This is a genomic window from Arthrobacter crystallopoietes (assembly GCF_002849715.1).
Taxonomy (GTDB): domain Bacteria; phylum Actinomycetota; class Actinomycetes; order Actinomycetales; family Micrococcaceae; genus Crystallibacter; species Crystallibacter crystallopoietes.
On the sequence record NZ_CP018863.1, the window covers coordinates 1 to 57671 of the forward strand.

49 protein-coding genes, 1 other RNA gene, 4 pseudogenes and 1 riboswitch are annotated in these 57671 nt (G+C 63.3%); of the genes and pseudogenes, 22 read left to right on the forward strand and 32 right to left on the reverse strand.

Translation table 11 applies throughout. The annotated features are described in order from the left end of the window. The 13 genes and pseudogenes from AC20117_RS00005 to AC20117_RS00060 all read left to right on the forward strand — a co-directional run. Positions 1 to 800 (forward strand): annotated as a pseudogene (locus tag AC20117_RS00005) (3-phosphoshikimate 1-carboxyvinyltransferase); the annotation flags it as partial. A gap of 1 nt (position 801) precedes the next feature. After that, positions 802 to 1905 (forward strand): ribosome small subunit-dependent GTPase A, encoded by a 1104-nt coding sequence (gene rsgA / locus AC20117_RS00010; RefSeq protein ID WP_074701634.1) that lies wholly within the window; start codon positions 802 to 804, stop codon positions 1903 to 1905. 68 nt (positions 1906 to 1973) lie between these two features. Beyond that, positions 1974 to 2861 (forward strand): histidinol-phosphatase, encoded by an 888-nt coding sequence (gene hisN / locus AC20117_RS00015; RefSeq protein ID WP_074701632.1) that lies wholly within the window; start codon positions 1974 to 1976, stop codon positions 2859 to 2861. A gap of 114 nt (positions 2862 to 2975) precedes the next feature. Further along, positions 2976 to 3088: riboswitch (SAM riboswitch) on the forward strand. 41 nt (positions 3089 to 3129) lie between these two features. Then, positions 3130 to 4509: an aminotransferase class V-fold PLP-dependent enzyme gene (locus tag AC20117_RS00020; protein ID WP_101632489.1), complete on the forward strand. Its 1380-nt coding sequence runs from the start codon at positions 3130 to 3132 to the stop codon at positions 4507 to 4509. A 152-nt stretch (positions 4510 to 4661) separates the two neighbouring features. After that, positions 4662 to 5427: pseudogene (locus tag AC20117_RS00025) on the forward strand (class I SAM-dependent methyltransferase). A 186-nt stretch (positions 5428 to 5613) separates the two neighbouring features. Beyond that, positions 5614 to 5889, forward strand: a pseudogene (locus tag AC20117_RS24180) (metal ABC transporter solute-binding protein, Zn/Mn family); the annotation flags it as partial. A gap of 49 nt (positions 5890 to 5938) precedes the next feature. Then, positions 5939 to 6418, forward strand: a complete 480-nt coding sequence (locus AC20117_RS24185; RefSeq protein WP_335644713.1) for a metal ABC transporter solute-binding protein, Zn/Mn family — start codon at positions 5939 to 5941, stop codon at positions 6416 to 6418. Then, a pseudogene (locus AC20117_RS00035) lies at positions 6415 to 7195 on the forward strand (metal ABC transporter ATP-binding protein). The gene AC20117_RS24185 and the pseudogene AC20117_RS00035 overlap by 4 nt, the downstream one beginning before the upstream one ends. Then, positions 7182 to 8075 (forward strand): metal ABC transporter permease, encoded by an 894-nt coding sequence (locus AC20117_RS00040; RefSeq protein WP_170837960.1) that lies wholly within the window; start codon positions 7182 to 7184, stop codon positions 8073 to 8075. Before AC20117_RS00035 ends, AC20117_RS00040 begins: the two are co-directional and overlap by 14 nt. A gap of 8 nt (positions 8076 to 8083) precedes the next feature. Continuing rightward, positions 8084 to 8815: a metal-dependent transcriptional regulator gene (locus tag AC20117_RS00045; protein WP_074701623.1), complete on the forward strand. Its 732-nt coding sequence runs from the start codon at positions 8084 to 8086 to the stop codon at positions 8813 to 8815. Further along, the gene (locus tag AC20117_RS00050) at positions 8812 to 9276 is read left to right on the forward strand and encodes a fluoride efflux transporter FluC (protein ID WP_083339809.1); all 465 of its coding nucleotides are present in this window, start codon (positions 8812 to 8814) and stop codon (positions 9274 to 9276) included. Before AC20117_RS00045 ends, AC20117_RS00050 begins: the two co-directional genes overlap by 4 nt. Further along, positions 9273 to 9659, forward strand: a complete 387-nt coding sequence (locus AC20117_RS00055) for a fluoride efflux transporter FluC (protein WP_335644701.1) — start codon at positions 9273 to 9275, stop codon at positions 9657 to 9659. The genes AC20117_RS00050 and AC20117_RS00055 overlap by 4 nt, the downstream gene beginning before the upstream one ends. 74 nt (positions 9660 to 9733) lie before the next feature. After that, positions 9734 to 10831, forward strand: coding sequence for a carboxylate-amine ligase (locus AC20117_RS00060; protein ID WP_074701622.1), 1098 nt, complete (start codon positions 9734 to 9736; stop codon positions 10829 to 10831). Positions 10832 to 10841: 10 nt separating this feature from the next. Here AC20117_RS00060 and AC20117_RS00065 read toward each other — a convergent pair whose 3' ends face one another. Beyond that, positions 10842 to 11591, reverse strand: a complete 750-nt coding sequence (locus tag AC20117_RS00065) for an AfsR/SARP family transcriptional regulator (RefSeq protein WP_158300417.1) — start codon at positions 11589 to 11591, stop codon at positions 10842 to 10844. 286 nt (positions 11592 to 11877) lie between these two features. On the opposite strand from AC20117_RS00065, the gene AC20117_RS00070 reads away from it, so the two are divergent. Continuing rightward, a complete protein-coding gene (locus AC20117_RS00070) occupies positions 11878 to 12249 on the forward strand; it encodes a hypothetical protein (RefSeq protein ID WP_074703327.1) in 372 nt (123 codons plus the stop codon). Positions 12250 to 12322: 73 nt separating this feature from the next. On the opposite strand, the gene ssrA is transcribed toward AC20117_RS00070, so the two are convergent. The 7 genes from ssrA to AC20117_RS00110 form a co-directional block, all read right to left on the reverse strand. Further along, positions 12323 to 12691, reverse strand: a transfer-messenger RNA (tmRNA) gene (gene ssrA / locus AC20117_RS00075). Between the two features lie 314 nt (positions 12692 to 13005). Further along, complete coding sequence (gene smpB, locus AC20117_RS00080) at positions 13006 to 13482, reverse strand: SsrA-binding protein SmpB (protein WP_074701619.1); 477 nt, start codon at positions 13480 to 13482, stop codon at positions 13006 to 13008. A 77-nt stretch (positions 13483 to 13559) separates the two neighbouring features. Further along, complete coding sequence (locus tag AC20117_RS00085; RefSeq protein WP_074701617.1) at positions 13560 to 15035, reverse strand: M23 family metallopeptidase; 1476 nt, start codon at positions 15033 to 15035, stop codon at positions 13560 to 13562. Between the two features lie 4 nt (positions 15036 to 15039). Further along, positions 15040 to 15954 (reverse strand): permease-like cell division protein FtsX, encoded by a 915-nt coding sequence (ftsX, locus tag AC20117_RS00090; protein WP_074701616.1) that lies wholly within the window; start codon positions 15952 to 15954, stop codon positions 15040 to 15042. Next, entirely contained in the window at positions 15951 to 16652 is a 702-nt protein-coding gene (gene ftsE / locus AC20117_RS00095; protein ID WP_074701615.1) for a cell division ATP-binding protein FtsE, read from the reverse strand. The genes ftsX and ftsE overlap by 4 nt, the downstream gene beginning before the upstream one ends. A gap of 359 nt (positions 16653 to 17011) precedes the next feature. Continuing rightward, the gene (gene prfB, locus AC20117_RS00105) at positions 17012 to 18127 is read right to left on the reverse strand and encodes a peptide chain release factor 2 (protein ID WP_074701612.1); all 1116 of its coding nucleotides are present in this window, start codon (positions 18125 to 18127) and stop codon (positions 17012 to 17014) included. 80 nt (positions 18128 to 18207) lie between these two features. Then, positions 18208 to 18435, reverse strand: coding sequence for a hypothetical protein (locus tag AC20117_RS00110; protein ID WP_179951891.1), 228 nt, complete (start codon positions 18433 to 18435; stop codon positions 18208 to 18210). A gap of 25 nt (positions 18436 to 18460) precedes the next feature. On the opposite strand from AC20117_RS00110, the gene AC20117_RS00115 reads away from it, so the two are divergent. After that, entirely contained in the window at positions 18461 to 18871 is a 411-nt protein-coding gene (locus AC20117_RS00115; RefSeq protein WP_074701610.1) for a TadE/TadG family type IV pilus assembly protein, read from the forward strand. 146 nt (positions 18872 to 19017) lie between these two features. Here the strand turns inward: AC20117_RS00115 and AC20117_RS00125 are convergent, their stop codons facing one another. The 4 genes from AC20117_RS00125 to AC20117_RS00140 all read right to left on the reverse strand — a co-directional run bounded on the left by AC20117_RS00125 (position 19018) and on the right by AC20117_RS00140 (position 22349). Further along, a complete protein-coding gene (locus AC20117_RS00125) occupies positions 19018 to 19224 on the reverse strand; it encodes a hypothetical protein (protein WP_418202248.1) in 207 nt (68 codons plus the stop codon). Between the two features lie 100 nt (positions 19225 to 19324). Beyond that, positions 19325 to 20266 carry a type II secretion system F family protein gene (locus AC20117_RS00130; protein WP_101632491.1) on the reverse strand — a complete coding sequence of 314 codons (942 nt, stop codon included), beginning with the start codon at positions 20264 to 20266 and terminating at the stop codon, positions 19325 to 19327. Further along, positions 20263 to 21126 carry a type II secretion system F family protein gene (locus AC20117_RS00135; protein WP_074701606.1) on the reverse strand — a complete coding sequence of 288 codons (864 nt, stop codon included), beginning with the start codon at positions 21124 to 21126 and terminating at the stop codon, positions 20263 to 20265. The genes AC20117_RS00130 and AC20117_RS00135 overlap by 4 nt, the downstream gene beginning before the upstream one ends. Beyond that, on the reverse strand, positions 21123 to 22349 hold the full coding sequence (locus AC20117_RS00140; RefSeq protein WP_074701604.1) for a TadA family conjugal transfer-associated ATPase: 1227 nt from the start codon (positions 22347 to 22349) through the stop codon (positions 21123 to 21125). Before AC20117_RS00140 ends, AC20117_RS00135 begins: the two co-directional genes overlap by 4 nt. A 159-nt stretch (positions 22350 to 22508) precedes the next feature. Here AC20117_RS00140 and AC20117_RS00145 point away from each other — a divergent pair, with 159 nt between their 5' ends. Further along, positions 22509 to 24332 carry an ABC transporter ATP-binding protein gene (locus AC20117_RS00145; RefSeq protein ID WP_074701603.1) on the forward strand — a complete coding sequence of 608 codons (1824 nt, stop codon included), beginning with the start codon at positions 22509 to 22511 and terminating at the stop codon, positions 24330 to 24332. Here the strand turns inward: AC20117_RS00145 and AC20117_RS00150 are convergent. Genes AC20117_RS00150 through AC20117_RS00175 form a run of 6 tightly spaced genes read right to left on the reverse strand, consistent with a single transcriptional unit; the run spans position 24329 to position 29874 of the window. Further along, on the reverse strand, positions 24329 to 25372 hold the full coding sequence (locus AC20117_RS00150) for a glycosyltransferase (protein WP_139186809.1): 1044 nt from the start codon (positions 25370 to 25372) through the stop codon (positions 24329 to 24331). The two genes, AC20117_RS00145 and AC20117_RS00150, sit on opposite strands and share 4 nt — an antisense overlap. Before the next feature lie 3 nt (positions 25373 to 25375). Beyond that, positions 25376 to 26515, reverse strand: coding sequence for a glycosyltransferase (locus tag AC20117_RS00155; RefSeq protein ID WP_236777401.1), 1140 nt, complete (start codon positions 26513 to 26515; stop codon positions 25376 to 25378). After that, complete coding sequence (locus AC20117_RS00160; RefSeq protein ID WP_074701600.1) at positions 26512 to 27675, reverse strand: glycosyltransferase; 1164 nt, start codon at positions 27673 to 27675, stop codon at positions 26512 to 26514. Before AC20117_RS00160 ends, AC20117_RS00155 begins: the two co-directional genes overlap by 4 nt. Further along, on the reverse strand, positions 27668 to 28036 hold the full coding sequence (locus AC20117_RS00165) for a DUF2304 domain-containing protein (RefSeq protein WP_074701598.1): 369 nt from the start codon (positions 28034 to 28036) through the stop codon (positions 27668 to 27670). The genes AC20117_RS00160 and AC20117_RS00165 overlap by 8 nt, the downstream gene beginning before the upstream one ends. Before the next feature lie 4 nt (positions 28037 to 28040). Continuing rightward, the gene (locus tag AC20117_RS00170) at positions 28041 to 28706 is read right to left on the reverse strand and encodes a glycosyltransferase family 2 protein (RefSeq protein WP_236777402.1); all 666 of its coding nucleotides are present in this window, start codon (positions 28704 to 28706) and stop codon (positions 28041 to 28043) included. Positions 28707 to 28758: 52 nt separating this feature from the next. Then, a complete protein-coding gene (locus AC20117_RS00175) occupies positions 28759 to 29874 on the reverse strand; it encodes a glycosyltransferase (RefSeq protein WP_074701595.1) in 1116 nt (371 codons plus the stop codon). Positions 29875 to 30054: 180 nt separating this feature from the next. Between AC20117_RS00175 and AC20117_RS00180 the strand changes: the two genes are divergently transcribed. Beyond that, a complete protein-coding gene (locus AC20117_RS00180; RefSeq protein ID WP_101632492.1) occupies positions 30055 to 31197 on the forward strand; it encodes a glycosyltransferase family protein in 1143 nt (380 codons plus the stop codon). 23 nt (positions 31198 to 31220) lie between these two features. On the opposite strand, the gene AC20117_RS00185 is transcribed toward AC20117_RS00180, so the two are convergent. From AC20117_RS00185 to AC20117_RS00205, 5 genes are read right to left on the reverse strand one after another with little or no spacing between them, the layout of a single operon-like run. Beyond that, positions 31221 to 32429: a glycosyltransferase gene (locus AC20117_RS00185; protein WP_074701593.1), complete on the reverse strand. Its 1209-nt coding sequence runs from the start codon at positions 32427 to 32429 to the stop codon at positions 31221 to 31223. Between the two features lie 6 nt (positions 32430 to 32435). Next, positions 32436 to 33461: a Gfo/Idh/MocA family protein gene (locus tag AC20117_RS00190; RefSeq protein WP_074701592.1), complete on the reverse strand. Its 1026-nt coding sequence runs from the start codon at positions 33459 to 33461 to the stop codon at positions 32436 to 32438. A gap of 3 nt (positions 33462 to 33464) precedes the next feature. Beyond that, entirely contained in the window at positions 33465 to 34559 is a 1095-nt protein-coding gene (locus tag AC20117_RS00195; protein ID WP_074701590.1) for a DegT/DnrJ/EryC1/StrS family aminotransferase, read from the reverse strand. Beyond that, positions 34560 to 35198: an acyltransferase gene (locus tag AC20117_RS00200; protein ID WP_074701589.1), complete on the reverse strand. Its 639-nt coding sequence runs from the start codon at positions 35196 to 35198 to the stop codon at positions 34560 to 34562. 59 nt (positions 35199 to 35257) lie between these two features. Continuing rightward, positions 35258 to 36547: a nucleotide sugar dehydrogenase gene (locus tag AC20117_RS00205; RefSeq protein ID WP_074701587.1), complete on the reverse strand. Its 1290-nt coding sequence runs from the start codon at positions 36545 to 36547 to the stop codon at positions 35258 to 35260. Between the two features lie 188 nt (positions 36548 to 36735). On the opposite strand from AC20117_RS00205, the gene AC20117_RS00210 reads away from it, so the two are divergent. Beyond that, a complete protein-coding gene (locus AC20117_RS00210) occupies positions 36736 to 40665 on the forward strand; it encodes an FtsK/SpoIIIE domain-containing protein (RefSeq protein WP_074701586.1) in 3930 nt (1309 codons plus the stop codon). Positions 40666 to 40677: 12 nt separating this feature from the next. On the opposite strand, the gene AC20117_RS00215 is transcribed toward AC20117_RS00210, so the two are convergent. Beyond that, positions 40678 to 41100 (reverse strand): hypothetical protein, encoded by a 423-nt coding sequence (locus tag AC20117_RS00215; protein WP_335644730.1) that lies wholly within the window; start codon positions 41098 to 41100, stop codon positions 40678 to 40680. A 263-nt stretch (positions 41101 to 41363) separates the two neighbouring features. Between AC20117_RS00215 and AC20117_RS00220 the strand changes: the two genes are divergently transcribed. Further along, positions 41364 to 41612 (forward strand): WhiB family transcriptional regulator, encoded by a 249-nt coding sequence (locus AC20117_RS00220; protein WP_026818945.1) that lies wholly within the window; start codon positions 41364 to 41366, stop codon positions 41610 to 41612. A gap of 61 nt (positions 41613 to 41673) precedes the next feature. Here AC20117_RS00220 and AC20117_RS00225 read toward each other — a convergent pair whose 3' ends face one another. The 4 genes from AC20117_RS00225 to AC20117_RS00240 form a co-directional block, all read right to left on the reverse strand. After that, positions 41674 to 43152 carry a sensor histidine kinase gene (locus AC20117_RS00225; RefSeq protein ID WP_074701585.1) on the reverse strand — a complete coding sequence of 493 codons (1479 nt, stop codon included), beginning with the start codon at positions 43150 to 43152 and terminating at the stop codon, positions 41674 to 41676. Position 43153: 1 nt separating this feature from the next. Next, positions 43154 to 47986 (reverse strand): NAD-glutamate dehydrogenase, encoded by a 4833-nt coding sequence (locus AC20117_RS00230; RefSeq protein WP_074701584.1) that lies wholly within the window; start codon positions 47984 to 47986, stop codon positions 43154 to 43156. Positions 47987 to 48063: 77 nt separating this feature from the next. Then, positions 48064 to 49353 carry a CpaE/TadZ family protein gene (locus AC20117_RS00235; protein WP_074701582.1) on the reverse strand — a complete coding sequence of 430 codons (1290 nt, stop codon included), beginning with the start codon at positions 49351 to 49353 and terminating at the stop codon, positions 48064 to 48066. Further along, the gene (locus AC20117_RS00240) at positions 49350 to 49886 is read right to left on the reverse strand and encodes a hypothetical protein (protein WP_236777403.1); all 537 of its coding nucleotides are present in this window, start codon (positions 49884 to 49886) and stop codon (positions 49350 to 49352) included. The genes AC20117_RS00235 and AC20117_RS00240 overlap by 4 nt, the downstream gene beginning before the upstream one ends. Positions 49887 to 50264: 378 nt before the next feature. On the opposite strand from AC20117_RS00240, the gene AC20117_RS00245 reads away from it, so the two are divergent. Then, positions 50265 to 50483: a helix-turn-helix domain-containing protein gene (locus AC20117_RS00245; protein ID WP_074701579.1), complete on the forward strand. Its 219-nt coding sequence runs from the start codon at positions 50265 to 50267 to the stop codon at positions 50481 to 50483. Between the two features lie 59 nt (positions 50484 to 50542). Here the strand turns inward: AC20117_RS00245 and AC20117_RS00250 are convergent, their stop codons facing one another. Next, positions 50543 to 51109 (reverse strand): hypothetical protein, encoded by a 567-nt coding sequence (locus AC20117_RS00250; RefSeq protein ID WP_074701577.1) that lies wholly within the window; start codon positions 51107 to 51109, stop codon positions 50543 to 50545. 155 nt (positions 51110 to 51264) lie between these two features. Here AC20117_RS00250 and AC20117_RS00255 point away from each other — a divergent pair, with 155 nt between their 5' ends. Continuing rightward, entirely contained in the window at positions 51265 to 51999 is a 735-nt protein-coding gene (locus AC20117_RS00255; protein WP_074701575.1) for a LysM peptidoglycan-binding domain-containing protein, read from the forward strand. 38 nt (positions 52000 to 52037) lie between these two features. Beyond that, positions 52038 to 52652, forward strand: a complete 615-nt coding sequence (locus AC20117_RS23175) for an Rv3235 family protein (RefSeq protein ID WP_139186808.1) — start codon at positions 52038 to 52040, stop codon at positions 52650 to 52652. 18 nt (positions 52653 to 52670) lie between these two features. Here the strand turns inward: AC20117_RS23175 and secA are convergent, their stop codons facing one another. The 3 genes from secA to hpf are packed head-to-tail and all read right to left on the reverse strand — an operon-like array spanning position 52671 to position 57494. Next, complete coding sequence (gene secA / locus AC20117_RS00265) at positions 52671 to 55412, reverse strand: preprotein translocase subunit SecA (protein WP_074701571.1); 2742 nt, start codon at positions 55410 to 55412, stop codon at positions 52671 to 52673. Positions 55413 to 55456: 44 nt separating this feature from the next. Next, positions 55457 to 56728 carry a winged helix-turn-helix domain-containing protein gene (locus tag AC20117_RS00270; protein ID WP_074701570.1) on the reverse strand — a complete coding sequence of 424 codons (1272 nt, stop codon included), beginning with the start codon at positions 56726 to 56728 and terminating at the stop codon, positions 55457 to 55459. Between the two features lie 40 nt (positions 56729 to 56768). Further along, on the reverse strand, positions 56769 to 57494 hold the full coding sequence (hpf, locus tag AC20117_RS00275; protein ID WP_074701569.1) for a ribosome hibernation-promoting factor, HPF/YfiA family: 726 nt from the start codon (positions 57492 to 57494) through the stop codon (positions 56769 to 56771). Positions 57495 to 57671 lie beyond the last annotated feature (177 nt).

Genomic DNA, 57671 nt, shown 5'->3' on the forward strand with positions numbered 1-57671 from the left:
GCCTCCTCCCAGTTCGTCTCAGCGCTGCTGCTGGTCGGCGCCAAATTCCGTAACGGGCTGCACCTCGAACATTCCGGCCAGAGCGTCCCCAGCCTGGACCACGTTGCCATGACCGTGGCGGTACTGCGCAGCGTCGGGGTGGAGGTAGACGATTCCCGGCAGAACCACTGGTGGTCCGGCCCGGACCGGTCAAGGCCTTCGACGTCACCGTCGAACAGGACCTTTCCAATGCCGGCCCCTTCCTCGCGGCAGCCCTGGCCACGAAGGGAACGGTTCGGATCCCAGGCTGGCCGGAGAAAACCACGCAGGTAGGTGACAAATGGCGCAGCATCCTGGCGCAACTCGGCGCCACTGTCAGCTACGAGAACGGCACCCTCACCGTAACCGGCGGGGCAGAGATCACCGGGGCGCAGCTCGCCGACACCAGCGAACTTGCCCCCACCACGGCGGCGCTCTGTGCCCTGGCCGGCAGCGAATCCAGGCTCACCGGAATTGCCCACTTGCGGGGACACGAAACAGACCGGCTGGCGGCTCTGGTCGCGGAAATCAATGCCTTGGGTGGCGACGCCGAAGAAACCGAAGACGGGTTGATCATCCGTCCGAGGCCACTGCATGGCGGGGTCTTCCATTCATATGAGGACCACAGGATGGCCACCGCCGGAGCCATTATCGGGCTGGCAGTCGAGGGCGTGGAAGTCGAAGACATCGGCACCACGGCCAAGACCATGCCCGAGTTCCCGCGGCTATGGCAGGACCTGTTCGAGACTTCCGTCCGCCAGTCCGAGGCGGGAGCGCTCTAAGGTGGTGCGCGGCAACCGTACGTGGGACGAGTCCGATGTCCGCATCCGTCCCAACAAGCGCGGCTCGCGTCCGCGTACCAAGGAACGGCCTGCCCACGAAGACGCCGTCATCGGGCGGATCATCACCGTGGACCGCGGCCGCTACACCGCGGTCGTCGATGAAGACACTGCCCGGGAACGGGTGGTTGTCGCCGCCCGTGCCCGGGAGCTTCGTCGCAGTCCGGTGGTGGCCGGCGACTTCGTAGCGCTCGTCGGTGACATTACCGGTGAGCCGGATACGTTGGCCCGGCTGGTCCGGATTGAGGAACGCCGGACGCTGTTGCGCCGCAGCGCCGACGATACAGATCCCGTGGAGCGGGTAGTCGTCGCCAATGCAGACCAGCTGGTCATCGTCGTGGCCGCCGCAAACCCCGAGCCGCGCACCGGTTTCATCGACCGCGCCTTGGTAGCGGCGTACGACGCCGGTATCAGCCCGCTGCTGTGCGTCACCAAAGCGGACGTCAAGGATCCCGAAGAACTGCTCTCCAACTACCGGCACCTGGACCTGCCCGTGATCGTCAGCCGGACGGCCGGCACGGAGGGCTCCGGGGTGGATGCACGGTCCGCCGACGGGCTGTCTGCCCGTCTCGACCGTGACGCCGTAGCGGCGCTCCGTGGCTATCTGGATGGGATGGTCAGCGTCATGCTCGGCCATTCGGGCGTGGGCAAGTCCACCATGGTCAATGCCCTCACGGGGGCGGAGCGCGCCACGGGGGGAGTCAACGCGGTGACCGGGCGGGGCCGGCATACCTCCTCCTCGGCGCTGGCCCTGAAGCTGGCCGACGCTCCGGCTGGCAGCTGGATCATCGACACGCCCGGCATCCGTTCTTTTGGACTGGCCCACGTGGACCCGGACCGGATCATTTCCGCTTTTCCCGATTTGGAGCCCGGGACGGCGGACTGCGAGCGGGGCTGCAAGCACGACGACCATGCCGTCAACTGCGGCGTGGACGCCTGGGTGGCCTCCGGGCAGGCCGGCGAATCCGGCCCGGCACGGCTGGCCTCGCTGCGCCGTTTGCTGGGAACGGAAGAACGCGCCCAGGCGAAGGAACTCGGGTTCCAGTAGCACCGCCGTCGTCGGTCAGGGACTTCACATCCCGCATCCGGCCGCCAAATAAGGATAAGTTGAAGCCTATGACCCGTGACGTTCAAAGCTATAACGACGATCTGCGCCTGGCCCATGTGATGGCCGATTCCGTGGATTCGCAGACCATGGCCCGCTTCAAGGCGCTGGACCTGAAAATCGAGACCAAGCCGGATCTCACCCCTGTCACGGATGCGGACCGCGCCGCTGAAGAGGCCATCCGCGGCCAACTCTCCCGGGCCCGGCCGCGCGACGCGGTCCTCGGCGAGGAATACGGCAGCAGCGGCCACGGCTCCCGCCGCTGGATCATCGATCCCATCGACGGCACGAAGAACTTCGTCCGCGGGGTGCCGGTCTGGGCCACCTTGATCGCGCTGGTAGACGAAGACCGTCCCGTGGTCGGCCTGGTCAGCGCGCCGGCTCTGGGCAAGCGCTGGTGGGCCGCGACCGGAACCGGTGCCTACATGGGACGTTCGCTGTCCGCGGCCACCCGGCTCCGGGTATCCGATGTCAACCGGCTCGAGGACGCGTCCCTCTCCTATTCCAGCCTCACCGGCTGGCAGGAACGCGGCAACTTCCCGGAGTTCCTCGGCCTCACCGAATCCGTCTGGCGCACCCGTGCCTACGGGGACTTCTGGTCCTACTGCATGGTGGCCGAGGGCGCCGTCGACATTGCCTGCGAACCCGAACTCAACCTCTATGACATGGCGGCCCTCGTGCCGATCGTGACCGAGGCCGGCGGACGGTTCAGTTCGCTCGAGGGCGAGGACGGACCCTTCGGCGGCAACGCGTTGGCCACGAACGGCACGCTGCACGACGAGGTCCTCTACCGGCTCAATCCGCAGTTGCGCGGCCAGCGTCCGGCCGCACACCCGGAGGACGGGTCCCTGCCGGAAACCGCTCCGGAGGCCTCCATGGAGGCGGACGGCCTGCGCTGACGCTGTCTTTTGTGACGAATTACGACGGCGGCCGTCCCCATTCCGGGGATGGCCGCCTTTTCGTTCCCGTAACAAAGATGCGGCCCCTCCGGCCGGACAATAATCTCGATGGCAGGTCACGAGTGCCAGCGCTAAACCCCGGTTAGCTGGCCGGCAACCCTCCTCACGCGGCGGGGTGCCCCGGGTGACGACCTGGCCGTTCCTGACTGGTTCGGCAAGCGCGGATCCGCTCTGCCATTGGCACGGGTCCCTCACCAGATGAGGTCATATGAGCACCACCGTTATCGACTCCGCCCTGTCCCCCGAACTGCTGGCTGCGGAACAACCGTTCCAGGAAGTTACCGGGGCAGAACTCGCCGCTCCCCTGCTGGACGGCGGCGCCATACGCTATGCCAATCTGGACTACGCCGCGTCGGCACCCGCGCTGGCTTCCGTCACCGCCTATCTGGAGCAGCTGCTCCCCTACTACGCGAGCGTCCACCGCGGTGCCGGCTACGCATCCCAGGTCTCCACCTCCGTCTACGAGCATTCACGCAACGTCCTGCGTTCTTTTGTCGGCGGGCGGACCGATGACCTTGTCATCTTCACCCGCAACACCACCGACTCCCTGAACCTGCTGGCCGGCTGCATTCCGGCCGGCGGCGAAGTGCTGTACCTGGACATCGAACACCACGCCAACCTGCTGCCCTGGCAGGCGGTACCGCACCGCAGCGTGGTGGCCCGGCCAAGTATTGCCGCCACCCTCGAAGCCATCGAGGCCGAGTTGGCCGGTGGCCAGGTGGCTCTCGTTGCCATCACCGGCGCGTCGAACGTTACCGGCGAGATATTCCCGATCGCCGAAACCGCGCGGCTTGCCCACCGGTATGGGGCCCGGGTAGTGGTGGATGCGGCCCAGCTCGCCCCGCACCGGCGCCTCGACATTGCCCGGGACAACATTGACTACGTAGTCCTCTCCGGGCACAAGCTCTATGCCCCGTTCGGCGCGGGAGCGATCATCGGGCGGGCCGACTGGCTCGATTCCGGCACACCGCATCTGGCTGGCGGCGGCGCGGTGAAACAGGTCCGGCTGGACGGCGTGGTCTGGACTACGGGGCCGGCCCGGCATGAGGCTGGCTCGCCCAATGTGCTCGGTGCGGCCACCCTGGCCCGGGCCGCCGAGCACATCGCGCAACTGGATGAGGAAGCGTGGCAGCAGCATGAGTCCGTGCTGCGTGGGTATCTCATCGAGCGGCTGGAGGCGGTGGACTCGGTCACCGTGCACCGGATTTTCAGCGGCGAGGCCACCCCGCTGGATGCCATCGGCGTCGTTAATTTCTCGGTGGCTGGATACGACGCGGGCCTCGTCGCCGCGTATCTCTCGGCAGAACACGGCGTCGGCGTGCGGGACGGCAAGTTCTGCGCCCATCCCTTGCTCAACCGCCTCGGGCTGCCGTCCGGTGCGCTGCGTGCCAGCTTCGGGCTGGGGTCCCGCTTGGAAGACGCGGCCCGGCTCGCGGACGGAGTGGCAGCGCTGGTCCGCGACGGCCTGCGCCACGACTATGTCGTCGAGAGCGGACGCTGGGTGCCAGCGGTGGAAACACGGGCCTTCCCCGAGTGGCACCCGGCGACGCCGGGAACCGCCGGGGCGGCGCCGTGCTCCTTGGGCTAGGAACGTATCCCTGCACGCCGGATGGAGCATGATCTAATTGACCCGTCGTTTGCGAAGCCGCCTGTGCAGTGGGCACGGGCGGCTGGCGGCGTCAATGACAGGTCAAGGAGAGGCCCCAGCCAGAGGGCAGAGGGTGCACGAGGAGTGTGGCAGTGGTTCGCGGCGGACCCCGGATGGACGACGAACGGCGCCGGGAGTTCGGCAGCAGCTTCCAGCAGGGTGGCGCGCATTATGACCGGGTCCGTCCCGGCTACCCCGATGACGCCGTCGATTGGCTGGTGCCGCCGTCGGCACGGGACGCCGCGGGATGTAGGCGCCGGTACCGGAAAATATACGGCGGCGCTGCTGGCCCGCGGGCTGCGGGTGACCGCCGTGGATCCGTCGGCCGACATGCTGGAGCAACTGGCAATCAACTACCCCGCAGCCCGGATCGTACTGGGGACGGCCGAACATACCGGCATCGACAATGACGCCGTCGATCTGGTGACCGTGGCACAGGCCTGGCACTGGGTGGATCAGGCGGCGGCGAGCGCGGAGGCTGCCCGGATCCTGAGGCCCGGAGGAACGCTGGGCTTGATCTGGAACCAGCTCGATGTCTCCATTCCCTGGGTCCACCGGCTCTCGAGGATCATGCATGCCGGTGACGTTTACAGGCCGGACTTCCGCCCCTTCATCGGTCCTGAATTTATCCGGCATGAGGGCCACGAAACCCATTGGGCCGATCCACTGACGCCCGCCGACTTGCTGGAACTGGTCAAGTCGCGCAGCTACTACCTGCGGGCGAGCGAACAGACGCGCACAAAAGTCCTGGCCAATCTGGACTGGTACCTGCATGAACATCTGGGCCATGACCGGGAAGAGGTCATCCAGCTCCCCTACCTGACCCTGACTTGGCGCGCGATGAAGGCGCACCGCTAAGTTCGAGGTCTTCTGCAGAAATTTTTTGCCGCGCCCTATTATTCCGGCGCCCCTTTGAGATAAATTTAGGCATGCCGGAAAAAACTGGGGTCCATGCTGGCCGTCATCTTAATGAGCATGCTGACGGCCTGCGGTCCTGTGGGCAACGGTTCGGCTGCCGCCCCGAAGCCGTCCGACGAGCGCCCCATGGTGCTGACCACGTTCACGGTGCTTGCAGATCTGGTGCGTCAAGTGGCCGGTGAGCATGTGCGGGTGGAATCAATCACCAAGGTGGGCGCGGAGATCCACGGCTACCAGCCCACTCCTTCGGATCTGGTCGGCGCCCAGGATGCGGACCTGATTCTCGACAACGGGCTGGGCCTGGAGCGTTGGTTCGCCCGGTTTGTGACGGCGGTACCGGCCCCGCATGCAGTCCTGTCGGAAGGAATCGACCCCGTGGATATCCGCTCCGGGAACTACGAGGGCAAGCCCAATCCGCATGCCTGGATGTCGCCGGAGGCCGCCAAGGTCTATGTCGACAACACCGTCGTCGCCCCTGAGCGAGCTGGATCCGGCGCATGCCGCGGACTTCCATGCCAACGGCGAACACTACAAGGACCAACTGGACGGTGTCATGCAGGAACTGAAGGACGCCTTCCAGGACAGCGACGCCGTTGCCGCCCTGGTGACCTGCGAGGGCGCTTTCTCCTATCTAGCGAGGGACGCCGGTCTGAAGGAAGCTTTCCTGTGGCCGGTGAACTCCGACGCCGAAGGTACCCCCCGGCAGATCAAAGACACCATCGCCTTTGTGCAGCAGAACCAGGTTCCGGCTGTGTTCTGCGAATCCACGGTAAATCCCGGCGCGATGGAACAGGTTGCCGCCGCGACCGGCGCCGAACTCGTCACCCCGCTCTACGTCGATTCGCTGTCCGGTCCCGACGGCCCGGTACCGAGCCATCTGGACCTTATCCGGCACGACATCGCCCTGATCAAAGAAGGACTCGCCTCATGAGTGTGCATGAACTTCCCACCGGCGCTGAGGCCATAACCGTGAGGTCGCTGCACGTGGCGTACAACGAGGTCATAGCCCTCGACGGGCGTCACGCTGACCGTCCGGCCGCAGACTATTTGCGGGCTGATCGGCGTCAATGGGTCCGGCAAGTCCACGCTGTTCAAGTCCCTCATGGGCCTGGTCCAGCCGACCAACGGCAACGTACGGCTTTTCGGCGTCGAGCCCAAGGACGCACGGAAGCTCAACGTCGTCTCCTACGTTCCGCAGTCCGAGGATGTGGACTGGACGTTTCCCGTGTCCGTCCGCGACGTCGTCATGATGGGCCGCTATGGCCGGCTGGGACCGGCCCGCCGCGCGCACCGTGCCGATCGGGAGGCCGTGGCGGCAGCACTGGAACGCGTGGGACTGTCGGAGCTCCAGCACCGGCAGATCGGCGAGCTCTCGGGTGGTCAGCGGAAGCGGGCCTTCGTGGCGCGGGGAATCGCCCAAGATGCCGGGCTGCTGTTGCTCGATGAGCCGTTCGCCGGAGTGGACAAGGGCTCCGAGGGGGCCCTGATCAGCCTGTTCAAGGAACTGCGGAACGAAGGCCGGACCGTGCTGGTCTCGACCCATGACCTGGCCGGCATCCCCCAGCTCTGCGACGAAGCCATCCTGCTCCACCAGCGGGTGCTTGCGCATGGCAAACCCGAAGCGGTCCTGACCAACGAGAACCTCGCACGGGCCTTCGGTACAGCCCTGGCCACCGCCCAGGAAGGAGCGCATCATGGACGTCATTAATTGGGTGCTGGAGCCGCTGCAGTACGGCTTCTTGACCCGCGCGCTGCTGGTGACGCTGGCGGCGGCCGTGGTCTCAGCCGTACTGTCCTGCTGGCTGATCCTGATGGGCTGGTCCCTCATGGGCGACGCGGTATCCCATGCAGTGCTGCCCGGCGTGGCGCTGGCGTACATTGTCGGCCTGCCGTTCTCGCTGGGCGCCTTCATCTTCGGTGCCGGTGCCGTAGCGCTGATCGGCGCCGTCCGGTCCACCACGAAACTCAAAGCTGACACGGCCATCGGCGTCGTTTTTACCGGCCTTTTTGCCCTCGGCCTGGCCATCATTTCCAAGACTCCGAGCCAAACGGATCTGCAACACATCCTGTTCGGCAACGTCCTCGGGGTAAATACCGCGGAACTGCTCCAGGTACTTGTGCTGGGCGCGATCACACTGGCCGTGCTGCTCTACAAGCGGCGTGACCTGACGCTGCTGGCGTTCGACCGGATCCATGCCCACGCCATCGGGCTGAACACGCGCTGGCTTTCCGCCCTGATGCTGGGGCTGCTGGCCCTGACCGTTGTGGTGGGCCTGCAAGCGGTAGGCATTATCCTGATGGTGGCCATGCTGATCACGCCCGGCGCCACGGCATTCCTGTTGACCCGCCGCTTCGACACCATGCTGCTGATCGCGGCGTCGATAACGGCATCGGCCGCGCTTGCCGGCATCTACGCCAGCTACTACTTGGACATTTCCACCGGCGCCTCGGTGGTCCTGGCCCAGTCCGTGGTCTTCGTCGCCGTCTACCTGTTCTCCCGGCGCAACGGGGTAGTCTGGCAATGGCAGCGGCGGCGCAGCGCCAGGCGCCGGGTCTCCGAACAGCCGAGCATCCCCACGTCCGTCTAGAGAACAAGATGCCTCCGAACAAGCACAGTCCCGCCCTTAGCAGCGGCTCCGCCAGTGTCCAGGACTACGTCAAGGTGATCTACTCCTTCACCGAGTGGCAGGATGAGCCGATCAGCTCGTCCCAGCTGGCCAACAGGCTGGGCGTCGCCAACTCCTCCGTGTCTGAAATGGTGCGCAAGCTCGTCGAGCTTGGGCTCGCCATCCACGAACCGTACAGCGCCGTGGAGCTGAGTGACGAGGGCCGCCGGCTTGCTCTGGCCATGGTTCGCCGGCACCGGCTGCTGGAGACCTTCCTGGTCCAGGAACTCGACTATGCCTGGGACGAGGTCCACGACGAGGCCGAACTGCTCGAACACACCGTTTCGGACACTTTCATCGAACGGCTGTCCGCCAAGCTCGGCTATCCCGACCGGGACCCGCACGGCGATCCGATTCCGGATGCACACGGCGCCGTAAACATTCCGCAGGCACATCAACTCGCCAGCCTGGATGCGGGCCATACGGGCCGGATCACGCGCATCAGCGACGCGAATCCCGAACTCCTGAGGTTCCTCAGCGCCGAGGACATCGGCTTGGATGACCACGTGGAGGTCATCGGCCACAAGCCTTTCGGCGGCCCCCTGGTAGTCCGCGTCGGTACCGCTGGGCGAAACCGGGAGCTGGATCTGGGTATTGAGGCGGCCTCGGCGCTGTGGGTCTTCAGTGACAAACCCCACGCTGGCTGCGCCCTCACCACATGAGAACGACGCCGGCTGCGCACCTTGGGCGGCCGGAAAAACCTCCGCTGCCGCCCGCCACCGTCTGGACAGCTGTGGCCGTCGGCGGGCTGCTCGGCACCGAGGCGCGTTACGGCCTGGGGCTGCTCATTCCCGAAGCCACCGGCGTTCTTCCGTTGACCACGCTGGGGATCAATGTCGTAGGTAGCCTCCTGCTGGGGATAGTCACCGCCTTCTGGACGGAACGACCGGAGGCTCCGGCGTGGCTCCACGCCGGCCTTGGCCCCGGCCTCTTAGGTTCCTTCACGACGTTTTCGGCCGTCACCATCGCCATCGAGCAGCTTGCCGCTGCCGGCCGCCATGAGGTTTGGCTCGCGTATCTGGTATTGTCCCTCGCCGCCGGGCTGGCCGCGGCCGTGGCCGGCTTGGTGCTCGGCCAAGTGCTCGTGAGGCGCACGGTCGGCTCAACGGCCGGACAGTCGTGACCGCTCTGGCCGCGTTGCTGGTGGGTGTCTTCGGCATGGTAGGGGCGCTGGTGAGGTTCGCCGCGGATACCATGTTCAGCCGGGCCGGTGCCTCCAGGACCGCGCGCGCGGCCTGGCCCTGGTCAACCTTGCTGGTCAACGTAGCCGGCTCGTTCATCATCGGGCTGGGCTATTCATTGACCGTGCAGAGTTCGCTGACGGAGCCATGGAGTACGGCGCTGGCGACGGGACTGGCTGGCGGCCTGACGACGTTCAGCTCCTGGACGGTTGCCACCGTCCGACTGTGGGCAGAACGGCGGCTTGTTGCCGCCGTCGTCAATCTTGCGGCCAATCTTGCGCTCGGCCTGGGAGCGGCAGCGCTGGGTCTGCTGCTGCTCGGATGAGAGCGCTGTCATCAGCACACTGATAATTTGGGTAAGCTCAAGTTTGTCCGCTTCAGGCTAGGGAAGGGCGCTTAATGGCATCGCTGGGAATTGAGGAAGAGTACCTGCTGCTCAATCCGGCCACGGGATTGCCCGAGGCGGTCGCAGACAAGGTGGCCCAGAACCTGGAGTCCCTGCAGGTGGCCCGCGGGGATATCCAGCGGGAGCTGCTCAATTGCCAGATCGAAACCGCCACGGCCGTTTGCTCCACACTGACCGAGGCCGAGGAATCGTTGCTGAATTTCCGCCGCCAGCTGGACACCGCTGCACGGAAGGCGGGCGTCCGCGCGGCCGCGACCGGCACGGCAGCACGGATCCACGAAGACTACCCGGAGGTGACGGACAAGCAGCGTTACCACGACTTAAAAGCCAGCGCCAAAGGGATTGTCGCCGACCAGTTCGTCAACGGCCAGCACGTACATGTTTCAGTCCCCGACAAGGAGTCGGGCGTGCAGGCCTTGAACCGGATCCGGCCCTGGTTGCCGGTCATCGTGGCGCTGAGCTCGAATTCGCCATTCTGGTTGGACCGCGACAGCGGGTTTGCCAGCTGGCGGATTGTGCACTACCGCCGTTGGCCAGTCCAAGGCTGTCCCCCGCTGTTCGCTGATGCTGCCGACTACGAGCGGCGGATCCAGCGGCTGGTGGACACCGGCGTTGTCATCGACCGGGGCGTCCTCACCTGGCTGGCGCGCCTGTCCGACCGCTACCCCACATTGGAAGTGCGCGCGGCCGATGTGCAGCTGGAAGCCCAGGACGCAGTCCTCATCGCCGCGCTGATCCGCGGACTGGTCGTCACAGCCCTCGCCGAAGCGGAGGCCGGCAAAGAGTTTCCCGACCTCGACGCCGAACTCCTCGATGCGGCAGTCTGGCAAGCCGGACGGCAAGGGCTGGCCGATAAGCTGATCGACCCGTTCTCCGGACTCCTCCTGCCCGCCCGCGATGTGGTCAACTTGCTGGTTCGCCGCATCCGGCCAGCCCTTGAGGAAGCCGGCGACGCTGAGTGGGTAGACGCTTCCCTGGAACGCTTATGGACCGACGGCATCGGAGCGGAACGGCAACGGCGCGTCATGGCAGCTGGCGGAATGCCGGCGCTAATGGATCTCTACGCTGGCTCGCTGACCGCCGAGCCCTGAGCGTCACGGGCTATCCGCGGCCTCCGCTCCGCCCCAGTTGCTGCTCGCCATCCGACCCTTCCAGGAGCGAACTGATCAAGTCCGAAATGATTGGCGAGGGGGCAACACCGAATTCCTGGCGCAGCCTGATCCGGAAGGACTGGTAAGCCCGCAGCGCTTCCGCATTGTTTCCCTCCGCCAGGTAGCACTGGAGCAGTAACCGTTGTGCACTCTCGCGTAGAGGCTCTATGGTCGTCGCAGCGCGCGCAGCTTCCATCGCCGGATCGATCCTTCCCAGCAGCAGAAACTGCTTGGCCAGCCGCTCAAGCACCGACAGGCGCAGGCGCTGCCACCTCTCCTGTTCGGAGATAACCCAGTCTTCGTACCAGCCCGGCAACAATTCGGCGTCCTGCACCGCCTCCAGCAGGCTCTGCTGGAGGCCGGGATTGGCATGTTCCTCCAGCCGGGCTGCCTGCACCTTGATCTCGCGGACATCAACGCTGACGTGCTCGTCCAAGTCCACCGGATCCTGCGTCGATGACAGGAGCTGAGGCAACGTCCGATTAACCAGGAAGACACTCTCCCGAAGACTGCCCGCCGCCTGATGCTCCGAGCTGTCCGGCCACAGCAATCCGGCCAAAAAAGTTCGGGACTGCCTGCCATACAGAGCCAAGGCCGCAATAAGGCGTTGCTGGCGCAAAGCAACTTTCACAGGGTTACCCCCGCGATGCAGTTGCCAGCCCCCCACAAGTTGTAAATCCCAAGGTCGATCGGTAGCCATAGCCGCAGTGATCCCCACAGTAACTCCCCACAGAGCCAGCCGGACTCTCCGGCCCCGGCTCCCCTCGCGGGCCCCACCGCTTGGAATCTTCAGGATCGCTAATGCGCGCGGCAGTGTCAATGAATCGAGCAAACGGTCTCAGGAAAGCTCAAGGTCCAGGAGAAAGCTAAGACCCAGGGGATGGTCGTGGCTGCTGGCGCATCGGGCCCTACTGGGACGCCAGCAGAATTCTTCCAGTTTGTTCCGACTCCGCGCTGGTCGCGATGTTGGCCTATTGTTGATGACGATGATTACCAGACGAGATGCAGCCCTAGCCCTTGACATTCCGCTCGAGATGGCCCGACGGCACGGCATACCTTCGCGGCTCTGCGAGGAGGACCTCGCCGAGATTGTAGCTAATCCGCCGCAGTGGCTCCTGCAGTCCCGAGCCAACCGCACAGGCAAGAGGCCGGTCTGGGTTGAATTGCGGTGTTATGTCTGCGGCTTTTCCGAGACAGCCCGGCCAAAGAAGTGGTGGCCTCAGTTCACTTATGTCATCTGCGAATTCCACGATCCACAAGAGCTGCCCGAACCCGGGGTCGGCATGCGCCGGAGCGAATTCGATGGTGTGGGCAGCCGCTTCATCGGCATAGTCGAGGATCCTGTAGAAGGTTCCTGACGCTGTCCCGCAGCCGTCAGCATGCTTAAGCGACAAACAGGCCGGAAGCGTTATGCCTCCGGCCTGTTTGCGTTGGTGGAGATGGGGGGAATTGAACCCCCGTCCGATGTTGCGTTGCCAGGACTTCTCCGGGCGCAGTTTGCTTCGGGATTTCTCGGCCCCAGCCATCATGCAAACAAGTGGCTGACCCGGGCCCAGCCGTCTAAAAGTCCCGGACACCCCAACGGCGAAAGTGTCCAGCAGTGGCCCTCTAAATGACGCCAGAAACCGGGGCGAGAGCGTACCCGGACTGACGGACTATGCCCGCTGCTTAGGCAGCGAGAGCGAAGTCGTGCTGTTTGGATTCAGCAGTTATTTTTTGCAGAGAGCGTTAACGAGATAGCCCTGCATCCTCGGCCCGCTTCCCCTGGCGCGACTAACATCGTCGAAACCTGTCATCCCCATATTGAGTTACCAAACCGGTGGTTCACACCGGACTATCTATTGTAACCACAACTTCTGCGAATGTATTCCCAGAGTCCCCTGATGTTTTATAGCCCTCGGGCACGGGCAGATTTACGCTCTATTTAGGCTGGCCGGCGAAACTGCGGACACCGCGCCGAGGCCGGGAGCTTCTCATGCTGGCCAAAGGCTGGTCGGCCAGGCTCGGCGGGGAAGGTAGCGCTGTGTAGCTCCAAGGCTGGCTATGCGGCGTTCCAGCGACGTCTGGGGCGAGTTGCTGAAGCGTCAGTCACCGAGATTCCCGATGAGCACTGATCAGGCAGAGCCGCGGTTGCGCTCACGCATGGCACGTAGCGCTTCACGCTTGTCCTGCTGTTCACGCAACGTCTGACGCTTGTCGTAGTCCTTCTTGCCGCGGGCAATTGCGATTTCGACCTTCGCCCGGCCGTCGTTGAAGTAAAGCTGAAGCGGAACAATCGTGAAGCCGGATTCGCGGATCTTGTGTGAGATCTTGTTCAGCTCTTCGCGGTGCAGCAAGAGTTTCCGGCGCCGCCGGGCGGAGTGATTTGTCCAACTGCCGTTGAGATACTCCGGGATATAGACGGCTTCCAGATACAGCTCATCGTTGTAGAAAACGCAGAAACCGTCCACTAGGGACGCCCTGCCCTCGCGCAGCGATTTGACCTCGGTTCCCATGAGCGCCATGCCAGCCTCAAAGGTATCCATAATGTGGTAGTCATGCCGGGCCTTGCGATTGGTGGCCACTACCTTCCGGCCACTTTCCCTGGGCACGGGGCGACTCCTTCTGGTTCAAATCCTCTTAGGTGAAAACATCCAGTATACCGGCGCGGAACAAGTCTCCCCGCTGGCTACAGCAGGCCCATAGGGTTGACCAGCGAGCCGTTCAGGATAGTTTCAAAGTGCAGATGGCATCCGGTCGAGTTGCCGGTTGTTCCAACGTAACCGATAACATCCCCTTGGCTGACCCTCTGGCCAACGGACACGGCGGACCGCGTCAGGTGGAAGTAGTTCGTGGCCAAGGCACTGCCGGACACCACGCCGTGGCTGATCACTACCATGTTTCCGGCGGCACCGCCCCACCCGGACGTCCAAACTTCGCCACTGGCAGGCGCGCGCACCGGCGTGCCGCAGGCTGACCCATAGTCCAGTCCGGTGTGCATGTAACCGCCGGAACCGCCAAAATCGATTGTGCCGGCGGGGGTTGCCCTCCACCCGTATCCGGAGGTCACCGGGCCGGACACCGGAGAGGCCAGACCGAACGAGGACGACTCACTCGGCGCGGCGGGCGGTGGTTCGACCGTGGGAACAATCTGCGGGACCGGCTGGTTGGCTGCCGCGGCAGCCGCCTTGGCGGCCTTGATCCGCGCCTGTTCCTTCTCCCAGGCAGCTTGGGCCGCCTTGCGCTCGGCCTCTTCCTTCTTGCGGCGTTCTTCGGCTTCGCGCCGCAGCCTTTCCTGCCGTTCGGCGATATCGGCCTGCACCTGCTGGTGCTGTTTCTCGACCTCAGCCAGCTGCTGCTGGATCTTCGGTTTCTGGGCCTGCAGTTTATCCGAAAGGGCGGAGGTATCCGCGATCAGCGTGTCCACCTTCTCCTTCTCGGCTGCGGCCTCATCCCGGGCAGTCTGCTCGGCAGCCAATGCCTCTTCGGCCTGCCGCTTGAGGTCCCGGATTTCTTCCTCGACCGCCTCGAGCCGGGCCTTCGAGTTCACGTTCGTAGCGTTCTGTTGGGAAAGCTTGTTCAAGGCGGCGTTCTGGCTGCGCAAGGCCTGGTCTGCCAAGCCGATGGTGTCGGCCAGGCCAGAGTCACCCTCCGAGCCAAAGAACAGCGTCAGGTTAGACGGGACGCCGCCTTGCTTGTAGGCCTGGGTGGCGATCTGCCCTATGATCTCCCGGGTTTCAGCGAGCTCTTCCTTGTCATCATCGAGCTGCTGATTGATGTTGTCCTTGGTCTGCAACGCCATGTCAACGCGCTGCGCCAGAGCCGCGACCTTGTTCGCCGCTTCCTCGACCCGTCCCTGCGCCTCTGCCAGTTTCTGCTGGGCCGCGGGCAACTGGCTCTGGTACTCCTTAAGCTGCTTTACCGTCTCTATGATGTCGGCGTCCAGGAATTCCAGTGAATGCTCAACTTCGGCCATTTCCTGCTCGAGCGCTTCTTTGCGATCGTCCAGCTGATCCGCCTGTACGGGACCTGCGGTACCGAGGGAAAACGCCAGGAAGGCGGCCAGCGCGGCGCTGATAATCCCCTGCGGCAGACACGACTTCCTACCCGCGTGTAAACGGTTCACTGTCCGGTTCCCCAACCTGTTGTTCTGCTCAGTAGACATGATTCTAGACCTTCAAATAGCGTCGGAGGGTAAGAAGAGAGGAAATTCCTGCCAGCACGGTACCGAGCAGGATCAGCGCAGGTGCGATCAGGAGCACCGATCCCTCCGATATGAAGGCCGTATCCGGATATTGCTGTGCCAGCCAGTCGCCGATAAAGAACCGCGCCACTGCCCACAACGTGACCGAAGCCAACAGCGCGCCGATGACAGCGGCAATGACGCCTTCCAGCACAAACGGCAACTGGATCACCGCCTTCGAAGCTCCTACCAGACGCATGATGCCCGTCTCACGACGTCGGCTGAAGGCCGAGAGACGGATGGTCGTCGCGATCAGCAGGATCGCGCACACAATCATGATGGCGGCGATACTGACCGCCACGAGGGAGGCTATGTTCATCACGCTGAAGACCCGCTCCAGGATCTCCCGCTGGTCCACAACAACTTCGACGCCGGGCAACGAGGAGAAGATCTCGTTGATAACCTCGTACTTTTCCGGGTCCACGAGGCTGACACGGAAGGACTCCGGCAGCTGATCCGCCGTTACGGAATCCACAATCGGCGAGTTAGCGAACTGGTCGCGGAAGTGTCCCAACGCGTCCTCTTGCGACTCGTATAGGTAGGTGTCCACGTACTGCGCGACAGCAGGCGACTCAAGCGTGTTTTTGATTTCCGCCCGCTGTTCGTCGGTTACTGGCCCGGAGGCACAGCTTGCCGCCGTCGACGTATCGACGCAGAGGAAGACGGCGACCTGGACCTTGTCGTACCAGTAGCCCTTCATCTGGTTGATCTGCAACTGGAGCATACCGGCAGCCCCGACGAACGTCAGCGAGATGAACGTGACCAGGATGACGGAGACGACCATGGAAAGATTGCGGCGCAATCCGGAACCGATTTCACCAAGAATGAATGCGAGCCTCATTTGTTATCACCCTGGGCGCCAACGTAGATGCCTTCGGCCTCATCGCGGACCAGTACGCCGTCGACCAGTTCGATCACTCGCTTGCGCATGTCGTTCACGATCACATTGTCATGCGTCGCCATGACGACGGTGGTGCCGTTTTGATTGATCCGGTCCAGGACCTTCATGATGCCCATCGAGGTGGTGGGATCAAGGTTTCCGGTCGGCTCGTCGGCCAGCAGGATACCGGGCTTATTCACGATGGCCCGGGCGATAGCCACTCGTTGCTGTTCGCCGCCGGAGAGCTCATGAGGCATGCGGTGGTCCTTGCCTTCCAGGCCGACCGTCTTGAGTACTTCGGGAACCGTCTCGCGGATCATCGCCCGGCTCTTGCCGATTACCTGCATGGCGAAGGCCACGTTGCCGGCAACGGTTTTATTCGGCAGCAGCCGGAAATCCTGGAAGACAACGCCGATACCGCGACGCAGCTTGGGCACCCGCCAGCTTGGAATGTTGGCGACGTTCTGGCCGGCCACGTAAACGGAGCCACGGGTAGCCCGGTCCTCCTTGAGGACCAGCCGGATGAAGGTGGACTTCCCTGATCCCGAAGCTCCAACCAGGAACGCGAAATCCCCGCGGTCCACTTCAAGGCTGACCTTGTCCAGAGCGGGTCGCGTGTTCTGGTCGTAAATCTTAGTGACGTTGTCGAATCTAATCATGACTACTTCGTGCCCAAATACAGCTGCCGACGGCTCGGGCCTATGGTTGAAGGAAAAATCATCGGCGTACTGACTATATGCAGTACGCCTTGGAATTTACCTGCAGGCCCCTAGCGGGCGTGTCGTTCAGGCAAGGCCCGTGGCAGGAAGCCGTGGTCGGCAATGCACCCATCTGCGTGGCATTCTTCCTCGTGACAGCAGGCACGGAATCAACGCCGGCGGCAACGGCGCAGGCGTTCGCTTGCCTCACAATTGTATAGTGATTCATCTCACCCCGCGTCCCTGGCATCGGCCAGAAACGCCGGTTGAGCCCAGCGTGCGACTGGATTCCTGGCCGGCTCCGCCGGCCCAGCAGGGCCCTATTCCGCGGAGTTGCGGGTGTTCGCACGCCAGCGGATACCGGCGTCGATAAAATCATCGATCTCCCCGTCGAATACGGCAGACGTATTACCGACCTCGTGTTCGGTACGCAGGTCTTTGACCATCTGGTAAGGATTCAGTACGTAGGAACGCATCTGGTCACCCCAGGATGCCTTGACATCCCCGGCGAGGGCTTTCTTCTCCGCGTTTTCCTGCTCTTTTTTCAGCAGCAGCAGCCGGGATTGCAACACGCGAAGCGCGGCGGCGCGGTTCTGAATCTGCGATTTCTCGTTCTGCATCGAAACCACGATGCCGGTGGGAAGGTGCGTCAGCCGCACGGCTGAGTCCGTGGTGTTCACCGACTGTCCTCCCGGTCCGGAAGAACGGAAAACGTCGACCTTGATCTCGTTGTCCGGAATATCAATGGAATCCGTCTGCTCGATCAGCGGGATCACCTCCACCGCGGCAAAGGACGTCTGGCGCCGGCCTTGGTTATCGAAAGGACTGATCCGTACCAGGCGATGGGTACCGGCCTCGACCGATAACGTACCGAAGGCGTAAGGTGCCTTGACTTCGAAGGTCGCCGATTTCAGCCCTGCTTCTTCGGCATAGGACGTGTCCAGTACTGTCGTGGGGTACCCGTGGCGCTCCGCCCAGCGCAGGTACAGACGCATGAGCATTTCCGCGAAATCGGCTGCGTCAACGCCGCCGGCGCCAGCGCGGATCGTGACAACAGCTTCCCGCTCGTCGTACTCGCCCGAGAGCAAGGTGACGACTTCGAGCTGGGCGAGCGCTTTCTTCAATGCCGCCAGCTCGCTGGCTGCCTCCGCCATCGAGTCGGCGTCATCCTCACCCTGGCCCAGCTCAACGAGCACCTCCAGATCGTCGATCCGCGCCTCAAGTTTTTCCAGCCGTTCAAGATCGGACTGGCGGTGCGAGAGCTTTGACGTGATCTGCTGTGCTGCGGCGGGATCGTCCCAGAGATCGGGCACGCCGGCCTGCTCGCTCAGCTCTGCGATGTCCTTGCGGATGGTTTCGACATCGGTCACTGCCTCGATGGAGTCATAGGTGGCGCGCAGGGCGCGGATTTCTGCGGGAAAGTCGATCTCAGCCATGGTTCTCCAAGCCTACGCCATGCCGGGAACGCCGATGCGCTGCCCGCGGCTTGGCATCCATCTAGCGCTGGCACCTTCTATCAGCGCCGCAGCTCCGAACGGGCATCGCTGGACACGGTGATCGGCACACCAGCCGGAACCAGGAAGTTCACGATGGGAGGATGCACCACGGCGGAGAGGACAACGTGGGCTGTGCGGCTTTCCGGCGAACCGGTGCCGGGGCTGATGGACAGGCCTTCGAACCGGCCCGCTGCGCCGGTATCCGCAAGATGGCGTTGAACGGCGCTGCGGACGGTACCGTCGCTCAAGGTTGGAACGGGCGCACCGTTTGATATGCGCCGCTTGATAACGCTGCTGCGCGCTCCGGCCGGTCTTCGCTCCGAGCGTGGCTCAGCGGCTGTGGATTTCGTGCTGGTCGGCGGCGTCCTGACGCTGATCTTCGTTTCGATCATGCAGTTGGCCCTTGTTCTGCATGTGCGGAACACCTTGATCGATGCCGCCGGTTCCGGGGCCCGCTACGGTGCCTTGGCAGATCGCGGGCCGGAAGACGCCCGGGGCCGCACGGTATCCCTGATCACCGGCTCCCTGAACGCTGCCTATGCCACGGACGTACACGTGGAGGAGATCCAACGCGGGGGAATCAGGACACTTCGGGTGACGGTAAACGCTCCGTTGCCAGCGGTCGGACTGGTGGGTCCTGCAGGCGGATTGGAGGTGGAGGGCCATGCGGCACTGTCCCGATAGCAAATACCGCCCGTCAAGGTGGCCCGACAAACTTCGCCGGCGTCTGACAGCGGCGGCAGGTCCTGACGATCCTGCGGAGCGGGGCAGTGCTGTTGTGGAGTTCGTCTTCCTTGGCGCGCTGCTGCTCGTACCGGTGGTCTACTTCGTCATCGCAGTGGCTCAGGTTCAGGCTGGCTGACGCGTCCCATGGCATCGTTGAAAAGTCCTTCGAGCGCGGGCTTGGCAATGGCGAGGATCCCGGCCACCAGCACCGCGGACATTAGGGTGATCATGACCCACCCGGGCACATCGCCACGCTCGGGGTCCTCGCCGGACACAACCGTCCGGAACCGACCGGCGAGCTGTGCCAGCATTATCGACAGCAGTACAGCTGCTTTCAGAGTGAAGGAATACTTGTTCATTTTCCGCCTTCTTTACCTTTGATCCGTTGTTGGAATTCTCATTGCGGCACCTTCACCAGCGCAGATTGATCAGGGCCAGTCCCGGATATACAGCGAACAACACGGTGAGGGGCAAAACACCGAACACGAGCGGAACCATCATGGCAATTTCCTTTTTGCCTGCCGATTCCATGAGGCTGCGTTTGGCCATATCCCTGACGTCCTGTGCCTGTGCCCGAAGCACATCCGCCAGCGGCGTACCCCTTTCGACTGCCACAGTGATGCCGTCGACGAACCTCACCAAGGCCTGCAGCCTGCTCCGGCGCGAAAAGTCCTGTAGCGCCGCCAGCAGTGGAGTCCCCGATCGGGTATCTGTCAGGACGGTAGCGAATTCATCGGCAAGTTCGCCGTGAGCGCTGCGGCAGATTCGTTCCAGCGCACCGGTGGTGCTCTCCCCCGCGCTGACGGCGAGCGCCATCAGTTCCGCCAAACTGGGAAATTCGGCCAGCATCTTGGTTTCCCGGCGCTGTATCTGCACAGTCAGCATGTAGTCGCGCAGCAAGAATCCGCCCGCAGCGAGGCCGATTGTGAGAATGATGCCCGTTATGGGGTCAAGCCCTCCCCCTGCCGCGGATACCAGAGCCAGCAGAATTCCGACGGCAAGTCCCAGGACCGCCCACAGCAGTTGTTCCGCCCTGAAATCGACGGCGGTCTGGCGGCGGCCGGCCTGGGCCAGGCGCTTGGACAACACCGTCGTTCCCAAGTTGAATCTGCCCAGCCAGGAAACGGCGTCGAGAAGGACCGGACGGATAATGCGTTCCAAGGGGCCGAACGGAGTCACGTTGACAGGTCCCGCAGCCAGCAGCCTGGACTGGACGTCGACCGATTTCAGCTGAGGTGCGATCCTGTCGACGAACCGCGTCCTGCGCATAGAGGGCAGTCGCACCAGGACCAGCCACAACCCGGCGCCCAGCCCTGTCCCTGCGAGGACGCCCATGGTCATCAACTGCGTCATTGCATCACCCGTTCGTCTTCAGGTAAGGCACCGATGCGGAGCATGAGACGGTAACAGACCAGAGACACGACCAGACCGCCGAGCAGTACCATGGCCCCGGCCGTCGAGTTATAGGCGGCGACGGCCTCGGGCCGCGTAGCCAGCAGCATCAAGATGATCCATGGTGCGGCGACCGCAAGCCTCGCGGCGCTGACTGTCCACGATTGGCGGGCCTCCAGTTCGCTCCTGGTGCGCGCACTGTCGCGAAGAAAATCCGCCAAGGTACCCAGCAGCCTGCCCAAGTCGGAACCGCCTACCTCCCTCGTCATTCTGAGCGCTTCGATGATCCGGTCCGCTACGGGATCCGCCAGCCGGTCCTTCAGCCGTTCCAACGACTGGTCGAAGCGCCCACCGGCACGGTAATCAGCCCCAAAATCGACGAATGCCGGACGCAGCTCCACCGGCCCCCGGATTCCCAGCTGCACCAAGGCCTCCGGCAATGAGAGGCCAGCACGAATGGCGGAACGAAGGTGATCGACTACATCCGGCCAAATTTCACGCATCGCCGCCACGCGGCGCCTTGCGCGCCACCGCACCAGCACCAACGGCAGCCATCCGCCAAAGAGCGCGAAACAGCCGGCGATCGGTGGCGATTGCGTAATCACCAGGATCAGTAAAAAGGTAAAGACGGCTGTTCCGGCACAACTGGCGATGAGGCCGTTGACAGAAACTTTCTCAATTCCCGATTGATTGATGATCTCCTGCAAGCGAGTGAACCGTGGGTTGCGGGGGCTCTTGGGAGGCGGCTCCGGCAACTCCCAGCAGGACCACCAGATTAGGAACAGTCCGAACCCGCCCACAAGGCCAGCGGCAGCAGTCATGACATGCCGCCGAGCAACTGCATGACGTTGTACCCGGCACGGGCAAATTTCTCGTCTCCCGGACTGGCCGAACTGCTGGCCAGCAGATCTCCGTTCTGCCGGCTGAAAAGAGTTGATGTCTCGATAATGCCGTTTTCAACTCGGCGTCCTAGCGAGACTATTTCGGCAACCTGCCGCAGACCGGAGGCGCTGCGCGTACAGTGCACGACCAGATCAATACAGGAAGCCACCGTCGGCAGGACGAAGGCACTGGAGATATTCTCGCCAGCCAGCAGGGGCAGCGTGCACACCTTCGTGATGGCATCATGGGCACTGTTCGCGTGGATGGTGCACATCCCTGGCAGGCCGCTATTGAGGGCAATGAGCATGTCCAGGCTTTCGGCTTCGCGGACTTCGCCGACGATCAGGCGGTCCGGCCGCATGCGCAGGGCTTCCTTGACCAGGCGCCGCAGGGGGATTTCGCCCTCGCCCTCCAGATTCGGCTGGCGACACTGCAGGCCCACCACGTCGCGTAAGGGCAGTTGAAGCTCGAAAATTTCCTCGACCGTCACCACGCGCTCGCGGCTGCCGATGCTCGCCGCAAGGCAATTAAGCATCGTCGTCTTACCCGCTTGCGTTGCTCCGGAGACCAGGATGTTCAGCCCGCTGGCTACCGCGGCGGAAAGGAACCGCGCGGCCTCGGGCGAAAGCGAGCCCAGTTCCACCAAATGGTCCAGTTTCGATGCACGGGCAATGAACTTACGGATGTTGACGGCCCAGTGCCGCCTGGTGATATCAGGAATGACCACGTGCAGACGGGAGCCATCGGGCAAGGCCGCATCGACGAAAGGTGAGGACAGGTCCAACCGACGGCCCGAGGACTTGAGCATCCTTTCCACCAGGTCCCGTACCTGCTGCTGGCTCAGCGTGACCGAAGTAAGCTCGGATTCTCCGCCGCGTGCAACATATACCTCGGCCGGGGAATTGATCCAGATTTCCTCAACCGAGGGATCATCAAGTAACGGCTGCAGTGCGCCGAATCCTGCGACCGCATCGAACACGTACTTCCTGGCAAAGTCAAGGTGCCCCAGCGGAGGCAGCGTCCCCAGCAGGGACCGCTCGTCATAATCATTGACGGCGGCCTCCACCAGTCGGCGAACTTCCCCGCCCTGGTGCGCCGGGTCGATGCCCCTGCGGCGGATGAGCTCGCGCACCTCATCTTCGACAATGCGGACAGCATCCATCCGTATCCCCCTGGCGCACAGCGCCGTCCTGACGTCGAAACTTTTTGAGACTGGATCCGCCGTCGGTGTACGTTTTCTCTCCCGAGAGTAGGTGAAACGTTTGCAGCAAGCTAGGTCTGTGACGCGGCTTGTGGATAAACAACTAGTCTTAGTGCCAGTATGAATAGCATTCTGAAGGTCCTCGGGCCGTTGTTGAAAACGCTGCCCGAAGGCAGCCGCCGATTCCTGACCGGCTACGCCGTTGCTTCCGCCGCCCTCGCGCTGCTGGACATCGTGGCCCTGGGACTGGTGGCCGCGCTGCTCCCAGGGCTGGTCAGCGGGCAGCCGATGGTTTGGCCGGTTCTGGGCGACATCACGGAAAAGGGCCTGGTTCTGCCGCTGCTGATCTTCATCTGCCTGCTGATTGTCCTCAAGGGCATCCTCGCGGTGATGCTGCTGCGATTCGCCACCAAGCGCTTCGCCCGCCACGAGGTTGCCATCGGCGACCGGCTCTTCGCTGCCTATCTTGCCTCGCCCTGGGAGAAACGGCTGGGCCGCAATTCCGCTGAAATCGTCCGGTCGGTTGACGTGGGCGTGGGCATCACGGTCTCGGGTGTGTTGATGCCGGCGATGACCCTCTTCGGCGAGCTGGGCACGATGGTGGCGGTCGTCGTCGTACTTTTCATCGCCCAGCCACTGATCGCCATTGTCACCATGCTGTATCTGGGCCTCGTGGCGCTGCTGCTGGCCAAGGTGATTTCGCCCAGGGCGGTGGCGATCGGACGTCAGAACCGCGAGTGGTCCAACCGGACGGCCAAAACACTCTACGAGGCGCTGGGGGCGCTGAAAGAAATCACGCTCGCGGACCGCGGACCGGAGGTGCAGGAGCAGGTCCACGGCACCCGGACCAAGTCCGCCCTGGCCCGGGCCGGCGCCATCCAGATATCGCAGATTCCGCGCTATGTTCTGGAGACCGCCCTGGTGGTCGGCTTCGCCCTGGTCGGCGGTGTTGGCCTGCTTGTCGGCGGTCCCGCCGGCGCCGTGAGCGCCATCGGGCTGTTCGCCATCGCGGGATTCCGGCTGATCCCCTCGCTGACCCGGATGCAGGCCGTGCAGTCCTCGGTCAACACCAGCGCGTCCTTTGCCCGCCAGGTCATTGAAGACATTCGCGAAGGCGACGAGGAAATGGCGCGCCAAAGCAAGGAACGGCCGCAGCACGACCTCGCCGACGCGCCGGCGGATATTGTGCTCCAGGACGTCTCTTTCAGCTATCCCGGTGCCCAGGCTCCTGCGCTGGATAGGATAAGCATCCGCATTCCCGCCGGCAGCCATGTGGCCTTCGTAGGGTCTTCCGGTGCCGGGAAATCCACCATGGTGGATATTCTGCTCGGGCTGCTGGAACCGACCGCGGGCCACATCGAAGTGGGCGGCGAGCGGCTCGAATTCGTGCTGACTTCCTGGCGCAAGCGGATCGGCTATGTGCCGCAGGAAGTGTCCCTCTTCGATGCCTCCGTTGCCCAGAACGTGGCACTGGCCTGGGACGAATCCAAAGTTGATCGGGAACGGGTGGAAACGGCGCTGCGCCGGGCACAGCTGCTTGACACGTTGCTGGCCCGCGACGGCGGCATCGATGCCGTGGTCGGCGAACGCGGCATGGCCCTTTCCGGCGGCCAGCGGCAGCGGCTAGGCATCGCCCGAGCGCTTTACGACAACCCGCAGGTGCTCGTGATGGACGAGGCCACGTCGGCGTTGGATACCGCCACGGAGGCCGCGGTGACTAAGGCGATCAATGAGCTCCATGGCAACGTCACGGTCATCACCGTTGCCCACCGGCTGGCCACCATCCGACATGCCGACATCGTTTTCTTCATGCGTGACGGCGAGGTGGCGGCCTACGGAACCTTTGACGACGTCGTCGCTCGGGTCCCGGATTTCGCCGAGCAGGCGGCACTGGCGGGCCTCACACCACAGGAACTGGCGGCCGACGAACGTTCTGAGGCCTAACGGCCGGCCATAACGTCGCGGTACATCCCAACGAGTTGCCGCACCGATTGTTCCGGTGAGTGGTACGTGTTGATCCAACCAGGGCCATCCAGCGCACGGGAGACCGCAGGCGGGTCTGCGAGCGCGGTCAGCACCTGCGCGGCGAGGCCATCGATCGTGTCGGCCTGGAGCACGGGCGACGGTCCGGGATAGTAGCCGGGGCCGAGTTGCATGACCACAGGGGCACCGATGGCTACGGCCTGCAGTTCGCTCATGGCCAGGATTCCGGCGCTCTGGCCGACCACGGCGTGCGCACCGGCCAGCCAGCGCAGGTAGTCCGGCTTGGCCATCTTCGGCACCAACTGAACGCCCATAGCAGCAGCCTTTCCTGCCTCGGCGCCCCAGTCCAGTCCCATAACTTCCGTTCCAGGTACGACGACGGCCGGCAGTGAGCGGGCGAGTTGCAGTTGCGCTTGGCCGCCTTTGGAACCGTCCCAACGGGAGGCGAAAACCACGCGCGGCCGGTCTACTGGTGCCCAAGGGGGAAGCTCCTCCACATCCACCGGGTTCGGCAGGTACCGGGCACCGGGATGCGCAGCCTGGGCATGCTCGGCCAGATCGGGCGTGGAGTAAAGGACAGCGGCGGCATGGTCCGCGCCCCACTGGATAGCGGGCCTGCGGGCCGGATCATAATACTGCGTGCGGATGTCGGTGCCGTGGAAATGCAGTACAAAGGGCTTGTACGGTCGGGAGCGCACCACGCCTACGCGGGAGCCGGAGTGGACATGGAGCAGATCGGCGCGCAGAATCCCCGCCGCCCTGCCCGCTTGCCAGGAAAGGCCCGCCATCAACCGCCTGCTTTTCCCTGCTGCGCCGACGGGCATGCCGGAATCCGCGGGCGGCGTCCGGTTGAACTGCCGCCAGGGATGCCCGTCCTTCCTGCCGTACTTGACCAGGGTGCGGCCGACGTCGGCGGCATCGTACAGATGCAGGACCTTCGCTTCAGCCTCCGGACGGGAGCCGGAGGCGGCCACCCGGGGAGCTGTTTGTGAACCGGGCACTGCTCAGGCCTCCGCCGGTTCCAGGAGGGCGGCGACCGCCCGTTCCCAGGCCTTGTTCTGGTGCTCGGAGGACAACTCGTCGGCGGCCTTGTCCGCGTTGGCCTTCCACCGATCGATCCGCTCTCGGGTCAGCGACTGCAGTACCGCCCGCAGGCCTTCCGCGGTGAAGTCCTCGGTCACCGCGCCGAGGCCGTGCCGTTCGAGCAGCGTCTGCATCGCCGGCGACGGACCGATGATGAGGGCCGTCCGGGCTTGGACGGCCTCGAAGAACTTGTTCGGCAGGGCCTGGGCCAGATTGAAGTTGGTCGGCGGAATGACCGAGATGGACACGTCGTACTCGCTGATGGTCTTGACGAGTTCGGTGTACGGCACCGGATCGCGGAACCGGACATTGGGCAGCGGCTCCGCCTGGCTGCGCAACTGGTCCACATACTCGGGCTCGTTGGGCATGACGATCAGGTCCAGTTCCAGATCCTCAGGCACCCCGTCCATGGCCGCGATGATATCCTCGATCCGGCGGTAGCGCTGTCCGGCCGAACTGTAGATGAGGCGGATTTTCTCCCCGGTCGGACGCGGTTCCAGCTCGGCGTAGGGTGCCGCATTAGTGACCACATCGACGTCGATCCCGAAGTCCTTCTGGTACTGCTCGGCGATACCCTCCGAAACCGTGGTCACGGAGCTGACCGCGGGCAGGTACGTTCGGCACAGCCAGCGGACGTACGGGGCCACCAGGACCCGCCACGCAGGTTTGTTGAAGTGCTCCTTCGGGGCGAATTCATGCAGGTCCGCATGCACGCCGCGCACGGGTTCCAAGCTCAGCGCCAGCGGGACGGTGTTCGCATCGTTGGCCAGGACAGCGTCGAAGTGCTGCCCGCGCAGCATCCGCGAGGCCTCCGCAACCGCGGCGATGTTCCAGTACACCTGGCGGTATCGCCGCGCGGCCAGCCGCTTCGGATCCCGCGGCCAGCTGGGCAGCACCCGGTCCAGTTCGAAGTGTCCGGCCACACCGTCAGGTGCGGGGCCGAAGCCGCAGGTGAGGACCTGGTACTTGTCCCGGAACAGGTTGATCTGCTTCAGCACGCGCGGATCGCTGCGAAGGGGCGAGAGGGAGAGGATCAGCAGTCTGCTGGCAGAGCGGTTCATGCAGCATCCTTTCGATGTTGCGGGCTGGGCCGGTGCCGCCGGGCAGCCGGCGGCAGGGCGGAAAGTACGGTGTCGGTGACGGCGGCCAGCAGCGAGTTCAGATTGCTCCGCAGCGGTGCCTCGACGCGGAAATTATCCTGCCGGCGGAGCGTCAGGCTGCGCCGTAGCGCGCTGGCGGCATCCCGCCGTCGTAATGATTCCTGGACGGCTTCGGCGCTGGCGGCGTCGCGCAGTTCCAGCAGCAGCCGTTCATCAGGGGCGCTGAGCACCTTGGGCGCGGCCGGAGCCAACCCGGTCACCAGTTCAATGACGCGGCTTAGCTCCCGCCGGTCGGCTGCCGGCCAGCTGAAGTCCGGCCCCCGCCGTACTGCGGCACTGATGACATGGCCGCGCAGGATTTTGACCGCGACGGCGGTGCGCTCCCGCTCGGGCAGCGCGGCGAACCACATTCCCGCGACCAGCAAACGCACATCGCGGAACTGCTCCGCCAAGGGCAGCACGGCCGCGGTCACCCGTTCCACTGCGTCGTTCCCGACGACGTAGGCCGGCCCCTGCGCCGGATAGGCAATCCGTTCGCCCGAGAACCACAACTTGAGCCCGAATTCCAGGTCCTCACCGGTCCGCAGTTCGGGGGTCAGAGCCAGACCGTGTTTGGAGAGCAGGTCCCGGCGGAACAGCCCCAGCGGAGCGGTCCGGTAAGCCAGGCGGTCCCGCACAGGATTCACCAGCATCCCGCGGAACACCCGTGCCCGCGGGGTCAGGATCCGCCGTCCGCCTTGGAGCCGCATCGGTGCCATAACGACGGCGGCGCCGGCATCTTCCGCGGCAGCCTGCCAGGCGTCCACAGCCCCGGTCTCCAGCGTGTCGTCGGAGCCCATGATCCCTACGAATCGGGCTACTGCGTGTTCGAGCCCGTAGTTGAATGGTCCGGCCGGCGAACGGATTCCGTCCGCCAGGGCCAGGACCCGGACCTGTTCGGCGGGCAGCCCGGCGAGCATGGCGCGGATGGGCGCGGGCTCAAGGTTGTGGCACACAACGGTGGCCAGAACGCGGCCCGGAGCCGCCGCGGCGAGGACGGATTCCACGGCACGGCGAATCGGGCGATCCGCGCTGTGGACGGCAATGATCAGCTCGGCCGCCGGTGCCTGCCGGTCAGTCATTCCCGCGGCCTTCCCCGGCTGCGGCGTCCGGACGCGGCGCCTCGTCCAGTGCAATCCGACGGGCCAGCTTAGTGATCCGGGCTTCCAGCTGGCGCGTGCGGTGGTAGGAGCTGGCCATAAAAATCAGGAAACACACAATCAGCCCGTAGAGCACCAGGTCCGTACCACGGCCGATGCCCAGGAGATTGGCCACGCGCGTGAGCAGTCCGGGGAAGAATACTGACAAGGCGGCAACACCGGCGAAAAGTACCAGCAGAATGCGCCGTACGGCCTGGTGCCGGGCATTGCCGGCGCCCCGCATCAGGGCCAGTGCGCCGATGATGACGGCCAGGACCAGGACAATTTGGACAACTATGATCATTGGTTCACCTGAAGAAGAGATCCGCGAGGATGTTGACGCCGTTCAGCAGCGACTGCCCTTTGGCCTTGGAGTATTCCGTATAGACGATCTTTACCGGGTGCTCTACCAGGACCGGTTTCAGGTCGGCCATCTGCTGGATCAGTTCGGAGGCGTGCGCCATCCGGTTCTGCGTCAGCTGGATCTTCGCCGCGATCGGAGCCGAGATCGCCCGGAGCCCGTTGTGCGCGTCAGTGAGCCGCAGCCCGGTGGAGAAACGCGACTGCAGTGCCGCCGTGCGCAGTACCAGCCGCTTCAGCCGGGAGACGTCGGCAGTTCCTTCGAGGAACCGCGATCCGAGCACGACTTCGGCTTCGCCCGAACGGATCCGTGAGAGCATGGCGGCAGCATCTTCAACCCGGTGCTGGCCGTCGGCGTCGAAGGTGACAATGGCGTCCAGCTGCGGGTCCTGGAGGGCGAATTCGATCCCGGTCTGCAGGGCCGCTCCCTGTCCCAGATTGACCGGATGTTCAACAACGACGGCCCCGGCGGAGCGTGCGATGGCGGCCGAGCCGTCCGAGCTCCCGTCATCGACACAGACCACGTACGGAAATTCTTCGAGCAGTCCGGAAACTACCGAACCGACGACGGTAGCCTCGTTATACATCGGCACGACTACCCAGCAACGACTCACCTGCCTAGTATTCCACAACAGGCATAGGACGGCGCGCAGCCCCAGCAGCCGCTCAACCGAGCTCGCGCACCTGCTTGTAATGGGCGTCCAGTTCTTTGCTGCTGCCGGCCAGACTGCGATGTTCGACGACGAAATTCCGGGCCGCGCGGCGCATGCCAAGATACTCGCCGCTGCCGAGCTGGAGCAACTGCAGCAGCCGGCTTTGGAGCTGGGAGAAGTCCGCTTCGCTGGCGAGCAGGCCGGTGGTGCCGTCGTCGAGCATTTCCGGAATCCCGCCGCTGCGGTACGCAAGCACCGGCGTTCCGCAAGCCTGTGCCTCCAGCAGCACCAGGCCGGCCGCCTCGCGCGCTCCGCCGGCCTCCTGGCTGGGCGCCACCAGAATATGCGCCTGCTGCATCCAGCCGCGGATGGCTTCCCTGTCCATTCGGCCGAGGAAATCAATGTGCGGGTGGCTGGCGGCCTGTTCCTCGACGGCATCCCGCAAGGGTCCGTCCCCGATCACGACCAGCCGGTGATGAGCCTTCCGCCAGACGGCGAGCGAGGCATCGATCAAATCCCTGATGCCCTTCTGGGTGTTCAAGGTCCCCACGAAGAGCACCACCGGAACGCCCTCGCTGTCATGGCTGCCCGGGGCAAAGTAGTCCGTATCGACGCCCTGGTAGTGCACCTCGATTTTGTCCGCGTCCAGCCCGAGCGCCGTGGCACGGCCCGCCAAATAGTTGCTGACGGCCAGGATCCGTTTGCTCTGGGAGGCGGCTGCCAGCACATTGCGGTGGTGCCACTTGGCCATGAACGTATCTGCCCGGTTCCCCAGCGAGACCACATCGGAACCGTGCAGGGTAGTCACCAGCGGAGTGCCCTGGCGGGATGCCTGCACGGCCGGCTGCGACCAGGTACCGAAGTGCTGGTGGATCAGATCCGGTTTGAAGCGCCGGATGGCCAGGGTCATGGCGGGCATGAACGCGGGCATGACCAATTCACGACGGCGGAAACCCAGCAGCTGGCCGGGCACAAAATCCGTTACAGGGACGGTAACGGACCGGTCGGTGATCTCGGCGACCAGGGTAAAGAGGTGGAAATCGTGGCTGGCCTTGAGCTGCTCGGCGTGGGCCGTGGCGAAGTACGTCGGCGGTACGCGCAAGGTGCTCTTGGTAATCGCGATCTTCACGTGGCTTCCTGACCCGGCTGTTGGCTGGTGCGGCGGCCGTGGCCGCGTCTGTCACAGCCATAGTAGCCCGGCAACACGGACCGGCTGCAGACCCGGCGGCAGGTAGGCTGGTCACGGTCCGGACACGGTCCGGGCAGGCACCGGGCCCACGCGTGCCGCTTCCCAGCACTGAGGTAAGGAATGACGGTGCCCAAACAGATACTTTGTATCTCCTTCTCCGACATCGAGGCCGATTCACGAGTCTTGCGCCAAGTGACCTTGCTCGCGGAGGCCGGTGAGGTGACCACGCTCTCCTACGGCAACCGACCGCCCGGCTCCACCACTCACTTGGAAATCGATTCCGCCCTGCCCTCCCTGCCGCAGACTCTGTCCGGCGTTCTGCGGCTGGGACTCCGCAGGCACGCTTCGGTGGAGCTGGCCGCCCCTGCGGTCAAACAGGCGCTCGCCCTCGTCCGCGGCCGGAGCTTTGACCTGATCGTGGCCAACGAGGCCCGCGCCCTGCCCCTGGCCCATGCCATTGCCGGCGCCACCCCGGTATGGGGCGACATGCACGAGTGGGCCCCGGAAGAGCGCGCTCATGTGCTGCCGTGGCGGTTGCTCGTCAAGCCCTACATGTGGGCAATCTGTGCCAAATACCTACCACGGACGACGGCGGTGACGGCCGTTAATGCTTCGATCGCCGCCTTATATTCGGAACAGTTCGGGATCGATACCGAGGTGGTCCGCAACGCCGGCCCGTACCGGGACTTGGTGCCGTCGGAGCCCGTCGCCGGCAAGATCCGCTTGGTCCACTCCGGCGCAGCAATTCCGGGCCGGAACCTGGAGGGCACCATCGAAGCCTTCCGGGCCCTGGACGATCGCTTCAGCTTGGATCTGTATCTGGTCAAGGCGCGCGACGGCGGACGCTACTGGCAGCAGCTCAAGGAGCTGGCGGCAGGAGACCGCCGCATCACCTTCCACGACGCCGTTGCCCCCGACGAGCTGCCGGCCACGCTGAATAAGTACGACGTCGGCGTCTTCAGCCTCCCCCCGCGCACCACCAACCACAGGCTCATGCTCCCGAACAAGTTCTTCGACTTCGTCCAGGCCCGCCTGGCCCTGGTGTTCAGTCCCTCCCCCGAAACCGCCAGGCTGATGCGCCAGTACGATCTGGGTGCCGTGACCGAGGACTTCAGCACGCAATCCCTGTCCCGCACGCTCGCTGCGCTCACCGGCGAGGAAGTGGAACGTTACAAGGCGAATGTGCACCGTGCCGCGCAGGCCCTGAGTTCTGCCGAGGACGAGGCGGTCACCCGCGGTCTGCTGACCCGCCTACTGGGCTGACGGTTCTGCCCGGGCACGCCCGGTCAGAACCGGTCCCGTCCGGCGGCGGAGGCAACAGCATCAGCCGCGCGGTGCCCGACACTGCGCAATGAGTAGTTCTGCTCTACCCAGCGCGACAGCCGGCTGCGTTCGTCCTGGTCCGCGGGCTGCTCCAACACTTCGCTCATGGCAACTGCCACGGCTCCTGCGTCCCAGTCGACGCTGTGTCCCAGCGAATTTTCCGCCACGATCGCGCGCAGCGGGCCTACGCCGGAGTAGATGACCGGAGCCCCGCAGGCCAGGCTGGCGAAGGCCTTGGTGGCGAACGCGAAGTCATAGCCCCGTGCGGGCCGGACTGAGGCCAGCCCGGCTGCTGCCTGGCTCATCGCTGCAGCTATCTCCTCGCCGCCGGCCACACCCATGAAGCGGATGCGGTTCCCGGCCGGAGCTGCCCTGCGTTTGAGCTCTTCAAGCTCCACGCCCTGCCCGTACATCAGCAGGCGGGCTTCCGGATGGCTGTCCAGAATCTTCAGGAAGCCGTCCACGAAAACGCCGGCGCCCTGGATCTCGGACATGGTGCCCGCGTAAACGAAGTTTGCCGGACCGGCCATCACTGCCTGCCGGTCCGTGGCCTGCAGTGCAAAGGTATCGGTGTCGATTCCCGTGCCGACTTCGGTCACGGCGGCACGGCCGTCCGTCAGTTCCCGAACGGCATCGCTGACGCCGGACGAAACGCTGAGCACTCCCGCTGCCCCGGAAAGCACCCATTTCTCCACGGCACGCAGTACTTTGACGACCACCGGGTTCACGCCGATTCCCGCGGCCGCATTCGAACTGACGTCGGCGGCAAAATAAATGTACGGCCTGCGCCGCAGCCACGAGGCCACGCGGACCACCACGCCAGTGGTGGGAGGCGGCTCCACCAGCACGGCGTCAAAGTTCCCTGCCGCCAGCAGGCGGAAAAACAGCGGCAGATCAAAACTGGCGTACTGCACGTAGCCTCGGACCGCACCGGTTTTATCCCGCAGCACCGGCCAGCGTCTCAGCCGCGCCTCGCGTGCTCCAGGGGTACCCGCCGCACGTCCGGCCGCAGCAGCACTGGGGGCGGAGCTGCTGGAATTCCCCGGGGTCCGGGTGGTCAGTACGGTGACATCATGCCCGCCTTCGACCAGTGCCCGGACGGTAGCAGCAAGCCGGTAAGCTGCCGCCCCCGCCTCCGGGGCATAGATGCGGGTAGCGACCAGAATACGCACGCCCGGTCAGTCCTGCAGTCGGATGGTCCTGGCCTCGCGGCTGGAGTCCACCATGGCTTCGGCGACGCGCAGGGTGTTCAGGCCCTCGCGCATGGTGACGATCTGCGCGGCCGATGTTTCCGGGGCCGTCGCGGATTCCCCGCGGGCGGCCAGCACCGCGTCGCGGAAGGCTTCGTGTTCGACCTTCAGGGGCTCCCGTTTGGGGATGGCCAGGCGGGTGACATTGCCTTCGGAGACGCCGCGGAAGTTGGCCACTGAGTCCCACTGCGTGCTGATCGTGCCGTTTTCATAGAAGGTCAGGTCAGCGGTGAGAGTATCGGCGAGGAAGGATCCGCGCTCACCGGTGACAACCGTGACGCGTTCCTTCATGGGCGACAGCCAGTTGACCAGATGGCTGGTGATAATGCCGTTGGCCAGCTGTCCGGTGGCCGCGACCATGTCCTCATGCTCGCGCCCGGACCGCGTGGTCGCGCGGGCACTGACTGACTGGTAATCGCTCTGTGCCAGCCAGGCCGTCAGATCGATATCGTGCGTGCCCAGATCCTTGATCACTCCAACATCGGCAATCCGCGCCGGAAACGGACCCTGCCGGCGGGTGGCAATCTGGTAGACAGTGCCCAGGTCGCCGTTTTCCAGCCGCGCCCGCAGCGACTGCAGGGCGGGGTTGTAACGTTCGATATGTCCGACGGCACCGACCAGGCCTTTGGCTTCGAAGGCCTCGGCCAAACGCAGACCGCCGTCGACGGTGGCGGCGATCGGCTTCTCGATCAGGGTGTGGATGCCCGCCTCGGCCAGGGCCAGGCCGACTTCTTCATGCAGCCCCGTAGGTACCGCGCAGACCACCATGTCCAGCCCGTGCGCGATGAGTTCTTCGACGGTGTTCCGGAGCGGCACGTCCGAAGCCACTCCGTGCGGGTCGCCATAGGCATCCGCCACGGCAACCAGTTCGACCCCGTCGGTTTCGCCCAGTACGCGGGCATGGTGGCGCCCCATCATGCCCAGTCCGATTAGTCCGGCACGCAGTTTGGCCATCGCTTACGCACCTGCCTTGGCCAGGGCGTTGACCGCGGTGACGATGCGGTCCAGATCTTCCGCGTCCAGTGAAGGGTGGACCGGCAGCGAGAGCACTTCGCGTGAGGCCTGCTCGGTGTGCGGCAGGTCCGCGTCGCGGTTGAATGACGGCAGCCGGTGGTTCGGGATGGGGTAATAGACGCCGGAACCGATGTTGTATTCCTCCTTCAGCGCGGCCGCAAAACGGTCCCGCTCCCCGGCCGGCACCCGGACGGTGTACTGGTGGTAGACGTGCTCTGCGCCGTCGGCCACCGCCGGCGTGCCCACTCCGTCCAGGTTGCCGGTGAGGAACGCGGCGTTGGCCTGGCGGCGTTCGGTCCAGGCGACTATCTTCCTCAGCTGCACCCGCCCGATAGCGGCGTGCAGATTGGTCATCCGTGCGTTGAAGCCGACGAGTTCGTTCTCGTACTGGCGTTCCATGCCTTGGTTCCGCAGCAGCCGTAGCCGCCGCGCGACGTCGTCGTCAGCGGTGGAGACCATCCCGCCTTCGCCTGAAGTCATGTTTTTCGTCGGGTACAGGCTGAACATGGCAAACGTGCCGAAGGTGCCGACCTTCTTCCCGTGCAGGGCGCCGCCGTGGGCCTGGGCCGCGTCCTCGAACAACGCAAGCCCACGGGAGCTGGCCAATGCGCCGAGGTCATCCATGTTGGCCGGATGCCCGTACAGGTGGACGGGCATGATGGCCTTGGTCCGCTCGGTCAGGACCCCTTCGGCAGCCGCCGCGGACAGGCAGTAATGGTCAGGTTCGATATCGGCGAAAACCGGAGTTGCCCCGGTCAACGCAACGGAATTTGCCGTGGCGGCGAAGGTGAAGGACGGCACGATGACCTCGTCGCCCGGGCCGATGCCGGCCGCCAGCAGCCCCAGATGCAGCCCCGAGGTACCGGAGTTCACCGCGACTGCGGCGCGGCCGTCCAGCAGGACCGAAGAAAACTCCTCTTCGAAAGAGGCAACCTCAGCGCCCTGCGCCAGCATGCCGGAGACCAGCACCGCGTCGACGGCCGCCCGTTCTTCCTCCCCGACGATCGGTTTGGCGGCCGGAATAAAGTCCTTGCTCAATTAGCTCTCCTCGTTTGCCGGGGCCGCGTGGGCGCCGGCGGATCCGGTTTCCCGCAGCGTTCCGCCCTCTTCGATGTAGGTTGCCCCGGTCTCGGGACAGACCCACGAAAGCGGATCGCCGCCGTCGTTCCGCCGCAGCGGGTGGCCTGCCCGGCCCACCCAGCCGATCCGCTTGGCCGGAACGCCGGCCATCAGTGCGAACGCCGGGACGTCCTTGGTCACCACGGCGCCAGCCGCGACGGTGGCCCATTGCCCGATGGTCACCGGCGCAACACAGACCGCGCGGGCACCGATCGAGGCGCCGTCTTCGATGGTCACTCCCACGGGAGTCCAGTCATCGGCACTCTTCAGGGAACCGTCCGGGCCCACCGAACGGGGGTAGGTGTCATTGGTGAGCACCACGGCCGGGCCGATGAAGACCCCGCGGCCCAGCCGCGCCGGTTCGTAGACCAGGGCGTAGTTCTGGATCTTGGTGTTGTCACCGATCTCCACGCCGGTGCCGATATAGGCGCCCCGGCCCACGATGCAATCCGTCCCCAGCACCGCGTCCTCGCGGACCTGGGCCAGATGCCAGACCTTGGTTCCGTCGCCCAGCCGCGCGCGGTCCGAGACGTCCGCCGTCTCAGCGATGAAGCTCACAGGTGATTCCTTCCCTGGCGGTGCCGGCCGCCGTCGTTATCTTGACCGTGCGCAACCGCTCAGGCCTTGCCGATCACGCGGTAGGTCACGCCGGGCCACTGCTCGCCGGAGCTGATGCGCCGGCCGTCGATGAAAACCTTGACACCGGGCAGGTCCGCCGGTCCGAGATCCCGGTATTCGGCGTGGTTGGCCTGCACCACGGCAGCGTCGGCCGGCTCGCCCAATTGGTAAGGCGCAAAGCCCAGCTGCGCCAGTTCCTCGTCGCGGTAGAGCGGGTCGTGGACCAGCGCTTTGCCTCCGCGGGCCGTAATCGCCTCCACCGCACCGAACACGCCGGAGAACGCCGTTTCCTTCACCCCGCCCCGGTAGGCAGCACCAAGTACGACGACGCGCGCGCCGGCCAGATCGCCGAAGGCACCCTCCAGAAGCCCGATGGTGTAATCGGGCATCCCGGCATTCGCCTCGCGGGCGGCCCGGACCACGGTGGCCTCCGGATCATTCCACAAATACAGCCGCGGATACACGGGAATGCAGTGCCCGCCCACCGCAATGCCGGGCTGGTGGATATGGCTGTATGGCTGCGAGTTCGAGGCCTCAATCACCTGATAGATGTCGATCCCGGCCGTGGCCGCGTAGCGCGCAAACTGGTTGGCCAGCCCGATGTTGACATCGCGGTACGTCGTCTCGGCCAGCTTTGCCAGCTCGGAGGCCTCGGCGGAGCCCAAATCCCAGACGCCGTTGGGCCGGGCCAGATCCGGACGCTCGTCGAAGTCCAGCACGGCTTCGTAGAACTCGGTGGCCTTGGCAGCACCGGTTTCGGACAGGGCACCGATCAGCTTGGGGTACTTGCGCAGATCCTCAAACACCCGGCCGGTCAGCACCCGTTCCGGGGAGAAGACCAGATGGAAGTCCGTGCCCTCGCTCAGCCCGGACCCCTCCTCCAGCATCGGCTTCCACCGGTTGCGGGTGGTGCCGACCGGCAGCGTGGTTTCGTAGGAGACCAGCGTGCCGGGCCGCAAATGCCGCGCCAGCTCGACCGTCGCGGCATCCATCCAGCCGAAGTCAGGGCGGGCCTGGTCGTCAACGAACAAAGGAACCACCAAGACGACGGCGTCTGCCTCCGGTACCGCCTCGGCATAGCTGGTGGTGGCCCGCAGCCGGCCGGAAGGAACCAGCTCGGCAAGCTTTTCCTGCAGGTGCGCCTCGCCCGGAAACGGCTCCTGTCCGGCATTGATCTGCGCCACCACGTCGGCATTGACGTCCACGCCGAGAACCTCGTGCCCCTTGGATGCGAACTGGACAGCCAGCGGCAGACCGATCTTTCCCAAAGCTATGACAGCTATCTTCACCAGAGGGGAACCTTTTCTTATCTCTTGAATCTCCCGCCGTACGGCGGCCCACGTCCAAGCGTATCGCTACTTGGCCCGGCGCTTCGGATTGAACGTTGGTTATCCACAGGCGGTGCAACACTCAAGCACAAGCCCGGCCCCGCCGCCTATGGTGCTGTGAACGTCACGCCAGCCGTCAAGGAAAGCCGATGCCCCTGCACCTCACGCTTGCCGCCGCAGAAGGTCTGTCTGAATCCGCTGCCCGCTGGATTGCCGACCATCGCGAAATCGTCGTCGAAAACAGCGGAACCTCGTCAGGGAGCGTCTTGGCGAAGTGGCTGCAGGATCAGCTTGGAAGTAGACAGCTGGTGCTGAGCGTTGGCGGCGAGCCGTTGGAATGCCTGACACCCCATAGCTTCCCACTGGTAAACGGTGCCGTTGTGGTCTGCAGCGGCGCGGTCGCGTTCCGGGCACGGCATCGGTTGTCCGCTTCCGACGCCCGCGGTGCAAGCGCCTCAGGTGCCGCGCCTGGCCTCACGTTGGCAGTGACAGGCGGGCCGGACTCCGGCCGCATATTTGAACTTCCGCGAGGAAACCATTCAATCGGCAGGGACGGCTGCACCGTTGGCATCGATGACCCGGCGTTGTCGCGAAAGCATGCATTGCTCAGCATCACCGAGCGTGAGATCCGCATCTCCGATCTCGGGTCGGCCAACGGCATCGAGGTAGATGGAAACGCGAGGAAATCTTGCACGCTGACGTCCGCGATGCGTATCGCGGCGGGTAACAGCAGGCTCTCCTTGTGGGTCGGCAGCGAACCGCCCGAAGCACTCACCCCTGACGAGGACCTCACAGCACCGGTGCCGGTTAGTGCACGTGCGCCTGAGGGCCGAGGAAAAATGACTCTCCTGCTGGCAGGCCTCCCGCTGGTAGCAGGTGTAGCCCTGGCCGTACTGACGGGGATGTGGTTCTTCCTCGCGTTCAGCGGCTTGTCCCTGCTAACGGCGGCCATTCCCTATGCTGCAGGAAAATCACAGCGCAAACGCTTCAAGGCGGCCGTGGACCGCGCCGTTGCACACGATGCCGCGCGGCGCTTTCTGAGCGCACCGGATCCGGCGAGATTGTTGTACGGCTTGCTCCTCGACGAGCCCCTGCCCGTCTCGCCGGCGAGGCCGGAGCACCTGTGGCTTCGGCTCGGGACAGCAGAAGACGCGCCGAAAATCGAATTTCCTGCCGGGGCGGACGGCCGAGAGCTGCCAGCCCTGGCTGGGATGCCGGTGGCATTGGATCTGCTGGCGGAGCGCAACATCGCCTTCACGGGCAGCAATCGCGCGCTGCACCGGATGCTCAATTCCTGCTTGCTGCAGCTGGGTGCCCGGGCTCTTCGTGCCCGGTTTCGGGTGATCTGTTTCGGCGATCCACAGTCACTTCCGGCAGCGGCACGGTTCCTCCCGAACACAACGCTCTGCAGCCGTCCGGATGCGCTTGCCGAACTACTGGGTTCCGCTCCGGAAGGAGCCGTCGTCCTGATCGCCGGCTGGCCCGATGAAGCCGCAACTGTTCTGGAGGGACTTGAAAACCGGCCAGCAGTCCTCTGGTTCGCAGGCGGAGCCGATGCCGGCCTACGGATCGAACTGTCGTTCCAACAGGGCTTGCTGCATGAGACCGCAGACCATCATGGTTTCTTGCCGGATCTCGTCTCAGACCAGACACTCGAGCGGTTCGCCCGCTTGTCTGCGGCTGCCGTACCGCCCGGCATCGACGCGGCGCTGGTCGGGCTTCCGGACACGTGTGCATTGGAGTCCCTTCTACCGCAGACTTCCGCTGGGCCACGATGGATGGCCAACGCAGCGGAACACGGACTGCAGGCCGTACTGGGCGTCGGCGAGTACGGACCGCTGGAATTTGACCTGACCGTTGACGGTCCTCATCTGCTCGTCGCCGGCACCACCGGATCAGGGAAATCCGAACTGCTCCGGTCTCTGGTTCTCGGTCTGGCGCACGGGCACCCGCCGCAGAAGGTGCAATTCCTCCTGGTGGATTTCAAAGGCGGGGCAGGGCTCGGGCTTCTGGCGGACTTACCGCACAGCATCGGCCTCCTGACAGATCTATCGGCGGAGAACGTCAACCGCGCCCTCATCTGGCTGCGCGCAGAGGTCCAGCGGCGTGAAAGGGAATTGACTGGCTTGGGGGCAACCGACATCAGCGAATGCCGGCCCAGCGTACTGCCGCGGCTCGTCGTCGTCATTGATGAATTCCGGATGCTGGCCGACGAAGTGCCTCGGGCGGTTCCGGAGCTGATGCGAATAGCAGCGTTGGGAAGATCGCTCGGCGTCCACCTGGTGATGGCAACACAGCGGCCGCAGGGTGCCATCACCTCCGATATCCGCGCAAACGTCACGACGGCGATCGCTTTGCGCGTGCAGACAGCGCTGGAGTCTTCCGATGTGATCGACTCATCCGCCGCGGCCGCCATCGATGTCGGTTCACCGGGACGAGCCTTTCTAAGGACCGGTTCAGGAGTACCGTACGAATTCCAGTCAGCATCAGCGACGATTCGCAGCATCGGCAACAACTTTTTGGCGATGCGCCTTGAGGACTGGCTTGAGCGGGGAAACGGTCTGCCTGTAGAGGCTGGTGAAGGTGGCCCAACCTGCCGGCAGACGTGGTCCCCTGCCCTTGACCCTGCCAAGGCTCTGGTCGAGGATCTGCGCGATGCCGCGGCCGCGGCGCAGCTGCCCGGACCCCTCCGCCAGCTGACGCCCCCGTTGCCGGATGTCATCGTTCCGGAGGATCTCGTTACCGGAAATGCCGGGCCAGGCGACGTCGATCTGGGCTTGCTGGATTTGCCGGAGGAACAGTGTCAGCGCGTCCTCCGGTGGCACCCCGAGAAGGACGGACACCTGGCTATTGTCGGGGTGGACGGCAGCGGAGCCCGGGAGCTCGTCTGTGCTCTGTCCGCGTCGCTACTCTCCCATGATCCGGAACGCCATTGCTACGTACTTGACGGGGACGGCTCGTTGGTTGCATCGGCAAGTGCCGGACGGACGGGGGCGTACGCTGGCCCGCAAGATGTCGAACGTGCCGCACGCCTCCTGCGCAAGCTCTCAGATGTGGTCGCCGACCGCTTGGGCCGCCTATCGGCTACTGCACGCACCGGGTCTCAACCCGTCCCGATTCCTCTGGTGGTCCTTGTCACCGGGTGGGGTCGTTGGGCCTCTGCCTTTCGTAACAGCCGCCTGGCCTGGGCAGAGGAGTGTGTACAGGACATTGCCAGGGACGGCGGCAGGACATCCGTCATCCTAGTGATGTCCGGAGAACGGGAGCTCGTGACCGGCAGGTATTTCGGGTTGCTGGGCAACAAGCTCTTCCTTCCCGCCGGCAGCAGCCCGGAGAACCTCATGGCGTGGCCGAAACTCCCGCCGATGGAATTCCTTGCAGGGCGCGCCATGGTCCAAGGACGGATCGGCGCTAAATCCGCGGCCGTTGCCCAGTTGCTGGCCGCCGGCGTCCGCCTTCCTCCATTACCGCCTCGAAGCCGTCCATTCAGGGTCGAGCCGCTGCCTGCGTATATCGGCCTCTCTGGCCTGCCGGAAGCCAAGCAGCCCGATGACAAGCATCTTGTCATCGGCGTTGAAGGCGATGAACTGGAAGCATCGTTCGTGAAGATAGTCCCCGGAGAGGCATTGCTGGTCCTCGGCCGGGCCGGTAGCGGCAAATCCAACCTCCTCCAGGTTCTGAATCGCCAGTCCGCCGGGCAGGTCCGGTGCCATCGGCCGCCTGCCGGAATTGAGCCGGAGCGGTTCTGGGAGGAGCTGGCTATCGGGGAACCCGGTGCCTTGCTGCTCGTCGATAACGCCCATAGGTTTGGCCCGGCGGCACAGCGGCGCCTCGCTGAGCTGGTCGCGGCCGGCGCTGCTGCGGTTATGACCGCCGTTCCCGGCCCGGCATTGTTGCAGCAGATTCCGCTGGCCTCCGCGGCGCGGTTCACCGGAACAGGCATGGTGCTTTCGCCGCAATCGCCAAGCGACGGTGATTTTTTCGGGATGCGGCTTGACCAGTCACAGTCCCCGCCCGGGCGGGCCTGGTCTATCAGGCCTGGCCGGAACGTGGCGCTGCAAATAGCCTTCGCGGATTGAGGCAGGGCCCAGCTACAGGGCCGTCGGTGCGGCGCCTCTGGTCAGGAATTCCGTCACGGGTCGCGTAAATATCAGCAGCATCACCACGGCGGCCGGCAACAGCAGCGCGAGCCCGGGGGCGACCAGACCTCCGGAGAGGGTCGGCACCGCGATGACAATGATAAACAGCTGCCATACCAGGGCTGCCGCTCTCGTCCATCGGTAGCCGCGAAAAAGAAAATGGCCTACGGCCAGAAGCCATCCGGCTAGGAGTACCAACAGCACTAATTGGAACACGGCTCCGCCGAAAGAGGTCGGCGTTTGCGTTAGCAAGCCGTAGACGAACCATCCAGCGACCGCCAAAAGTGCCAGTGCCTCCAGGACGACAATTCCAGCTATGACGATGATCGCAATCGGACGCTTGGCAGGTGCTGAAGGGGCCGGAGGTATTGACACATAGGCACCCTACCTTAGATAGTCGGTACTCAGCCGGTTGCCATAATCAGAGTAAAAGCGGCATCGTATCAAGCCTGTGATGAATGACTCACGTTTCTGAACGATTAAGTCAGCAGAACCCCTTGTTTACACGGATTTAACGTGAAACTCTTGATCTGAAGCGAACGGGGGCCATCAGAGCCCCCTTTACTATGAGTCCGTTCGTGAACGTTTTCACAAGAGAATTCCATCGGACCCCATTTTAAAAGGAGTATGTGATCAGCATGGATTGGCGTAGCCGCGCGGCGTGCCTCGACAAGGACCCGGAGCTGTTTTTCCCCGTGGGAAACACCGGTCCCGCACTGCTCCAGATCGAGGAAGCAAAGAGCGTTTGCCGGCGCTGCCCAGTGATCGACACTTGCCTCCAGTGGGCGCTTGAGTCCGGTCAGGATGCCGGCGTCTGGGGCGGCATGAGTGAAGACGAGCGCCGTGCTCTCAAGCGCCGGGCCGCACGGGCCCGCCGCGCTTCCTGAATCGCAGTGCCTAGGTAAGAGGCCGTCACCGAAAAGGTGGCGGCCTCTTCCATGCCTGGACTCAACGGGGAATCGTAGGGTCAAGGATCAACTCGATATTGACGCACGTTCCACCGCCCTCCCTCGGGCTCCACTCAATGGTCCCGCCCAGCTCACTGGTAACCAGTGTCCGCACAATCTGCAGACCGAGGCCGTCGCTCTTGGCCTCTTCGGGCAACCCGACGCCATCATCGGCGATGGTGACTTTGAGGAGTTCCGTCTCCGCCTCGCTTGGCTCCCGGTCAGCCGTTAGCCACACCGTCCCCGTCCGGCCGTCCAAGCCATGTTCGACGGCGTTTGTCACCAACTCGTTGATGACCAGCGCGAGCGGCGTTGCAAATTCACTCGGCAGTTCGCCAAAATCGCCACTGCGTTCCGTGCTGACCGTCTGGGTAGGCGAGGCCACCTCCGCCGAAAGCCGGAACTGCCGCCCGATTAGCTCGTCGAAATCCACATTCTGCGCTAACCCCTGCGACAATGTCTCATGCACCAGCGCGATAGTGGAAACACGGCGCATGGCTTGCTCCAGCCCCTGTTTCCCTTCCTCACTGACCATCCGCCGTGATTGCATCCTGAGCAGTGCAGCCACGGTCTGCAGGTTGTTCTTGACACGGTGGTGGATTTCCCGGATCGTCGCATCCTTGGAAACCAGCTCCATTTCCCTTCGCCGCAGCTCCGAGACATCCCGGCAAAGCACCAGCGCGCCGAAGCGCTCCTGTTCATTGCGCAAAGGAATGGCCCGAAGGGTCAGGGTTACGCCGCGTGATTCGATTTCAGTCCGCCACGGCATCCGTCCTGTGACGACCAGCGGAAGCGTTTCGTCGACCATCCGGCGGTCTTTGAGAAGCCCCGTCGTGATCTCAGCCAGCGAACGGCCTTCCAAGGATTCCACATCGCCTAGCCTTCGGAAGGCTGAGACGCCGTTCGGGCTGGCGTATTCAACGACTCCCTCGGCGTCCATGCGAATGAGTCCATCACCGACACGGGGAGCACCTCGGCGGGACCCCGTGGGTGAAGCGAAATCGGGCCACAGGCCGAGTGTGCACATGTGCAGCAGATCGTAAGCGCACTGCCGATAGGTCAGTTCCAGCCTGGACGGCATCCGGGAGCTCGACAGATCCATATGGGAAGTGACTATAGCCAACGTCCTGCCATTACGTACCATAGGTACCGCTTCGACGCGCATGGCCATCTCGGTGGTCCAGTTGGTCTCGCCAGAACGCTCAATGACCTGCGATTCACGAGCAGCGTCTACCAGAGGTTTCAGATCCGCGCGGATGCGCTCACCCACGAAGTCGCTGTGGAAGACGGTGTGCGTTGTTGACGGCCGGACGTGCGCCAATGCCACATAGCCGCCGTCGGGAGTTGGAAACCACAACGCCAGATCGGCGAACGCCAGATCGGCGATTAGCTGCCAATCCCCCACCAACAGGTGGAGCCATTCTGCGTCCCCCGGCCCAAAATCCGCATAATCCTTTATCGGGTCCGTAAAGATGGCCAAATTAGCTCCGTACAGTCGAACGCATCAGTCGCAGGGCAACTGATAGGGAGGCCATGTCGTCATGCTCCAGCTGGTTGATTTCCTCGAACATCTTCCTTGCTCGTTCAATGCTCTCGGAATTAGCTTTTACCCACTGCTGCATGCGGACATCGGGATCAAGATCCGCTTCTGTGCTGTTCATGACGGCAAGCGTCATATCCGTGATGGTGGAATAGAGATCATCACGCATCGCGGCACGTGCCAGTGCCTGCCACCGGTCTTCGCGCGGCAGTTTGGTAATGCGGTTTAGCAGGGCGTCGACTTCGAACCTGTCGTACACCGTGTAGTAGATTTGGGCGACGGTATCGACCGGCTCCTCAACGCGCACTGCAATCCGTGCTACATCGAGCAATCCAAAGCTTTCGAATTGTTCGGCCCACTGATGGGCAATCGTCTCCGGGAGTCCCCACTGCTCGCCCTGCTGCCGCCACTCCTGCACCCGCTCCAGGTCATTGCCGCGCAGGTACTTAACCAGCTTGGTCCGAAGCGGATCAACCAGCGGCTTAAGGGCCGCGATGCCTTCGCCGACCGGAGTGGCGCTGTCGGTATGGTTGACGTACCAACGCACTGCCCGGTCGAGCAGCCTGCGTATGTCGAGATGGATGGTCGCCCAGACCTCGGTCGGGAAATTGGCTGGCAGCTGGTTGAGCTGAGCTACCTGCTCGTCCAGTTCGTATATCTCGCGAAGCGTGACGAACGCTTTGGCGACGGCAGCTTCGTCAACGGATGTCTCTTCCATCACCCGGAAGGCAAAAGTGATGCCGCCCATGTTGATCATGTCGTTGGCGATCACCGTAGCGATGATTTCACGCCGCAATGGATGCAAGGCCAGGTCCGACCCGAACCGCTCGACCAGCGGGATCGGGAAGTAGCCGCGAAGAACTTTGTCGAAGTACGGATCGTCGGCGAGATTGCTAAGAGTCAGCGCGCGGGTCAACTCGATTTTGGCGTAGGCGGCGAGTACCGACAATTCAGGCGATGTCAGGCCCGTGCCTTTGTCGATGCGCTCGTGCAGTTCGCTGGTGGTCGGCAGTGCCTCGAGCTCACGATTAAGGTCGGCTGTCTTTTCCAGCCAATCCATCAGCCGTTCATAACTCGGGCTCCACTCGACCACACGTTGACGGTCGTTGAGCAGCAAGACATTCTGGTCGATGTTGTCCTCAAGCACGAGCCGGCCGACCTCGTCGGTCATGGACTGGAGAAGTTGCGTGCGCTCTTTGGCCGGCAGCTTGCCAGCTGCCACCAACTGGTCGACGAAGACCTTAATGTTGACTTCATGGTCCGAGCAGTCCACACCGGCGGAATTATCGATGGCATCCGTATTCAGGATGACTCCGTTGAGAGCAGCCTCGATACGACCCCGCTGGGTCATACCAAGATTGCCGCCCTCGCCAATGACCTTGGCACGCAGATCTTTTCCGTTGACCCGGATGTTGTCGTTGGCCTTGTCTCCGACCTCCGCATTGGACTCCGTGGATGCCTTGACGTAGGTACCGATGCCGCCGTTATAGAGCAGGTCCACGGGGGACTGCAAAATAGCGCGCAGCAGTTCCGGCGGACTGATCGCGGTCACACTCTCATCCAGTCCTAGAGCCTGACGGACTTCCGGAGAAAGCTCAATCGACTTGATGGATCGGGAATATACGCCTCCTCCCGCGCTGATCAGTGACGTATCGTAGTCTGCCCAAGACGACCGGGGCAGTTCGAACAGACGCTTACGCTCGGTGTAGGAGGATGCCGGGTCGGGATTGGGATCCAGGAAAATGTGGCGGTGGTCGAAAGCTGCCACGAGGCGAATGTGCTTCGAGAGCAACATGCCGTTGCCGAAGACGTCGCCGCTCATATCCCCAACACCGGCAACCGTGAAGTCCTCCTGCTGGGTATCGATGCCTAGCTCGCTGAAGTGGCGCTTTACCGATTCCCATGCACCGCGAGCGGTAATCCCCATGGCCTTGTGGTCGTAACCGACGGAGCCACCGGAGGCGAATGCGTCCCCCAGCCAGTGCCCGTACTCTGCGGATATTTCGTTGGCGATGTCGGAGAAGCTCGCCGTGCCTTTGTCTGCCGCAACAACCAGATACGTGTCATCCCCGTCCAGGCGGACGACGCGTTCGGGCGGGACAACCTGCTGGCCGGCAGGCGTCCGGACAAGATTGTCGGTGATATCAAGCAGACCGCGGATGAATGTGCGGTAGCTCGACTGGCCTTCTGCCATCCAGGCAGCTCGGTCATTTGCCGGGTCAGGTAGCTGCTTGGCATAGAAGCCGCCCTTGGCACCGGTCGGGACGATGACGGCATTCTTGACCGTTTGCGCTTTGACCAATCCGAGGATTTCCGTGCGGAAGTCTTCCCTGCGATCGGACCACCGAAGCCCGCCACGTGCGACCTCGCCGAAGCGCAGGTGCACCCCTTCGACCTGTGGCGAGTAGACCCAGATCTCAAATTTCGGCCGCGGGAACGGTGCTCCTTCGATGGCCTCCGGACGCAGTTTGAAGCTCAAGTAGGGCTTGTTCTGGAAGTAATTGGTCCGCAACGTGGCCTCAATGACATTAGCCAGCGTCCGAAGCACGCGATCCGCGTCCAGAGTCGGAACAGCCTGAAGCCCGTCGGCTAGGCTCGCGCGCGCCTGCTCGAGGGCAGCTGCCCGGGAATTCTCGTTCAGGTCGGGATCGAACCGAACCTTGAACAACGAGATCAACGCATGGGCTACCGCCGGGTTTGCAAGCAACGTATCGGCGGTAAAACTATACGAACCTGCATAGCCCAACTGCCGCACGTAACGGGCGTAGCTGCGCAGCATCGAGACCTCTCGCCAAGGCACCCGCTCCTGCACGACCAACCGGTCGAACCGGTCGGATTCGCTCCGTCCTGTGACAACGGCGCCAAATGCGTCCTGCACGAGTCCGCCTGTGGCGAGCGGGTCCACTTCGGAGGGATACTTCAGCCCCAAATCGTAAAGGAAGAAATCCTCGCCGTCGGCCGTGATAATTTCGAATGGCCGTTCATCCAGGACCTCCAAACCGAGGTTTTGAAAGACGGGCAGAATCTGGCTCAGTGACTGCGGTTCCGGCAAATAGAGTTTGAGCCGGGCGTCCTCGACCTTCGTCTGCACATCCGCAGGAATGTACACGTGCATGATCGGGCTGACATCGGCCTTTTCGCTATAGCTCTCGAAGCGCGCGATGTCCTCGAGTGCATCTTCGACCTCATAATCGACCCGGTAACTGGCAGGAAACGCTTCGGCCCACTTCGCCGAAAGCTTCTCGGCGTCCTCACCGTCAAACTTCGTCCGTACAATCTGGTCAATACCTTCGGACCATGACCGTGCCGCGGCCGCCAGCCGCCTCTCAAGGTCTGCGACATCGATCTGCGGCACTTCCGCACCATGCCTGAGCCTGATGCGGAAGAACAACCGTGCCAAGGAAGACTCAGTCATCCGAGCCTCGTAGTCAATGGCCTTCGCTTCGAAGGTCTTGCGCAGCTCGTCTTGCATCCGCAGTCTCACCGCCGTGGTGTAACGGTCACGGGGCAGGTAGACGAGTGCCGAAACGAATCTCCCGTACACATCCTGGCGGAGAAAGAGCCGCGTCCTCCGGCGCTCCTGGAGCCGCAGGATACCCATGGCGATATCCGCCAGTTCCTGGATGCCCATCTGGAATATCTCATCCCTGGGGTACGACTCAAGAATGGAAAGCAGGTCCTTGCCCGAATGGGAGTCGGGCGCAAAACCGGAATGCTTGAGGACTGCGTCGACCTTTTCGCGCACAATGGGAACGCTGCGTACAGAACGGTTGTAAGCGCTGCTGGCGAAGAGGCCGATGAATCTGCGCTCACCGTTGACGTTGCCCTGAGCATCAAAGCTCTTGACTCCGATGTAGTCCAGGTAAGCCGCCCGGTGAACCGTGGAACGGGAATTCGCCTTGGTAATAACCAACGCGCGCTTCTCGCGGGCGCGGGCGCGGCCTTCCTCAGTCAGATGCTGGACATGCCGGTCCTCCGGCAGCTCACGCATGATGCCGAGCCCAGTGCCCTCGCGCAGCAACAGCACGTCCTCCCCCGCCTGATTGGCAAGGTCATATTCCCGGTATCCCAGAAAAGTGAAGTTTCCGTTGTCCAGCCATTCCAGGAGCTCCTTGGCCTCGTCAAGGTCCGGTATCTCCGCGGCGCCGGCAACAGAGTCCAACGATGCGGCAATCTGCCTGACCCGGCTGCGCATGGAAGACCAGTCCTCAACAGCGACGCGAACGTCACCTAGCACCTTGCGGATTCCCTCAATGACCTGCTGTGCCTTTTCGTCGCCGGAGATACGTACCGTCTCCACTGAAATCCAAGACTCTATGTGCGACGCTTTGTCACCCGAGGCGATGAACTCTGCGAGATTCGGCAGCGCGGCCGTGTCGCCGCTGGAGGCACCCAGGTGAGCCGGTACGCGTTTCAGCTCTACGAGATCGTGGCTGGTCCGGTCACGTATGGCAATAAAAGTGGGATGCATGAGCATCCGGATAGCCAGGTCTTGGCGCACAATTTCCGCTGTCACTGAATCGACCAGGAACGGCATGTCGTCCGTCGCTATCATGATGACGCTGGAATTACGTTCATTGCGAATGCCGATGACTGCTTGCCCGCTGGGCCGGCTCAGGGCGAGCTCTCGATGCGCCATGGCCCGGGCCTCCAAAGTGTCGCCGCTATAGCTTGCAGCATCTTCGGCAGCCAGGTGCTCGTAATAGTTCCCGAGGAAGTCCCCGGGATGCTTGCCCGAAGTGGAAAGATCCGTAGCACTGGATCCTGACGACATGAAAAACGCCTCCGATAGGTGGTCCAAGGCCGCCCCATTGCGGCCACACCTGCAAGCCTAACGCCAGCCGACCAAAACTACACTTTGAGGCGCCTGCGTCTGCGCGAACCGTTGCGGCGGACAGGAAGATCGCGACCAGCCAGCAGTGCGATAGCGTGGCGCAGGGGTGAATCCGGGGCGCTTTCGAGAAGTACGGAGCCACTGAGCAGTGCCGTGTCCGCGACATCGAAGTCGGCCGGCAGGAATGACTGCACCTCTTTGACGGGCCCGAACCGCTCCCAGGAGTGCCGGAGCTGGTCAACGGGCGCCGATCCGATCGATGATGCGCGCACCTTGTTTAGGACAACACGGGGCGCGGCGCTGGGAACAGCCTGTTCAATTTCTGCAAGCGCCCGGACCAGCCGGGGGACTCCAATGGCATCGGCAGCTCCGACTGCAAAGACAGTATCCGCCAATTCGAGGCAACGAAGGGTCGTGCCGTTGCGGCGTGGAGCCATCGTGTCAAAGCTGAGTTCTTCGTCGGCCTCGAGGCAGAAACCGCAATCGATGATGGTGTAGTCCGCGAGAGATCTGGCCAGACCCACTACCGTGGCCATGGCCCCAGGCCGCAGTTCCGGCCACCGCTCGGCCCTTGTGATGCCTGTCAGCACTTGGAGGTGCGCCCCCTGTACCGCTACCTTGACGCTTACCCGCGCCAGGGCCGGTCCATCCAGGATGCCCTGATCTGCCAGTCTGCAGGCCTGGGCCAGTGCGGCGGATTCGTCCATCAGGCCGAGAAACGCCGCTACGCTCGCAGAATAGGTGTCGGCATCGATCAGTATCGTCGTCTTGCCTGCTGCCGCATATTCTGCCGCCAGATTCACCGCTACGGTCGTTCGGCCGGGCGCACCTGCTGGTCCCCAGACAGCGATTACCTGACCCCCGGCTGACAGATCGGCAGGTTGGTCGTCCGGGATCGCGACCGGCATCAGGGCATGGGCCGGGTCTGCATAACCTGCCGCCATCTGGGTGCCTGAAACTGGAAGGTTCGCGACGGCTTCGGTGACCAGGTCGGCCAGTTGCAAAGGCTCCATCAAAACCGGTCCGTGGGCAATTCCCAGTGCATCGAATCGCCGGCGCTCCCCTTCATCATCCGTGAGCACGACGACGGCAACCTGTGAGGTGTGAAGCCGCTCCAGGACACCGATGCCTAGCTCGGACGTGTCCCCGGCAACGATTGCGGCTCGGGCGAGCCCGGTCTGGCACGCAGCAATCAGCTCAGCGAGTGCACTGCATCTGCGTACGACCGTAACCGGACCATGCAGTCGTTCCAGCCCGCCGACGAAGTCAGTAAACGTATCGCCGTATGTAATAACAGGGACGCTCATGAACCGCTGCCCGGGTTCAGGACCACGTTGATCCGTGCGCCGTTAGACAGGGCATTAAGCAAGCCCGGCATTTTTTCATCTGTGACCAATACATGCAGTTGCTCTATTTGCGCCGATCCCAGCGCGGGTCCTGTCTCTGAAAGCTGGGAAATTTCGGCGCTTTCCAACAGCCGTTCGGGTGGGCTGAAGCCGTTTCGGCCGTCAGGCATGGCGACCCAAACGTCTACCCTGGCCCCCGCGCCAGCACCCTCGGGAAGCGCACTGTCGATGGTCAGCGCAACCGGCTTCCGGTCCAAAGCGTCGGCTTTACCCACGCTGGCCCCTGGGATGAGCTCTCCCTTGCGTATGAAAGTTGTCGCGACCGCATTTTCAGGAATGCCGGTTTCCGCACTGAGATAAGTGTTCTGGACGTCGCCTAGTCTGACGTTCACGATGGAGAGTTCGTCCGAGGTTATTTGCTGGCCAACACTGATGTCGTCCCTCGCCGCGAACATTTCAACCGTCTTATCCGCGTTCCCCAGCAACGCGGTCACGGAGGCAACTGAAACCAGAACCAGCAGGATACCGATGAGCAGCCGCGGGTCCTTCCACGATGGCTTCTTCAATCGCGCTGCGGGAGCAGCAAGGTCGGTAACAGCGCTCAAGGTACTCCCCCTGTTGGAATAGCAGATGCACCGAAGACAAATCCTCTGATCTGCTGAGACATTCGGCTGACATCGCGGGCTCCGACCATTCTTATGGAGACGGCTTGAAAAACAAACCTACAGATTGCTGATGCCATGAATTGTGGATAACAAAGTTTCATTTTGCATCAGTCCACAGCATCGAGAGCCGCATCGCGTCAAACTGCATCAACCGATGTCATAATGAACTTGACCCCTGCACAAAGAACTGCCGTTGAGGAGGACCTGATGCCTCGCTTTCTGACTCTGACTGATGTCGCCGAAATACTGCAGATATCATCTTCCCAGGCCTACGCACTAGTGCGCAGCGGTGAGTTGCCGGCCATCCAGATTGGCGGCCGCGGCCAGTGGCGTGTGGAACAGTTGATGCTGGACCAGTACATCGACGATAAGTACGCCGAGACTCGTCGTCTGGTCGAAGAGGCCAAATCAGGAAAGACCAGCTAGGAACTCCTGCCTTCGCGCTGAACGGGAGCCGAATCGAGGGCTGCGAATCAGGCAGGGTTTCAATCCCCTGCGCGGACCGAGGCCAGGGCTCCAATCGCTGTAAATGGGACAGCATACACAGTCCGCACGTTACTGGCTCTCCGCGCCTCGCCTGAAGGAACAGCCGCAAGCTCCAAAAAATCGCTGCCGACGCGGTCGATCATGCCATTGACAGTCCTGCCCGCCGAGCCGGATGCCAGGTGAAGTACGACGTCGGCCCGGTCCCGCGCCAGCGCGCGCAGCGCCGAGCCCATACCGAGCCGCTTCGCCACGGATGACTTCTCAACTGACGAGCTACGGCTTAGCCCTTCCAGTAACTGGATTGCCGGTAGCGGCACGAGAACGCTTCTGGCTCGTTCGTTAAGGACCAACCAACTGGACCCGACGTGTGCCAAGGCCCCAGTGAACTGCAGCCCTCCGGATACTGTCAGCCGGATCCCCGAACCGATTTGCCCCCGCAACCGGTCCCCCAGCGACGTTTCGGCGTGGTTCATCCGCGCAAGCTCGTTGGCTTCGGATTCAAGCCCCCGCTGGCCCGCGGCGTGCAGTTGCGCTTCCATATCCGCAAACAACGAGTCCCATCGCACTGCTCCAGCCTAGAAGCAGCATCAAAGAGGGTCAAACTGCGCCAAGGGGTTTACACCGCCGCGTGCTGATGCCATCATCAGGAGTCAAACAACCTCAATTGCATCAAACGGCATCAAACAATATCAAATAGAACATCCTCTGCGTGGAGCGTGACATGAAGAAGATAGGAACAGACACAGTCATCACCGTGATGATTCCGCTCTGCGGTGCCGTACTGCTGTGGGCAGGAGGCCGCATCAGCATCAACGACGAGGGAACATGGCGTCCCCTGCTCTTGCACACTTATTCGGAATTGCTTGCTTCCAGCGCGGCTCTGGTTGGCTTGGCGATTGTCGGTTGGTGGCTGGTTGGCATCGTCTGCGCTGTCGTCGGTGCGGTGCTTCAGAGTGCCGGACATACCAGGCTCGCGGCTGCGTCCTTTGCCTGTAGCCCCGCATTCATGAAACGGCTCGCCACTGCCGTTTTCGGTCTGAATCTCCTAGCCGTACCCGTGGTGGCCAATGCCGCGCCCCCAGTATCCGGAAGGGACAACGTATCCCAGTCAGCGTCGCTCCAGAGCAGTTCGGTTTCCCCATACTTCAGCCTGGCCCTGGCCTCGTCAGGTGAATCCCAATCGGTCAGCCCTTGGTGGAAGCCTGCTGCACCGCCGGCATCGCCGGGTCTCATTGCCAGGCCGATTAGCCAGACGGACGAGGAAAGCATCTTCGTCACAGTGGGTGCTGGAGACACGCTGTGGGATATCGCTGCCAAGGATCTGGGCAAGCGTGCCACAGACACGGAGATAGCGGCGCATTGGCCTAAATGGTATTCCGCCAACAAGGATGTCATCGGACCGGACCCTGCCGTACTTCTGCCCGGACAAGTCCTTCAAGCCCCCGCAAACCGTTGAACTCGCAATCGCACCGTCAGATGAGGAAAGGCCATGCCATGAACAACGTCACCCCCTTGCGACAGGATAAGCCGGAACACGCGGACCGGGAGCTAACCGAGGTACAGGCGCTTGCGCCTGCCAGCGGAGCGCCCAGGCCACTCACGGTCCGGCCGGTCAGGTCGCCGGATCCTGAGGATTACTTCGCACCAGTTGTCCGGCTGCAGCCACGCACTCCTTCAAAGACCCCCGACAAGGCAGGGGATCGGGCGCCGGGCGGGCCAGCAGGGGAGCAAACCCGCGGGATGGATGCCCAGGAACTGCGGCAGGTAACTGCTACCGCGAGATCCGTGGCGCAGGCCGCGATGGAAGCAATCGGTGGCACCCGCCCCGTCCAGCAGCTGGCTCGCTGGCTTGATCCCGTCTGCTATGAAAAAGTCGCCCGGCGTGCAGGTCTGGTCAGGGAACGGCAGGAGCGCCGCGCTGCTGCCGGGCAAACCGTCCTGCGGCTCCACCGCAGTGCCACCATCCGTTCCTCCCGGGTGTGCCAGGTCTCGGACAGCGCCTATGAAGCATCGCTGGTGATCGCTGAAGCGTCCAGAGTCCGCGCCGTGGCGCTGCGCCTTGAATTCAGGCGCGGGCTCTGGAAAGTCGCCGCATTGGAAATCGGGTGACAACGGGTCGGGAGCGGTTTACTTCCGGCGACGTTTGGCGTCCTTTGCCGCCTTTCCGCCGTCGGAAGCTTGAGTCTGGTTCCCAGGCTTGCCCGAGTTCTGCCGCTCGACCCGGGTCACTGCTTCGCCGGTAACGGTGGGAGCCGTGAACTGCAGCGACGCCGGCCGCTGAGGTGCCTCCAGGCCTGCCGCGGTTATCTCCGGTGCCCGAACTGCGCTGCGGCCATCCGTTACACCGGGAAGACCTGTCGGAGCAGGTTCTTTGACCTTGACTTCAAGGTTGAACAGATACCCAATGCTCTCTTCGCGGATGGCTTCCATCATCGCCTGGAACATGATGAAACCCTCACGCTGGTATTCCACCAGAGGATCGCGCTGTGCCATCGCACGCAGGCCGATTCCTTCCTTGAGATAGTCCATCTCATAGAGGTGTTCCTGCCACTTCCTGCCGATCACGGAAAGCACAACCCGGCGCTCCAGCTCGCGCATGGTTGCGGATCCGAGAGCCTCTTCACGCTGAGCGTATGCGACCTTGGCATCCGATACGATTTCTTCGCGGAGGAATTCCGCCGTGATTTTGGACTTGCCGCCAGCTTCCTCGACGACCTCGTCGATGGTCAATTGGATGGGGTACAGCTGCTTAAGGTTCGTCCAAAGCTGCTCGTAGTCCCAGTCATCGCCGTGACCTTCCTGCGTTGCCTCATCCACCATGGCCGTGATGACGTCTTCGAGGAAGAAAGCGACCTTCTCATGCAGGTCATCGCCTTCGAGAATCCGGCGCCTGTCACCGTAGATCGCCTCGCGCTGGCGGTTCAACACGTCGTCGTACTTCAACACGTTCTTGCGTTGTTCGGCGTTGCGTCCCTCGACCTGGCCCTGGGCATTTTCGATTGCCTTGGAGACCATCTTGGATTCCAACGCAACGTCATCAGGCATACGGGACGAGTTCATAATGCGTTCAGCTGCACCTGAGTTGAACAGCCGCATGAGGTCATCCGTCAGCGAGAGGTAGAAGCGCGACTCACCGGGATCGCCCTGGCGGCCGGAACGTCCCCGCAACTGGTTGTCGATGCGGCGCGATTCGTGGCGCTCGGTACCGAGCACGTAGAGTCCGCCTAGCTCCTTTACTTCGTCATGTTCTGCCTTCACGGCCTTCTGCGCCGCTTCAAACGCCGCAGGCCAGGCCGCTTCGTACTCTTCGGGGTTTTCCGCGGGATCGAGTCCGCGCTTCTCCATTTCGGCCACCGCGTTGAACTCAGCGTTGCCGCCAAGCATGATGTCTGTACCGCGGCCGGCCATGTTCGTCGCTACCGTGACCGCACCCTTGCGCCCGGCCTGAGCAACGATGGCAGCTTCACGCGCATGGTTCTTGGCGTTCAGCACCTCATGGCGTACCCCCTGTTTCGCCAGCTGCTTGGACAGGTACTCGCTCTTTTCGACGCTGGTGGTACCGACCAGGACCGGCTGTCCTTTTTCATGGCGCTCAGCGATGTCCTTGACGACGGCGTCGAACTTGGCCAGTTCGTTCTTGTAGATCAGATCCGCTTGATCAACGCGGGCCATCGGCTTGTTGGTAGGAATCGGAACGACGCCGAGCTTGTAGGTGCTCATGAATTCAGCGGCCTCGGTTTCGGCCGTACCCGTCATACCCGACAGCTTTTCGTAAAGCCGGAAGTAATTCTGCAGCGTTACCGTGGCCATCGTCTGGTTCTCGGCCTTGATCTCCACACCCTCTTTGGCCTCAATGGCCTGGTGCATACCCTCGTTATAGCGGCGGCCGGCGAGAATTCGGCCCGTGTGTTCGTCGACAATGAGGACTTCGCCGTTGAGGATGACGTAGTCCTTGTCGCGCTTGAACAGTTCCTTGGCCTTGATGGCGTTGTTGAGGAATCCGATCAGCGGAGTATTGGCCGACTCGTAGAGGTTGTCGATGCCGAGGTAGTCCTCGACCTTTTCGATGCCGGATTCCAGCACGCCGACTGTGCGCTTCTTTTCATCGACTTCGTAGTCGTCCTCAACGTTCAGTCGCTTCACCACGCGGGCGAACTCCGTGTACCAGCGGTTCACGTCACCCGACGCCTGCCCGGAAATGATCAGAGGGGTACGCGCCTCGTCGATCAGGATCGAGTCCACTTCGTCGACGACAGCGAAATGGTGCCCGCGCTGAACCAGTTCGTCCTTGCTCCAGGCCATGTTGTCGCGGAGGTAGTCGAAGCCGAACTCGTTGTTGGTTCCGTAGGTGATGTCGGCGTTGTACTGTTCGCGGCGGACAGACGGGTTCTGGTTGGACAGGATGCAGCCGCTGGTCAGGCCGAGGAAGCGATAGACACGGCCCATCAGGTCGGACTGGTATTCGGCCAGATAGTCGTTGACCGTGATGACGTGGACGCCCTGTCCGGTCAAGGCATTCAGGTAGGCAGGAGCTGTCGCGACCAAGGTCTTGCCTTCACCGGTTTTCATCTCGGCGATATTGCCCAGATGAAGCGCAGCGCCGCCCATGAGCTGGACATCGAAGTGGCGCAGGCCCAATGTACGGCTGGACGCTTCCCTAACGGCGGCAAACGCTTCGGGCAAGAGATCATCGAGATGCTCGCCGTCCTGGTAGCGCTGTTTCAAAGTGTCAGTCTCGCCGCGAAGCTCAGCATCCGAGAGGGCTTTGAAGTCCTCTTCGAGAATGTTGATCGCGTCAGCATAGTTGCGAAGCCTCTTCAGCGTCTTTTTGTCGCCGGTTCTTAGGACTCGCTCGAGAATCGATGGCACTACATTGCTCCCAGTCGTTTGCACAGAATTCTGGCTTCATCAGTCTACGGGAGAGACGTATCAACCTCTGCTTTGGTTCCCGCAGGGCGGACAAGCGAACTTCGGCGGTGCCCTGCCAGCAGATTTTTAAGCGGCCCGGCCAAGTCCCCGCGGTCCTCGACCCGGACGCCCTCCAGACCGAGCCAGCGCGACATCAGCTCCAGTTCGGCGGCAAGTTCGACAGCGGTGTCCGCAGGTGCATCGGCCTCGCTGAAGGCGCCCTTGACCAGGAGCAGGCCGGCTGAGCGGTCCGCCTTGAGGTCCACCCTGGCACACAAGGACTCCCGCAGCAGGAACGGCAGGACGTAGTACCCGTAGCGCCGCTGCGCGGCAGGGGTATAGATTTCGATGCGGTAGTGGAAGTGGAATAGACGTTCCAGCCGGCGCCGCTCGAAGACCAGCGAATCGAAAGGCCCGAGCAATGCGCGGCCTCTCGCCGCGCGAGGGCGGAGCGCCTCGGTGTGCAGATAGTGCGGTCCCTGCCACCCCTCGACAGAAACTTCTTCCACCCTGCCTTCGGCCAGGAGCTGCCGCAGGGCCGCCGCAGCCGGCTGAAGCGGAATCCGGAAATAGTCCGCGAAACATTTGAGCGTACCAATGCCATGGGCTGTTGCGGCGGCATCTATCAACCGAACCATCGCGTCGTGTTTCTCCGGTCGCAAGGAGGGATCGACGCCCTTGGGCATCACTTTCCCGGTCAATGCATAGAGCCGCTCGAACTGGGCGTTCCGGCCAGCAGCGCTGATGTCGCCGCGTTCAAACAGGTCTTCAAGCACGCGTTTGGCCGCGTTCCAGTTCCACCCCCACTGGGTTGTGGAGCGGATTTCGGCATGACCAATCCGTTCGGCAACGGCCCGGGCGCTCAGGGGACGCGACGAAGCGAGAGCCTGCATGATCCGCGCCGACAGGTCATCCCGGGTATCCGGGTCCATCGCAGACGCGCCCACCCATTTTCTTTTCTGCCACACGCGCAGGTCGTTGAAGTGGTCCGGCCGGATGTAGCTGGCTTCGTGTGCCCAGTACTCAACCATGCGTCTCGGAGCCTTGCCGGCAAAGCGATGCAGGATTTCGACGTCGTAATTACCCAGACGGGAAAACAACGGCAGGTAATGGGCCCGGGTCAGCACGTTCACCGAATCGATCTGCAGCAGTTGCAGCCGGTCAAAGGTACGGCCCACCGCTCTTGCCGAAACAAGACCGGTGGGCCGCTCCCTGTGTAGGGACTGTGCAGCGAGCGCGATGCGCCGGGCCTGGCGGAGACTTAGGGGTGCAGACATCCACCTATCCTAGGCACCGGATTGCGCTTGCCTTTAGGTTCTAAGCGTTTGCTCCTTCTGCTGCGCGGTACGCCAGAAGCTCTTCCTTCGCGGTGGATTCCTCTTTACAATCGGCATCCAGTGAAATCACTCCATAGGTCCAGCCGCGGCGCCGGTAGACCACACTCGGGGAGTTCGTTGCCGAATCGATGAACAAGTAAAAGTCGTGTCCGACGAGTTCCATGTTGTCGACAGCATCGTCGAGCGTCATCGGCGGAGCCGGAAAGACCTTCCGGCGGATCAGGACCGGCGAATCGCCGGCCGGAATGTCATTCTCTATTTCATATTCGTCCGTTGTTTGCGCTGACGGAGTGGAGCCGTTCAGGCTGGCCTCCGATGTCTCGACATGCAGCGGCTTGGTGGTGCTTGCAGGTTCGAGCGACGCGGTAGCTTCATGGACGCCCTTGGGGTTGTGGCGTCCATGGTGGACCTTGCGGCGGTCACGGGCCCGGCGAAGGCGTTCCATGAGCTTGCCGTAGGCCAGATCGAAGGCGGCAAATTTGTCAGCTGCGGTGGCTTCCGCACGGACAACGGGGCCACGGCCGAGTACTGTGAGCTCGACGGTCATGGAGCTGTCCGCCTGACGAGCGTTGATTTCCTTCGTAATCTTGGCATCCAGCCGCTGAACCTTGTCGCCCAGCTGCTCTATTTTGGAGATCTTCTCTTCGGCGTATTCCCGGAACCGGTCGGAGACCGAGAGGTTGCGGCCGTTGATATTGAATTCCATGGTGCCCTCCATAACTGCTTTAGATGACACAACAGCGACTGAAGAAAATTTCTCCTCCCAGTCGCTGAAGACGGGCCCTCGTCCCTTTTTGCGGAGCCCATACTTCACGTTAAGGCAACGTCATCCTTTATTCACCCCCTCCCCCGCGGAATTTTCCCAAAAGGCCGCAGATTGTTG

Coding starts and splice junctions, on each gene's coding strand:
- ftsX (WP_074701616.1), bottom strand. CDS start 15,954: ATGAGGCTCGCATTCATTCTTGGTGAAATCGGTTCCGGATTGCGCCGC.
- AC20117_RS00160 (WP_074701600.1), bottom strand. CDS start 27,675: ATGACTGACCGGCAGGCACCGGCGGCCGAGCTGATCATTGCCGTCCAC.
- AC20117_RS00145 (WP_074701603.1), top strand. CDS start 22,509: ATGAATAGCATTCTGAAGGTCCTCGGGCCGTTGTTGAAAACGCTGCCC.
- hpf (WP_074701569.1), bottom strand. CDS start 57,494: ATGGAATTCAATATCAACGGCCGCAACCTCTCGGTCTCCGACCGGTTC.
- AC20117_RS00180 (WP_101632492.1), top strand. CDS start 30,055: ATGACGGTGCCCAAACAGATACTTTGTATCTCCTTCTCCGACATCGAG.
- AC20117_RS00045 (WP_074701623.1), top strand. CDS start 8,084: ATGCCTCCGAACAAGCACAGTCCCGCCCTTAGCAGCGGCTCCGCCAGT.
- AC20117_RS00155 (WP_236777401.1), bottom strand. CDS start 26,515: ATGAACCGCTCTGCCAGCAGACTGCTGATCCTCTCCCTCTCGCCCCTT.
- hisN (WP_074701632.1), top strand. CDS start 1,974: ATGACCCGTGACGTTCAAAGCTATAACGACGATCTGCGCCTGGCCCAT.
- AC20117_RS00235 (WP_074701582.1), bottom strand. CDS start 49,353: ATGAGCGTCCCTGTTATTACATACGGCGATACGTTTACTGACTTCGTC.
- AC20117_RS00255 (WP_074701575.1), top strand. CDS start 51,265: ATGAAGAAGATAGGAACAGACACAGTCATCACCGTGATGATTCCGCTC.
- AC20117_RS00070 (WP_074703327.1), top strand. CDS start 11,878: ATGATTACCAGACGAGATGCAGCCCTAGCCCTTGACATTCCGCTCGAG.
- AC20117_RS00245 (WP_074701579.1), top strand. CDS start 50,265: ATGCCTCGCTTTCTGACTCTGACTGATGTCGCCGAAATACTGCAGATA.
- AC20117_RS00085 (WP_074701617.1), bottom strand. CDS start 15,035: ATGTCTACTGAGCAGAACAACAGGTTGGGGAACCGGACAGTGAACCGT.
- AC20117_RS00230 (WP_074701584.1), bottom strand. CDS start 47,986: ATGTCGTCAGGATCCAGTGCTACGGATCTTTCCACTTCGGGCAAGCAT.
- AC20117_RS00140 (WP_074701604.1), bottom strand. CDS start 22,349: ATGGATGCTGTCCGCATTGTCGAAGATGAGGTGCGCGAGCTCATCCGC.
- AC20117_RS00190 (WP_074701592.1), bottom strand. CDS start 33,461: ATGGCCAAACTGCGTGCCGGACTAATCGGACTGGGCATGATGGGGCGC.
- AC20117_RS00060 (WP_074701622.1), top strand. CDS start 9,734: ATGGCATCGCTGGGAATTGAGGAAGAGTACCTGCTGCTCAATCCGGCC.
- AC20117_RS00130 (WP_101632491.1), bottom strand. CDS start 20,266: ATGACGCAGTTGATGACCATGGGCGTCCTCGCAGGGACAGGGCTGGGC.
- AC20117_RS00135 (WP_074701606.1), bottom strand. CDS start 21,126: ATGACTGCTGCCGCTGGCCTTGTGGGCGGGTTCGGACTGTTCCTAATC.
- AC20117_RS23175 (WP_139186808.1), top strand. CDS start 52,038: ATGAACAACGTCACCCCCTTGCGACAGGATAAGCCGGAACACGCGGAC.
- AC20117_RS00040 (WP_170837960.1), top strand. CDS start 7,182: ATGGACGTCATTAATTGGGTGCTGGAGCCGCTGCAGTACGGCTTCTTG.
- AC20117_RS00050 (WP_083339809.1), top strand. CDS start 8,812: ATGAGAACGACGCCGGCTGCGCACCTTGGGCGGCCGGAAAAACCTCCG.
- AC20117_RS00020 (WP_101632489.1), top strand. CDS start 3,130: ATGAGCACCACCGTTATCGACTCCGCCCTGTCCCCCGAACTGCTGGCT.
- AC20117_RS00115 (WP_074701610.1), top strand. CDS start 18,461: ATGCGCCGCTTGATAACGCTGCTGCGCGCTCCGGCCGGTCTTCGCTCC.
- ftsE (WP_074701615.1), bottom strand. CDS start 16,652: ATGATTAGATTCGACAACGTCACTAAGATTTACGACCAGAACACGCGA.
- AC20117_RS00220 (WP_026818945.1), top strand. CDS start 41,364: ATGGATTGGCGTAGCCGCGCGGCGTGCCTCGACAAGGACCCGGAGCTG.
- AC20117_RS00165 (WP_074701598.1), bottom strand. CDS start 28,036: ATGATCATAGTTGTCCAAATTGTCCTGGTCCTGGCCGTCATCATCGGC.
- AC20117_RS00270 (WP_074701570.1), bottom strand. CDS start 56,728: ATGTCTGCACCCCTAAGTCTCCGCCAGGCCCGGCGCATCGCGCTCGCT.
- AC20117_RS24185 (WP_335644713.1), top strand. CDS start 5,939: ATGTCGACAACACCGTCGTCGCCCCTGAGCGAGCTGGATCCGGCGCAT.
- prfB (WP_074701612.1), bottom strand. CDS start 18,127: ATGGCTGAGATCGACTTTCCCGCAGAAATCCGCGCCCTGCGCGCCACC.
- AC20117_RS00125 (WP_418202248.1), bottom strand. CDS start 19,224: ATGCTGGCACAGCTCGCCGGTCGGTTCCGGACGGTTGTGTCCGGCGAG.
- AC20117_RS00210 (WP_074701586.1), top strand. CDS start 36,736: ATGCCCCTGCACCTCACGCTTGCCGCCGCAGAAGGTCTGTCTGAATCC.
- AC20117_RS00065 (WP_158300417.1), bottom strand. CDS start 11,591: ATGGCTACCGATCGACCTTGGGATTTACAACTTGTGGGGGGCTGGCAA.